At 63.8% G+C, this 56560-nt stretch carries 59 protein-coding genes (2 of these 59 cut by a window edge); 35 read left to right on the forward strand and 24 right to left on the reverse strand.

All coding sequences use genetic code 11. From position 1 onward, the window contains the following. The 8 genes from XH80_RS42405 to XH80_RS42440 form a co-directional block, all read right to left on the reverse strand. Positions 1–739: the 5' portion of a type II secretion system F family protein gene (locus XH80_RS42405; RefSeq protein WP_271603759.1), read on the reverse strand. It extends 239 nt beyond the left edge of the window; the window shows 739 of its 978 coding nt (coding positions 1–739); it begins with the start codon at positions 737–739; the stop codon falls past the left edge of the window. 16 nt (positions 740–755) lie between these two features. Next, on the reverse strand, positions 756–2219 hold the full coding sequence (locus tag XH80_RS42410) for a CpaF family protein (RefSeq protein WP_083514873.1): 1464 nt from the start codon (positions 2217–2219) through the stop codon (positions 756–758). Between the two features lie 21 nt (positions 2220–2240). Next, complete coding sequence (locus tag XH80_RS42415) at positions 2241–3506, reverse strand: AAA family ATPase (RefSeq protein ID WP_271603760.1); 1266 nt, start codon at positions 3504–3506, stop codon at positions 2241–2243. Continuing rightward, positions 3503–4237: a CpaD family pilus assembly protein gene (locus XH80_RS42420; RefSeq protein WP_271603761.1), complete on the reverse strand. Its 735-nt coding sequence runs from the start codon at positions 4235–4237 to the stop codon at positions 3503–3505. Before XH80_RS42420 ends, XH80_RS42415 begins: the two co-directional genes overlap by 4 nt. Positions 4238–4258: 21 nt before the next feature. Then, complete coding sequence (locus XH80_RS42425) at positions 4259–5734, reverse strand: type II and III secretion system protein family protein (protein ID WP_271603762.1); 1476 nt, start codon at positions 5732–5734, stop codon at positions 4259–4261. An 11-nt stretch (positions 5735–5745) separates the two neighbouring features. Further along, on the reverse strand, positions 5746–6537 hold the full coding sequence (gene cpaB, locus XH80_RS42430; protein ID WP_271603763.1) for a Flp pilus assembly protein CpaB: 792 nt from the start codon (positions 6535–6537) through the stop codon (positions 5746–5748). 125 nt (positions 6538–6662) lie between these two features. Then, positions 6663–7187 carry an A24 family peptidase gene (locus tag XH80_RS42435; RefSeq protein WP_057759450.1) on the reverse strand — a complete coding sequence of 175 codons (525 nt, stop codon included), beginning with the start codon at positions 7185–7187 and terminating at the stop codon, positions 6663–6665. A gap of 334 nt (positions 7188–7521) precedes the next feature. Next, positions 7522–7686: a Flp family type IVb pilin gene (locus XH80_RS42440; protein WP_057759447.1), complete on the reverse strand. Its 165-nt coding sequence runs from the start codon at positions 7684–7686 to the stop codon at positions 7522–7524. A 256-nt stretch (positions 7687–7942) separates the two neighbouring features. Between XH80_RS42440 and XH80_RS42445 the strand changes: the two genes are divergently transcribed. From XH80_RS42445 to XH80_RS42460, 4 genes are all read left to right on the forward strand, one after another. Then, entirely contained in the window at positions 7943–8782 is an 840-nt protein-coding gene (locus XH80_RS42445; RefSeq protein ID WP_271603764.1) for a sterol desaturase family protein, read from the forward strand. Between the two features lie 131 nt (positions 8783–8913). Beyond that, complete coding sequence (locus XH80_RS42450; protein WP_057759446.1) at positions 8914–9417, forward strand: pilus assembly protein N-terminal domain-containing protein; 504 nt, start codon at positions 8914–8916, stop codon at positions 9415–9417. A gap of 251 nt (positions 9418–9668) precedes the next feature. After that, a complete protein-coding gene (locus tag XH80_RS42455) occupies positions 9669–10247 on the forward strand; it encodes a TadE/TadG family type IV pilus assembly protein (protein ID WP_220002264.1) in 579 nt (192 codons plus the stop codon). A 149-nt stretch (positions 10248–10396) separates the two neighbouring features. After that, on the forward strand, positions 10397–10972 hold the full coding sequence (locus XH80_RS42460; RefSeq protein WP_271603765.1) for a TadE/TadG family type IV pilus assembly protein: 576 nt from the start codon (positions 10397–10399) through the stop codon (positions 10970–10972). 116 nt (positions 10973–11088) lie between these two features. Here XH80_RS42460 and XH80_RS42465 read toward each other — a convergent pair whose 3' ends face one another. From XH80_RS42465 to XH80_RS42475, 3 genes are all read right to left on the reverse strand, one after another. Then, positions 11089–11301 carry a cold-shock protein gene (locus XH80_RS42465; protein ID WP_057759442.1) on the reverse strand — a complete coding sequence of 71 codons (213 nt, stop codon included), beginning with the start codon at positions 11299–11301 and terminating at the stop codon, positions 11089–11091. A 270-nt stretch (positions 11302–11571) separates the two neighbouring features. Continuing rightward, on the reverse strand, positions 11572–11862 hold the full coding sequence (gene infA / locus XH80_RS42470; protein WP_008546913.1) for a translation initiation factor IF-1: 291 nt from the start codon (positions 11860–11862) through the stop codon (positions 11572–11574). A gap of 23 nt (positions 11863–11885) precedes the next feature. Further along, the gene (locus tag XH80_RS42475; RefSeq protein ID WP_271603766.1) at positions 11886–13436 is read right to left on the reverse strand and encodes a DEAD/DEAH box helicase; all 1551 of its coding nucleotides are present in this window, start codon (positions 13434–13436) and stop codon (positions 11886–11888) included. Between the two features lie 498 nt (positions 13437–13934). Here XH80_RS42475 and urtA point away from each other — a divergent pair, with 498 nt between their 5' ends. The 16 genes from urtA (at position 13935) to XH80_RS42555 (ending at position 29036) form a co-directional block, all read left to right on the forward strand. Continuing rightward, positions 13935–15257, forward strand: a complete 1323-nt coding sequence (gene urtA / locus XH80_RS42480) for an urea ABC transporter substrate-binding protein (RefSeq protein ID WP_057759438.1) — start codon at positions 13935–13937, stop codon at positions 15255–15257. Between the two features lie 82 nt (positions 15258–15339). After that, on the forward strand, positions 15340–16950 hold the full coding sequence (gene urtB / locus XH80_RS42485) for an urea ABC transporter permease subunit UrtB (RefSeq protein ID WP_271603767.1): 1611 nt from the start codon (positions 15340–15342) through the stop codon (positions 16948–16950). Then, positions 16947–18116, forward strand: a complete 1170-nt coding sequence (gene urtC / locus XH80_RS42490) for an urea ABC transporter permease subunit UrtC (RefSeq protein WP_271603768.1) — start codon at positions 16947–16949, stop codon at positions 18114–18116. The genes urtB and urtC overlap by 4 nt, the downstream gene beginning before the upstream one ends. Before the next feature lie 5 nt (positions 18117–18121). Next, positions 18122–18883 carry an urea ABC transporter ATP-binding protein UrtD gene (gene urtD, locus XH80_RS42495; RefSeq protein ID WP_057759432.1) on the forward strand — a complete coding sequence of 254 codons (762 nt, stop codon included), beginning with the start codon at positions 18122–18124 and terminating at the stop codon, positions 18881–18883. A 3-nt stretch (positions 18884–18886) separates the two neighbouring features. After that, a complete protein-coding gene (gene urtE, locus XH80_RS42500) occupies positions 18887–19582 on the forward strand; it encodes an urea ABC transporter ATP-binding subunit UrtE (RefSeq protein WP_057759430.1) in 696 nt (231 codons plus the stop codon). A gap of 53 nt (positions 19583–19635) precedes the next feature. Further along, positions 19636–20478 carry an urease accessory protein UreD gene (locus XH80_RS42505; RefSeq protein WP_271603769.1) on the forward strand — a complete coding sequence of 281 codons (843 nt, stop codon included), beginning with the start codon at positions 19636–19638 and terminating at the stop codon, positions 20476–20478. 40 nt (positions 20479–20518) lie between these two features. Beyond that, on the forward strand, positions 20519–20821 hold the full coding sequence (locus tag XH80_RS42510; protein WP_007605424.1) for an urease subunit gamma: 303 nt from the start codon (positions 20519–20521) through the stop codon (positions 20819–20821). A gap of 9 nt (positions 20822–20830) precedes the next feature. After that, entirely contained in the window at positions 20831–21136 is a 306-nt protein-coding gene (locus tag XH80_RS42515; RefSeq protein WP_220002126.1) for an urease subunit beta, read from the forward strand. Positions 21137–21177: 41 nt separating this feature from the next. Further along, on the forward strand, positions 21178–22290 hold the full coding sequence (locus XH80_RS42520) for a patatin-like phospholipase family protein (RefSeq protein ID WP_271603770.1): 1113 nt from the start codon (positions 21178–21180) through the stop codon (positions 22288–22290). Between the two features lie 14 nt (positions 22291–22304). Beyond that, on the forward strand, positions 22305–22844 hold the full coding sequence (locus XH80_RS42525) for an HD domain-containing protein (protein WP_271603771.1): 540 nt from the start codon (positions 22305–22307) through the stop codon (positions 22842–22844). Positions 22845–22881: 37 nt separating this feature from the next. Continuing rightward, positions 22882–24597, forward strand: a complete 1716-nt coding sequence (gene ureC / locus XH80_RS42530) for an urease subunit alpha (protein WP_271603772.1) — start codon at positions 22882–22884, stop codon at positions 24595–24597. Between the two features lie 126 nt (positions 24598–24723). Continuing rightward, positions 24724–25023, forward strand: coding sequence for a putative quinol monooxygenase (locus tag XH80_RS42535; RefSeq protein ID WP_057759418.1), 300 nt, complete (start codon positions 24724–24726; stop codon positions 25021–25023). Between the two features lie 6 nt (positions 25024–25029). After that, a complete protein-coding gene (gene ureE, locus XH80_RS42540) occupies positions 25030–25665 on the forward strand; it encodes an urease accessory protein UreE (RefSeq protein WP_271603773.1) in 636 nt (211 codons plus the stop codon). Further along, positions 25646–26374 (forward strand): urease accessory protein UreF, encoded by a 729-nt coding sequence (locus XH80_RS42545; RefSeq protein WP_333931555.1) that lies wholly within the window; start codon positions 25646–25648, stop codon positions 26372–26374. The genes ureE and XH80_RS42545 overlap by 20 nt, the downstream gene beginning before the upstream one ends. A gap of 65 nt (positions 26375–26439) precedes the next feature. Then, positions 26440–27063 (forward strand): urease accessory protein UreG, encoded by a 624-nt coding sequence (ureG, locus tag XH80_RS42550; RefSeq protein WP_271603774.1) that lies wholly within the window; start codon positions 26440–26442, stop codon positions 27061–27063. 314 nt (positions 27064–27377) lie between these two features. Next, the gene (locus XH80_RS42555; protein ID WP_271603775.1) at positions 27378–29036 is read left to right on the forward strand and encodes a CHASE domain-containing protein; all 1659 of its coding nucleotides are present in this window, start codon (positions 27378–27380) and stop codon (positions 29034–29036) included. Positions 29037–29063: 27 nt separating this feature from the next. On the opposite strand, the gene XH80_RS42560 is transcribed toward XH80_RS42555, so the two are convergent. The 6 genes from XH80_RS42560 to XH80_RS42585 all read right to left on the reverse strand — a co-directional run bounded on the left by XH80_RS42560 (position 29064) and on the right by XH80_RS42585 (position 33626). Then, complete coding sequence (locus XH80_RS42560) at positions 29064–29423, reverse strand: RidA family protein (RefSeq protein ID WP_271603776.1); 360 nt, start codon at positions 29421–29423, stop codon at positions 29064–29066. A 59-nt stretch (positions 29424–29482) separates the two neighbouring features. Further along, on the reverse strand, positions 29483–30091 hold the full coding sequence (locus tag XH80_RS42565) for a TetR/AcrR family transcriptional regulator (protein WP_220002120.1): 609 nt from the start codon (positions 30089–30091) through the stop codon (positions 29483–29485). A gap of 103 nt (positions 30092–30194) precedes the next feature. Next, positions 30195–31337: an OpgC domain-containing protein gene (locus tag XH80_RS42570; RefSeq protein ID WP_271603777.1), complete on the reverse strand. Its 1143-nt coding sequence runs from the start codon at positions 31335–31337 to the stop codon at positions 30195–30197. Between the two features lie 187 nt (positions 31338–31524). Next, a complete protein-coding gene (locus tag XH80_RS42575; protein ID WP_271603778.1) occupies positions 31525–31977 on the reverse strand; it encodes a hypothetical protein in 453 nt (150 codons plus the stop codon). Positions 31978–32065: 88 nt separating this feature from the next. Then, positions 32066–32437, reverse strand: a complete 372-nt coding sequence (locus XH80_RS42580; protein ID WP_057759400.1) for a DUF883 family protein — start codon at positions 32435–32437, stop codon at positions 32066–32068. 76 nt (positions 32438–32513) lie between these two features. Further along, positions 32514–33626, reverse strand: coding sequence for an AI-2E family transporter (locus XH80_RS42585; protein WP_271603779.1), 1113 nt, complete (start codon positions 33624–33626; stop codon positions 32514–32516). Positions 33627–33833: 207 nt separating this feature from the next. Between XH80_RS42585 and XH80_RS42590 the strand changes: the two genes are divergently transcribed. Then, positions 33834–34604, forward strand: a complete 771-nt coding sequence (locus XH80_RS42590; protein WP_271603780.1) for a L,D-transpeptidase — start codon at positions 33834–33836, stop codon at positions 34602–34604. An 18-nt stretch (positions 34605–34622) separates the two neighbouring features. Continuing rightward, positions 34623–35276, forward strand: coding sequence for a DUF2865 domain-containing protein (locus XH80_RS42595; protein WP_271603781.1), 654 nt, complete (start codon positions 34623–34625; stop codon positions 35274–35276). A gap of 6 nt (positions 35277–35282) precedes the next feature. Here the strand turns inward: XH80_RS42595 and XH80_RS42600 are convergent, their stop codons facing one another. Next, complete coding sequence (locus tag XH80_RS42600; RefSeq protein ID WP_271603782.1) at positions 35283–37376, reverse strand: methyl-accepting chemotaxis protein; 2094 nt, start codon at positions 37374–37376, stop codon at positions 35283–35285. Between the two features lie 289 nt (positions 37377–37665). Between XH80_RS42600 and XH80_RS42605 the strand changes: the two genes are divergently transcribed. After that, positions 37666–37821, forward strand: a complete 156-nt coding sequence (locus tag XH80_RS42605; protein ID WP_008546817.1) for a Thivi_2564 family membrane protein — start codon at positions 37666–37668, stop codon at positions 37819–37821. A gap of 68 nt (positions 37822–37889) precedes the next feature. On the opposite strand, the gene XH80_RS42610 is transcribed toward XH80_RS42605, so the two are convergent. The 4 genes from XH80_RS42610 to cysD all read right to left on the reverse strand — a co-directional run bounded on the left by XH80_RS42610 (position 37890) and on the right by cysD (position 43441). Further along, positions 37890–38090, reverse strand: a complete 201-nt coding sequence (locus tag XH80_RS42610) for a CsbD family protein (RefSeq protein ID WP_220002113.1) — start codon at positions 38088–38090, stop codon at positions 37890–37892. A 74-nt stretch (positions 38091–38164) separates the two neighbouring features. Then, positions 38165–40330: a malate synthase G gene (locus tag XH80_RS42615; RefSeq protein ID WP_271603783.1), complete on the reverse strand. Its 2166-nt coding sequence runs from the start codon at positions 40328–40330 to the stop codon at positions 38165–38167. A gap of 378 nt (positions 40331–40708) precedes the next feature. After that, positions 40709–42625, reverse strand: a complete 1917-nt coding sequence (gene cysC, locus XH80_RS42620; RefSeq protein ID WP_271603784.1) for an adenylyl-sulfate kinase — start codon at positions 42623–42625, stop codon at positions 40709–40711. A gap of 21 nt (positions 42626–42646) precedes the next feature. Beyond that, the gene (gene cysD, locus XH80_RS42625) at positions 42647–43441 is read right to left on the reverse strand and encodes a sulfate adenylyltransferase subunit CysD (RefSeq protein ID WP_057759901.1); all 795 of its coding nucleotides are present in this window, start codon (positions 43439–43441) and stop codon (positions 42647–42649) included. A 236-nt stretch (positions 43442–43677) separates the two neighbouring features. Here cysD and cysG point away from each other — a divergent pair, with 236 nt between their 5' ends. The 12 genes from cysG (at position 43678) to XH80_RS42685 (ending at position 54890) form a co-directional block, all read left to right on the forward strand. Then, on the forward strand, positions 43678–45102 hold the full coding sequence (gene cysG / locus XH80_RS42630; protein WP_271603785.1) for a siroheme synthase CysG: 1425 nt from the start codon (positions 43678–43680) through the stop codon (positions 45100–45102). After that, positions 45099–45416 (forward strand): DUF2849 domain-containing protein, encoded by a 318-nt coding sequence (locus tag XH80_RS42635; protein WP_057759385.1) that lies wholly within the window; start codon positions 45099–45101, stop codon positions 45414–45416. Before cysG ends, XH80_RS42635 begins: the two co-directional genes overlap by 4 nt. Positions 45417–45427: 11 nt before the next feature. Further along, a complete protein-coding gene (locus XH80_RS42640; protein WP_271603786.1) occupies positions 45428–47083 on the forward strand; it encodes a nitrite/sulfite reductase in 1656 nt (551 codons plus the stop codon). Further along, entirely contained in the window at positions 47070–47585 is a 516-nt protein-coding gene (locus XH80_RS42645; RefSeq protein ID WP_271603787.1) for a DUF934 domain-containing protein, read from the forward strand. Before XH80_RS42640 ends, XH80_RS42645 begins: the two co-directional genes overlap by 14 nt. After that, positions 47582–48307 carry a phosphoadenylyl-sulfate reductase gene (locus XH80_RS42650; RefSeq protein ID WP_271603788.1) on the forward strand — a complete coding sequence of 242 codons (726 nt, stop codon included), beginning with the start codon at positions 47582–47584 and terminating at the stop codon, positions 48305–48307. Before XH80_RS42645 ends, XH80_RS42650 begins: the two co-directional genes overlap by 4 nt. A gap of 120 nt (positions 48308–48427) precedes the next feature. Continuing rightward, the gene (locus tag XH80_RS42655; RefSeq protein WP_271603789.1) at positions 48428–49429 is read left to right on the forward strand and encodes a sulfate ABC transporter substrate-binding protein; all 1002 of its coding nucleotides are present in this window, start codon (positions 48428–48430) and stop codon (positions 49427–49429) included. A gap of 36 nt (positions 49430–49465) precedes the next feature. Continuing rightward, the gene (gene cysT / locus XH80_RS42660) at positions 49466–50302 is read left to right on the forward strand and encodes a sulfate ABC transporter permease subunit CysT (RefSeq protein WP_271603790.1); all 837 of its coding nucleotides are present in this window, start codon (positions 49466–49468) and stop codon (positions 50300–50302) included. Between the two features lie 11 nt (positions 50303–50313). Continuing rightward, on the forward strand, positions 50314–51225 hold the full coding sequence (cysW, locus tag XH80_RS42665) for a sulfate ABC transporter permease subunit CysW (protein ID WP_271603791.1): 912 nt from the start codon (positions 50314–50316) through the stop codon (positions 51223–51225). After that, the gene (locus tag XH80_RS42670; protein WP_271603792.1) at positions 51215–52255 is read left to right on the forward strand and encodes a sulfate/molybdate ABC transporter ATP-binding protein; all 1041 of its coding nucleotides are present in this window, start codon (positions 51215–51217) and stop codon (positions 52253–52255) included. Before cysW ends, XH80_RS42670 begins: the two co-directional genes overlap by 11 nt. Positions 52256–52333: 78 nt before the next feature. After that, the gene (locus XH80_RS42675; RefSeq protein WP_271603793.1) at positions 52334–52837 is read left to right on the forward strand and encodes a CAP domain-containing protein; all 504 of its coding nucleotides are present in this window, start codon (positions 52334–52336) and stop codon (positions 52835–52837) included. Positions 52838–52924: 87 nt separating this feature from the next. After that, positions 52925–54100: a patatin-like phospholipase family protein gene (locus XH80_RS42680; RefSeq protein ID WP_271603794.1), complete on the forward strand. Its 1176-nt coding sequence runs from the start codon at positions 52925–52927 to the stop codon at positions 54098–54100. 1 nt (position 54101) lies between these two features. Next, positions 54102–54890 (forward strand): 3-hydroxybutyrate dehydrogenase, encoded by a 789-nt coding sequence (locus XH80_RS42685; protein WP_057759367.1) that lies wholly within the window; start codon positions 54102–54104, stop codon positions 54888–54890. A 168-nt stretch (positions 54891–55058) separates the two neighbouring features. Here XH80_RS42685 and XH80_RS42690 read toward each other — a convergent pair whose 3' ends face one another. Beyond that, a complete protein-coding gene (locus XH80_RS42690; RefSeq protein ID WP_271603795.1) occupies positions 55059–55967 on the reverse strand; it encodes a sulfite exporter TauE/SafE family protein in 909 nt (302 codons plus the stop codon). A 300-nt stretch (positions 55968–56267) separates the two neighbouring features. Then, a protein-coding gene (locus XH80_RS42695) for an oligosaccharide flippase family protein (RefSeq protein WP_271603796.1) crosses the window boundary here: on the reverse strand, positions 56268–56560 show its end. The gene runs 1075 nt beyond the window's last position; only the last 293 of its 1368 coding nucleotides appear in the window; its start codon lies beyond the right edge, outside the window — the gene reads right to left on this strand; the stop codon is at positions 56268–56270.

The raw sequence follows: 56560 nt of genomic DNA on the forward strand, positions 1-56560 counted from the left end.
GCACCTTGGAGAGGTTGCCCAGCGCCTCGGAGAGGTTGCCGCCCGATTTCTGCTGGATCGACACCACGATGCCGAAGAAGTTGGCCTCGGGCAGCGGCATGCGCTCATAGAGGCGCGAGCAGGCCTCGCCGAGCGGCATGCCGATCGCCTGCGTCTCGATGATGGCCAGGAATTCGCTGCGCAGCGGCTCCGGCGCGTCGGCCGCGACGACCTTGATCGATTCGAACAGCGGCAGGCCGGCCTTGATGCCGCGGACGATGACGTCGACGGCGTCGGGCAGCGCTGCAAGGAACTTGTTCTCGCGACGCTTCTTCAGGAAGCCCAGGGCCCAGCGCGGCAGGCCGAAGCCGCCGGCAAAGGCAAGACCTGCCGCGCCGAGCAGGCCGCCGCCACCAAACAATGTGCCGAGGAAAAACACGCCCGCCACGACCGCGGACACGATCCAGAATTTCTGCGTGGTCCAGTCGAGCCCCGCCTGCGACAGGCGGATGTTGAGCGGGACGCTCTTCTCCTGCGTGCGCCTGGCCTCGAGATCCTTGAGCGAGCTCTCGACCTGCTCGCGGCGCGAGCGCTGGGTCTTCTCGGCCTGGCGGGCGGTCGGCGCCTCGGCGCGTGCGATCGAGGCACGGCGGCTCTCGGCCTTCCGCTCGCCCGACAGCATCGGATAGACGAAGACCCAGGCGATGCCGCCGACAGCGGCGGTGGCGAGGAAGGCGAGGGCGAGGACCTGAGTGTTCATGGCTGCGCCGGCCTGCTCACGTGTTCGGTTTCTTTTCCGCGGCGTCGAGCGCGGCGGCAAGGCGTTTCTCTTCGCCGTAATAGCGGGCGCGTTCCCAGAATTTCGGGCGGCCAATGCCGGTCGAGCGATGCTGGCCGATGATCTTGCCGTTGGCATCCTCGCCGATCAGGTCGTAGAGGAAGATGTCCTGGGTGATGATGGTGTCGCCTTCCATGCCCATCACCTCGGTGATATGGGTGATGCGGCGCGAGCCGTCGCGCAGACGCGCAGCCTGGACGATGACGTCGATCGAGGCGCAGATCATCTCGCGGATCGTTCGCGAGGGCAGCGAAAAGCCGCCCATCGTGATCATGGATTCGCAGCGTGACAGCGCTTCACGGGGATTGTTGGCGTGCAGCGTCCCCATCGAGCCGTCGTGGCCGGTGTTCATGGCCTGGAGGAGGTCGAAGGCCTCCGGGCCGCGGACTTCGCCGACGATGATGCGTTCGGGGCGCATACGCAGGCAGTTTCGCACCAGCTCGCGCATGGTGACCTGGCCTTCGCCCTCGATGTTGGGCGGGCGGGTTTCGAGCCGCACCACGTGGGGCTGCTGGAGCTGAAGCTCGGCGGCGTCCTCGCAGGTGATGACGCGCTCGTCGTGCTCGATGTAGTTGGTGAGACAGTTGAGCAGGGTGGTCTTGCCCGAGCCGGTACCGCCCGAGATCAGCACGTTGCAGCGGACGCGTCCGATGATCTGGAGAATCTCGGCGCCCTCAGGCGAGATCGCGCCGAATCTGACCAGCTGATCCAGCGTCAGCTTGTCCTTCTTGAACTTACGAATGGTGAGCGCGGGGCCGTCGATCGCGAGCGGCGGGACGATGGCGTTGACGCGCGAGCCGTCGGCGAGACGCGCGTCGCAGATCGGCGAGGATTCGTCGACGCGCCGGCCGACCTGGCTGACGATGCGCTGGCAGATGTTGAGGAGCTGCTGGTTGTCGCGGAAGCGGATACCGGTCCGCTGGATCTTGCCGCTGACTTCGATGAAGACCGTGCCGGCGCCGTTCACCATGATATCGGCGATGTCATCGCGGGCGAGCAGCGGCTCGAGCGGGCCGTAGCCGAGCACGTCGTTGCAGATGTCGTCGAGCAGCTCTTCCTGCTCGGCGATCGACATCACGATGTTCTTGATCGCGATGATCTCGTTGACGATGTCGCGGATTTCCTCGCGCGCCGATTCGGAATCGAGCTTGGCGAGCTGGGCGAGGTCGATGGCCTCGATCAGCGCGCCGAAGATGGTCGCCTTGACCTCGTAATAATTGTCCGAGCGGCGGGTTTCCATGACCGGCGGGGGCCGGGACGGCGCGAGCGGCGGGGACGCGACCACCGGCGGGGGCGGCGCGCGCGACACCGTCGGCGCCGGAGCCGAGGCAGGCTCTGGCGACACGGCGCCGGGCTTTGGAGCCCGAAAGTCGGTGTCTGTTCCGCTACGCTTACCGAACACTTAACAACTCCATGCGGCGGCTTATTTTCCCCGCAACTTGTCAATCAGCGGTGAAAGCAAGGACGACTTTTGTTTCTTCGTCTCGCTCCGGCCGGTCAGGCGCTGGGCGATCTGGAGGAACATCTCGATAGACTTATGGTTCGCGGAGATCTCCGCGATCATCTGGCCGTTGTTGGCCGCCGCGCCGAAGATCTGCGGCTCGAACGGAATCGAGACCACCGGCTGGCTCTCGATCGCCTTGGCGAATTCGGTCGCGGCGATCTCCGGCCGCTTGGGAACGCCGACCTGGTTGAGGCAGTACAGCGGCGGGCGGTCGTTGGGACGGGCGGCCTTCAGGAGATCGAACAGGTTCTTGGTATTGCGCAGATTGGCGAGATCCGGCGCCGCCACGATCAGGATGTCATCGGCGCCGATGAGGGCGCGCTTGGTCCAGCCCGACCATTGATGCGGGATGTCCAGCACGATGCAGGGCATGGTCGAGCGCAGCGTGTCGAATACGGCGTCGAAAGCGTCGGTGCCGAAATCATAGACCCGGTCGAGCGTCGCCGGCGCCGCCAGCAGGCTGAGATGGTCCGTGCATTTCGACAGCAGGCGATCGATGAAGGCGGTATCGACGCGATCGGGCGAGAACACGGCGTCCGCGATGCCCTGGGGCGGATCCTGGTTATAGTCGAGCCCGGCCGTGCCGAAAGCGAGGTCGAGATCGGCGACCACGGCGTCCATCGCAAGGTCCCGTGCAATGGCCCAGGCGACGTTGTGGGAAATGGTGGAGGCACCGACGCCGCCTTTGGCGCCGACCACGGCGATGATGCGGCCGACCGCCTTGGCTTCCGGTGCCGAGAACAGATTGCAGATCGAGCGCACGACGTCGATCGCACCGACCGGCGCGAGCACGTAGTCACTGACGCCGCGGCGCACCAGCTCGCGATAGAGCATGACGTCGTTGATACGGCCGATCACGACGACGCGGGTACCCGCGTCGCAGACGGCGGCGAGTTGGTCCAGCCCGGCCAACAGATCGTTGCGGGCGTCGCTCTCGAGCACGATCACGTTCGGCGTCGGCGCCGAGCGGTAAGCTTCGATTGCAGCCATCATGCCGCCCATCTGGATCTTCAGATGGGCCTTGCCGAGGCGGCGATCCTCGCCGGCCGATTGCACGGCTGCAGCGGTCTCCACGGTGTCGCAGAAGGCCTGGACGGAGACGCGCGGCGCGGGCGCAATATGCTCTTCGACCGGCGGCGGGATCTCCGGCTGCTCTTCCTGAGTCTGGCGCGCGTAGTTGATCATTTGCCGGTGTCGCTGAGTTTGGCCTTTTCGGCCTCGGGATAGGTGGTCGCTGTCGGCAACCCCTTGCGGTATTTCTCGAAGGCGGCGGTGCGTCGTATGGTGTAAACAGGAGTTTCAGGCCGCGGCTGCTCGAGGTCCGACGGATTGTCGACCATGGCCGCCATGTTGCGCTGATAGGCGCAGCCGAAATTGTAATAGTCCTTGTTCTCGAACCAGCCCTTGTTCTTCATCGAGGGGCCGATGTCCTCCGGCCACAGGCCGCATGGGCCCGCGACCGCTGCGATCTTCGAATAGGTCAGTCGGATCGGCGGCAGGAAGCGCTTGTCTTCCGGCCGGTAGGGGCGGGCGACGATGCCGCGCGGGGGGACGCCCCCGGCCGCCAGCATCGCCTGAATCTCTCGCATGGATTCCGCAACCGGACGTGCATTGGGCGTTCCCGTGGGCACGTCGATGTGAATCGCGCCGGTACCCTCATGCGTCCAGGTCGACGCCAGTCCCATCACGTCGGCGCGCTGGGCTGCGGTCAAGCCGCCGCGGGCGTGACCGACGAACACCACGATCGAGCGGTTCTGCTCCTCGATCGCGATCGGGTGACGTTGCTTGTAGTCGTCGGGAATGGAAGCCGTCGCCACCTCGTCGTGCTGGCAGCCGCCGAGTGCGAGCGCGATACCGACGAGCACGCCGCCGAGGCCGGCGGCGCGGTGGCGGATCTGGGGTCGTGCTTTAATCATGACTTAAGTCCCCGTTCCGCCTCAGTCGGTGATGAAGCCGTAAGTGCCGCGGTAGTTCTTGGCCGGTTCGGTCCGCCCCGGAACGCCATAAAGGCGGTTGATGTTGCCGATCAGTTCGGCCTGCGGATCGGCCGGCGCCGAGAAGCCGTCGTCCGGACGCGAGAGGTCCTTTGGCGACGTTGCGCGCACGATGTAGGGCGTCACGATCACGACCAGTTCGGTCGCGCTGTTGACGAAGTCGCGGCTGCGGAACAGCGTGCCGAGAATAGGCAGCTGCATCAGGCCCGGCAATCCGCTGACCGCCTGCTTGGTCTGCTGCTGAATCAGACCGGCCATTGCCATTGCGCCGCCGGAGGGAATCTCGAGCGAGGTCTCGGCGCGGCGGGTCCTGATCGAGGGGACGGTCACCGAGTTCACCGAGCTCGTGGTGACGGCCTGCGACAGCGTGATCGCGTTGTCGTTGGAGAGTTCAGACACCTCGGTCATCACCCGCAGGCTGATCTTGCCCTCGGTCAGCACCACGGGGGTGAAATTGAGCGAGATGCCGAACTTCTTGAAGCTGATCTGGGTGGTACAGACATGCGTGGTAGGATCGCAAGCATAGCCCGCGGGCACCGGGAATTCGCCGCCGGCGATAAACGTCGCCGATTCACCGGAGATCGCGGTCAGATTCGGCTCGGCCAGCGTGCGGATCACGCCTGCGGTTTCCATGGCGCGCAGGGTGGCCTGCACAGAGGGGCCTCCGCCGAACTTCGCGCTCAGGCTGTTGCCGTCCACGAGATTGTGGCCAAGCGCGGTGAACGGGTTCGAGTTGGTGAAGCTCACCACCGAGGTGCCGTAGTTGAGGTTCGCGGTGAGATCGATGCCGAGCTGCTTGACGATGTTTCGCGCGACTTCCGCGACGGTCACCTTCAGCATGACCTGGTCGCGGCCGCGGACCACGATCGAGTTCAGCACCTTCTCGGTGCCGCCAGCGAGACGTGCGGCGAGATCGTTGGCCTGCTGCGCTTCGACCGGGTTGGCCGCGGTGCCGCTCAGGACGACGCCCTCCCCGAGGCCGTCGATCTGGATGTCGGAATTGGGCAAGATCTGCTTCAGCGCCGCGCGCACGCCATTGAGGTCGCGCTTGACTGCGATGTCATAGGCGGCGATCTGCTGGCCGGCGGAATCGAAGAACACGATGTTGGTCTGGCCGACCGAGGCGCCGATGATGTAGGCGCGCTGGGACGAGCGGACCACCGCATTGGCAATCTTGGGATCGGCGACGAGCACGTCCTTGATGTCGCGTGGCAGGTCGATCACGATCGACTTGCCGACGCCGAGCGAAAGGAAGCGCGCGTTCATCTGACCATCGGCCGCGACCGGCGCCGCCGGACGATAGTCGGCCGCAATCACCGGCGTCAGCGCGGGGTTAAGCGTCAGCGCGAGGGCGGCCGAGAACGACAGGGCGCGGACCACGGAGGTCCGCATCGTCGCCAGATCTGCCCTGCATCTCATATCGACTGTCCTCATCGTGCTCTCGCACCCTGACTTTGAATGCCGTAGCGAATGATCGAAACGCCGTCGCGCTGCTGCGCGGATTCATCGAGCGTGATCTCGGTCGTCTTGACGTCGGCAATGCTGCGCAGCGCCAACGACAGCGTTCCGGCCTGGCGGGCTGAAGACAGCACTTTGGTCTGCGCGGAATCGAGCTCCAGGGTGACGGTCTTGCCGACCACAGCGTTCTGGCCCTCTTTCTCCTTCGGCGCCTGGTCGATGGCCAGCACGCGGACATTGGTCAGGAGGATCTCGGATGTGACGATATCCTGTCCGCTCGGGTCCGGATTCTTGAGGCGGCGCGTGAGCAGAACGTCAACGCGATCGTTGGGCAGGATAAAGCCGCCGGCACCCGTCTCCGGCGTGATTTCGGTCGAGATGGCCCGCTTGCCGCTCGGCAGGATCGCGGCCATGAAGCCGGAACCATCGGCCTTGACCAGCTTCTGGTCGCGGATCGGTTCACCCTGGATGAAAGGGGCACGGGCGATCGAGCCCGTAACCTGGGTCGCGCCGTCCGGGCGCTCGTTGCGGCGAATGAAAGTGGCGCTGGCGGTCGCCGTCGGCCAGGTCTGCCACTGCACGTCGTCCGGCTTCAGGGTCTGTCCGAGGCCGATGTCGTTCTTGGCGACCAGGACGTCGGTGGTGGGAAGCTGCGCGACCGGAGCCGCTGGAGGCGGCGCAGAGTCCGAGCCGCTCGCCAGGTACGCAGCGATGCCGCCGGCGCAGATGGCGACCGTCAGGACGACTATGCGTGCCCTATTCATACGCTTCACTTTCCACAAAACGCCGCGACGCTGCCGCCGCCGTAATCGGCAGTTGACCAGCTATTCGTCAAAGCATGGTTAATGAGGCGTATCTAAATCGCCTTAACGCCGGGTTATCGCGGCGTTCAGCGCAGTGCGAGGTGAGCGAGGTCGATCGCCTTCACCCATTCGGTTTCGGGGTAGACCAACAGTGCGCCAAGCGCGAGTGCGATGCCGTAGGGAATGCCGGTCTGCTTGTCGTGAAGCCGTGCGAGCCAGGCCTGGCCGGCAAGTCCGTAAGGGAGTGGCCATTGTCGGAACTGCAGCAGCAGCAGCGTCAGCGCTCCGCCGAACAGCGAGGCGTAGAGCAGGAAGTCCATCAATTGGGCGAAGCCGAACCAGAGCGCCACGGACGCGGCAACCTTGGCATCGCCCCCGCCCATCCAGCCCATCGCAAAGCAGGTGAAGGCCACGACGAGCAGTAGCGCGCCGGCACCGACATGGCTCAGCATCTCGTAAGGTGCCATACCACCGGCCAAGGCGAGCACGAAGAAACCCGCGACCAGCGTCAGCGACACGCGGTTGGAGATCGTCATCGTGAAAAGATCGCTGGCGGCCGCGAACGCCATCAGGGCCGGGAACAGCAGAAGGCGCGCGAGGTCGAGTGTCATGGGCTGCGTCTGGAGGCCTGGGTCTGTCGCGGAAACGGGGCGCCGGCGCATGCTAGAAGGCAGTGTTAAACAAACCGACAACGGCCGCCGCAGCTTAGGAACGACGTCGCCGGCGGTCTCACCACATGCTGGCGATGCGCATCGCCAGCGTGATCATTGCGAGCAGCAGCGCAAGGCAAACCCAATAGGCCGATGCGTCGCCGCGCGCCGTGTCCGCCTCGGTCGCCGCCATTGCGACATCGGTTCTGTGCTTACGCAACGCCACTGGAACTCGCCGTGTCATGAAAACAAAGGCCCCGGAGGTCCGGGGCTTTTGCCGTTTTCGTCGCTCGGCTTACTTCAGCGAGGTGCTGATCGAGCCGAACTTGGTGTTCAGCGTGCTGCCGAGGTTGTTAACGACAGTGATGATGGCCAGCGCGATGCCGGCGGCGATCAGACCGTATTCGATGGCGGTGGCGCCGGATTCATCCTTCACGAAACGCGCAATCAGGTTCTTCATGAACTAAACTCCGTCTGGGTGAGGTCGCCTCGTTCGGCGCTGTCTTGACGCGCCGACCATGTGAGCCGAGCTCTTTCGGCGGGGTTAATTCAATCGCTCAAACCCGCCGCGTGCGCGGTGCTTTTGGCCAGAGTGAATTTCGCCTTAAGGCGCCCGTCGTGATTCGTTCCGGTTCTGAACTCTGCGTCAACTTCACCCAACCTTAAATTTCGCGGCGTAGGCGTGTGTGGATCAGCAGCCTGGAAGAGACGCGATGATGTCGAGCCTGCCCATGCAAGTCGCCCTGATGCTCGGCGAGACCATCGCGAAGGTGATCCCCGTTACCTTCATGCTCGCGGTGGTCTTCACGGTGCTCGAGCATTTCTGGGCTTGCAATCCAGGTCCGGCGTGGTGGCGCAAGCGCGAGATCGTGACCGACATCTGCTACTGGTTCTTCGTTCCGGTGTTTGCCCGCACCATGCGGATCGGACTGCTGATCGTCACCGCCGGCATCGTCTTCAACATCCACGACGCGGACGAGCTGATCGCCTTCTACGACAATGGCCACGGCCCGCTGTCGCAATTGCCGCTCTGGCTGCAGGGCGTGCTGTTCCTGGTAGCGTCCGACTTCATGCTGTACTGGCTGCACCGGCTGTTTCACGGCGGCGGGTTCTGGAAATACCATGCGATCCATCACTCCTCAGAGGAGATCAGCTGGATTTCAGCGGCGCGCTTTCATCCGGTGAATCTGGTGCTCGGAACGATCGGCGTCGACGTCGTGCTGCTGATGGCCGGCATATCGCCGAACGTGATGATCTGGGTTGGCCCGTTCACGACCTTCCATTCGGCGTTCGTGCACGCCAATCTGAACTGGACCTTCGGGCCGTTCCGGTATGTGCTGGCGACGCCGGTGTTCCACCGCTGGCACCACACGGCGCTCGAAGAGGGCGGTGACACCAATTTTGCCGGCACTTTCCCGATCTGGGATGTGCTGTTCGGCACCTTCCGCATGCCGAAGGGCGAGCTGCCGCAGGACTATGGCAAGGACGAAGCGACCATGCCGAAGGAGATTGCCGGCCAGCTCGCCTATCCGTTCCGCCACCAGGCCGGGCGATAAAACGCAAGTCCGTTAGAACAATAGTCGGCGAATTTGCGGAACGTTCACGAATTACAGGCAGGTTAACCGGGTCGGGCGCCGGCTCCGCTTCCGATCGATTCTGCCGGTCTGTGACGTCCCGGGGTAAGAGTATGCGTAAAGAGTTTCTGCGCCGCCATGCGCGCGTCTGTCTCCTGGCTGCGGCTGCGATGCTGGCATCGCCGGCGATCGGCCTTGCCGAGCCTACCGTTGATACCATTGCCGTCAATGTCGACCAGGCCAAGCTGGTGCGCTTGCCCGGCAAGGTCGCCACCATCGTGGTCGGCAATCCCCTGATCGCCGACGTGACGCTCCAGCCCGGCGGCATGATCGTCGTGACCGGCAAGGGTTACGGCGCCACCAACTTCATCGCGCTCGATCGCGGCGGTGAGATCCTGGTCGATCGGCAGATCCAGGTCGAAGGCCCAAGCGACCGGCTCGTCACCGTCTATCGCGGGATCGAGCGGGAATCCTACAGCTGCATGCCGCTCTGCCAGCGCCGCGTCACGCTCGGCGACAGCGACCAATACTTCAACACCACGATGAGCCAGGCCGGCTCGCTGAGCAGCAATGCCAGCGGCAACGCCTCTGCGGCCGCGGCTGCCAAGACCAACTGATAAAGACGAACTGACAAAGACCGACTGACAAGACGGACCGGCACGATCGGCCGGCAGGCCAGGCGGGACCATCCGGTCCCGCACGCGGTCGCGGGCGACGTAGTTTCTGTTCTCCGGCCTTCGCACTGCCGGCGTGGTTAACCCATTGCTAACAACCCCGCCCGGCCCGAATCGAGTGTCGGAAACATTTGGACAATCAGTTTCCGATATTGATCGAGCACATGATCGCTGCCGCCGGGGAACTCAACGCGATGCCATCGCCTGTAGCTTCGAGATTGACGTTCCGGTCCGCGCTGCGACGGTTTCGCGGGAATCGCGGTGGATCGGCGGCGGTCGAGTTCGCGCTGGTTGCGCCGATCTTCTTCGCGCTGCTGTTTGCCATCATCGAGACGGCGCTGGTGTTCTTCTCAGGCCAGGTGCTCGAGACCATCACGCAGAATTCCGCCCGCGTGGTGCTGACAGGTCAGGCGCAGTCGGGGTCGGTGGCGGCCTGCGCGGTGAGCGGCGTCGCTTCGCCTTGCACGCAGGCGACGTTCAAGACTTACGTCTGTAGCCAGATTCCGGCGCTGTTCAACTGCAACAGCCTGTATGTCGACGTCACGAGCTACTCGTCCTTCTCGGCGGTAACGCTGCCGACGCATCTCGATGGGGCGTGCAATTTCGACACCAACATGAACTACAACGCCGGCAATGCCGGCGACATCGTGGTGGTCCGGCTGTTCTATCAGTGGCCGCTGTTCGTGACCGGGCTCGGCTACAACATCGGCTGCGGCAGCACGAACAAGCGGCTGCTGGTGGCAACTGCCGCGTTCAAGAACGAGCCCTACTAAAGCATGATCCGGAGAAGTGTGAAGCGGTTTTCCCTCGCGACATCAGCGGAACGCGTTTGCGCGGAGATCATGCTCAAACCAAGAGCTAAAGCGCGATGACGATTCAACCCAATCTCATCGCGCTTTAGGACAACGGATCGGGTACGGCGATGCAGGCGATTGCAAGATTATGGCGGGCGGCCGGTTTTTCGGCGTCCGAATTCCTTGCCGACGGCAGAGGTCTTGCCGCGACCGAATTCGCGGTGATCGTTCCGCTGATGCTGGTGATGATGTTCGGCACCGTCGAATTCTCGTCAGCCATCGCGATCGATCGCAAAGTGACGCTGATGGCGCGGACGCTGGCGGACCTCACTTCGCAGTCGACCACTGTCGCCGATACCGACATGACCAATTTCTTCGCGGCCTCGACCGCAATCATGACGCCTTATGACGCGACGCCCGTGTCGGCGACGATCACCGAACTTTACGTGGATTCGACGCAGACGGCGCATGTGCAGTGGAGCAAGGGGACGGCCCCGCGGGCGCAGAGATCCACTGTCTCGATTCCCACGACGCTCGCTGTCGCCAACACCTACCTGATCTTCAGCGAGGTCAGCTACATCTACACGCCGTCAGTCGGCTACGTGCTCAAGAATTTGATCACGCTGAGCGACGTCGCCTACACCCGCCCGCGTCTGTCGACCTGCGTCTATTACAGCCCGGGGACCAGTTGCACGACATATTGAGCCCATCTGCTCTTCGGACATGAAAAAAGGCCGTGCATTCCGCACGGCCTTTTCTGTCGTTGGGTGCGTTCAGGCCGATCCAGGTGCGCGCCCCACAAAGGCGTGCGCTTTCGATCTCAGCCTGCGTCGCGGAGATTGTCGGCAGCCGACTTGCCGGACCGGCGATCGGCGACGATCTCGTAGGAGACCTTCTGGCCTTCGCGCAGCGAGCCGAGGCCGGCGCGCTCGACGGCGCTGATGTGAACGAACACGTCCTTGCCGCCGTCGTCGGGCTGGATGAAGCCATAGCCCTTGGTCGCGTTAAACCACTTCACGGTTCCCATGCTCACGGGGGTAGTCCCTTCTCAGATACACAATGGTAGAGCCCGCTCGCGCAGGCAGGTTAGATCGAATTTTTGGAAGGGTCGTCAGCGTGTCTGAACCGGCTGTACCGGTGGATGCTAATGTCGTCCGGCCGAAAATCGATTAATTCATTTTATTGGAATTAAGGCCTCAAAACAATCCTGACGCGCACGATTTTTTGATCCGCCGTGATGCCCGCGGCGGATCAGCATACAGGTCAGCATTTTAATTCCGCGCCCAGGCGGGGCGAGGGCCGATCAGCGGCGGCGGAACTGGCCGCCGCGTTGGGGGCCACCGCGCGGCGGTCCACCGGCGGTCGCGGGCCGTTCGTCCTTGTGACGGAAAATCAGCCGACCCTTTTCGAGGTCGTAGGGCGACATTTCCACCGTCACGCGGTCTCCCGCCAGCGTCTTGATGCGGTTCTTCTTCATCTTGCCGGCGGTGTAGGCGACGATCTCGTGCCCGGCGTCGAGCTGGACGCGGTACCGCGCGTCGGGGAGGATTTCGGTGACCAGTCCTTCGAACTGGATCAGCTCTTCCTTAGCCATGAATTTCTCCAGGTCGTGGACGGCTAGTGCGAATGGGGTTTGCGGTTCGGGTGGCCGTTCGGCCGACTCTCACGGCGCAAAAAGGCCACGCCTTGTATCCCATCAGGCGCTCCTGCGCTATGCGCGGAACGCTGTTCCGGGCGTTCGTTTGGTGAATGCATCTTACCACCGGAGCGGCGGCGGCGAGAGCCCTTCGAGCCGTTTCCGGACCTTCCGTCCACATGCCGCGCCTCGCCATGACGGCCCTCACCGGGCCGCCCGTCGCTCGGCTTGCCGGAGCTGTGATGGCGTCCGTCGGCATGCCTGTCGTCGCTACGCCGTCCGTCGCCATGCCGTGCGCTTTGCGGGCGCTGGCCCGGGCGGCCGCCCGGCCGGCCCTGCCGTTGTTGCTGGGGCGGGGGAGCGCCGGCATCGCGGCGGCCGGCATCCGTGCGGAGGTCCTCGCGCGGCAGCGCCACCTTGATCAGCCGCTCGATGTCGCGGAGATAGCTGAGTTCCTCGCCGCCGGCGACCAGCGAGATCGCGGTGCCGTCGGCGCCGGCGCGCGCGGTCCGGCCGATCCGGTGCACATAGGTCTCCGGCACGTTCGGCAGGTCGTAGTTGATGACGTGGCTGATGCCGTCGACGTCGATGCCACGGGCGGCGATATCGGTGGCGACCAGGGTGCGGATTTCGCCGGAGCGGAACTGCGCGAGCGTGCGCTCGCGATGGTTCTGCGATTTGTTACCGTGGATCGCGCTGGCGGGGATGCCGGCCCGCTCCAGCGTCTTCACCACCTTGTCGGCGCCGTGCTTGGTGCGGGTGAAAACCAGCGCTCGGTTGATCGGCTCGTCCTTCAGCAGCTTGGTCAGGAAGGTGGCCTTGGCCGAGAAATCCACCTGGATGATGCGCTGGTTGATGCGCTCGGCGGTCGAGGAGACCGGGGTCACCGCGACGCGCGCCGGATCACGCAGCATGGAATCGGCGAGCTCGGCAATGTCCTTCGGCATGGTGGCGGAGAAGAACAGCGTCTGTCGCTTGATCGGGAGTTTCGCGACGATTTTGCGGATGTCGTTGATGAAGCCCATGTCGAGCATGCGATCAGCCTCGTCGAGCACGAGGAACTCGACGCTGCCAAGCTTCAGCCCGTTGCTCTGCACGAGGTCGAGCAGGCGGCCGGGGGTGGCAACCAGCACGTCGACGCCCTGCATCAGGGCGCGGACCTGGCGACCCATCGGCACGCCGCCGATGGCGAGCGTCGAGGACAGGCGAATGTGGCGGCCATAAGCGTTAAAGCTGTCGAGGATCTGGCCGGACAGTTCGCGGGTGGGCGAGAGCACCAGCACGCGGGCCGTCTTGGGCTGTGGCTTGATCCGGTTCTCGAGCAGGCGATGCAGGATCGGCAGCGCGAAGGACGCGGTCTTGCCGGTGCCGGTTTGGGCGATGCCGACGACGTCGCGGCCGGTCAGCGCCAGCGGAATGGTTTGAGCCTGGATGGGGGTCGGGGTGACGTAATTCTCTTCGGCGAGAGCACGTGCGATGGGTTCGGCGAGGCCGAAGTCCTGAAACGAAGTCAAAAGATGGGTTCTTTCCATGTCAAATGCCGGCGCCCGACGCAATCAGCGGGGCGCGTGCATAAGGGTGTCGAGAAGACACCTGCGTGTTTGGGGTGTCGGATGGCTTGGGAGATATGGGGCAAGCCAGAGGCCCGTGGGGGCTTAAGAACACGCGGCTCGCAACGATCGCTCGATTCGCGATCTCCATCCTCATATGGAACATTGACGGGGCGCTTTCAAGGCGGGACGTCGACCGGTATCGATTGCAGTGCAAAAATAGTTATGCCGGAATTTTAGCCAGCGGGCCTATTTTGCTCAAAAAATGACCTGGCTGCCGCATGCGCATACAATTTATCTGCCTAAATTTTGAGCCGCCAGACTGCGGCTAAAGTTTGATTGCGGCGGAATTGTCTAGATTGACCAATCACTTGGTGGGTGCCAAGCCCATGGCATGGTTCTTGCGATTCCGTTAATCGCAAGCGGCCGTGGGGCCGTTTCGCAGCGTTTTCACGTCTGCGTCAGGGAGATGATACATCCATGCCTACCAAATCCATTCACGATATAGCGGCGTCATTTAGCCGCCGCGGCGTGCTCGCCGCGACCACCGGACTGTTGCTCGGTTTGGCGTCCATTTCCGGCGCGAAGGCCGCGGACGACACCATCAAGGTCGGCGTCCTGCACTCCCTCTCCGGCACCATGGCCATCAGCGAAACCACGCTGAAGGACACCATTCTCTTCCTGATCGACGAGCAGAACAAAAAGGGCGGCGTGCTCGGCAAGAAGCTCGAGGCCGTCGTCGTCGACCCCGCCTCGAACTGGCCGCTGTTCGCCGAAAAGGCGCGCGAGCTGATCACCAAGGACAAGGTCTCGGTCGTATTCGGCTGCTGGACCTCGGTGTCGCGCAAGTCGGTGCTGCCGGTGTTCAAGGAGCTCAACAACATCCTGTTCTACCCCGTGCAGTACGAGGGTGAGGAGTCCGAGCGCAACGTGTTCTACACCGGTGCTGCGCCGAACCAGCAGGCGATCCCTGCCGTCGACTACCTGATGAAGGACGAGAAGGTGAAGCGCTGGGTGCTCGCGGGCACCGACTACGTCTATCCGCGCACCACCAACAAGATCCTGGAAGCCTATCTGAAGTCGAAGGGTGTCGCCCAGGAAGACATCATGATCAACTACACGCCGTTCGGTCACTCCGACTGGCAGACGATCGTGGCCGACATCAAGAAGTTCGGCTCGGCCGGCAAGAAGACGGCGGTGGTCTCCACCATCAACGGCGACGCCAACGTCCCCTTCTACAAGGAACTCGGCAACCAGGGCATCAAGGCGAAGGACATCCCGGTGGTCGCGTTCTCGGTGGGTGAGGAAGAGCTCGCCGGCATCGACACCAAGCCGCTGGTCGGCCATCTCGCCGCCTGGAACTATTTCCAGTCGATCAAGACCCCGGCGAACGAGAAGTTCATCAAGGACTGGCAGGCTTACACCAAGAACCCGAAGCGCACGACCAACGATCCGATGGAAGCCCACGTGATCGGCTTCAACATGTGGATCAAGGCCGTCGAGAAGGTGAAGTCGACCGATCCGGACAAGGTGATCGATGCGCTTCCCGGCATCGAGGCGCCGAACCTGACCGGTGGCACCTCGAAGATGCTGCCGAACCACCACATCACCAAGCCGGTGTTCATCGGCGAGATCAAGGGCAACGGCCAGTTCGACGTGGTCTGGAAGACCCCGGGTCTGGTGGCGGGCGACGCCTGGTCGAAGGAGCTCGAGGGCTCCAAGGACCTGATCGGCGACTGGGTCGGCAAGAAGTGCGGCAACTTCAACACCAAGACCAACAAGTGCCTCGGCTCCGGCTCCTGATCCGGACCTGACGTTCGACTGCACGACGGGAGAAGACGGCTATTCCGCCGTCTTCTCCCCACTTCTGCCGGGGTGATCCACAGTGCCAACCAAATTGTCCGCTCGTTTTTGCAGCTTTGTCCTGTCGCTGTTCCTGATCGCGTTCGCACTGCCGGCCTTTGCCGGTCCGTTCGAGGATGCGGTCGCCAAATTCGCCAACGACGATTATTCGGATACGGACGAAGCAATCGGCGCGGTCGCAAGCAGCGGCAACAAGCTCGCCTTTCCGATCATCAGCGCACTGCAGGACGGCCGCCTCATGGCCGATCCTGACACCAAGAAAGTTTACGTCACCGGCACCGACGGCAAGTCGATCGACGCCGCGACCGGTGAGCCCGTCGCCAGTGTGCCTGACAGCGCCAGCGCCGTCCGTCTCAACAACCGCCTGCGTCGCAGCGTCGATGCTGCGCTCGGCAGCCTGACGCTGCAGTCGCCCGATCTCGGCGCGCGGCTCCAGGCCGCTCAATCCGTCTTCAAGTCGCATGAAGAGACCGCGCTCGAGGCGGTCGAAAGCGCGCTCGCCAAGGAGAGCAATAAATCGGCCAAGACCGCGCTCGGCGAGGCACGTGCGGCGATCCTGCTGTTCAAGTCCGACGCCACCGAAGTCCAGAAGCTCGAGGCCGTCGCCACCATCAAGGCGCGCGGCGATCAGGACGCGCTGGCGCTGCTCTCCGACATCGGCACCGACCAGCCGGCCTCCGTCGCGAAGGCCGCGACGAGCGCGATCGGCTCGATCCAGAATACGCTGGCGGTCTGGTCCACGGTGCAGAATGCCTGGTACGGCCTTTCGCTCGGCTCGGTGTTGCTGCTCGCCGCGATCGGGCTTGCCATCACCTTCGGCGTGATGGGCGTCATCAACATGGCCCATGGCGAGATGGTGATGTTAGGGGCCTACACCACCTTCGTGGTGCAGGAGGTGATCCGCACCCGTTATCCCACTCTGTTCGACTATTCGCTGCTGATTGCGGTGCCGCTCGCCTTCCTCGTTGCCGGCGCCATCGGCGTGCTGATCGAGCGCAGCATCATCCGCTTTCTCTATGGCCGGCCGCTGGAGACGCTGCTCGCGACCTGGGGCCTGTCGCTGGTGTTGCAGCAGGCGGTGCGCACCATGTTCGGCCCGACCAACCGCGAGGTCGGCAACCCCTCCTGGATGAGCGGTGCGTTCGAGCTCGGCCAGATCACCATCACCTATAACCGGCTCTGGATCCTCTGCTTCACGCTGGCGGTCTTCGTGATCCTGCTCGCCATGCTGCGCTACACGGCGCTGGGCCTCGAGATGCGCGCCGTGACGCAAAACCGGCGCATGGCGGCCTCGATGGGCATTGCCACCTCGCGCGTCGACGCGCTGACCTTCGGGCTCGGGTCGGGCATTGCCGGCATCGCCGGCGTGGCGCTGTCGCAGATCGACAATGTCAGCCCCAATCTCGGCCAGAGCTACATCATCGACAGTTTCATGGTCGTGGTGTTCGGCGGCGTCGGCAATCTCTGGGGCACGCTGGTCGGCGCCTTCACGCTCGGCATCGCCAACAAGTTCCTGGAGCCGGTCGCCGGCGCTGTGCTCGGCAAGATCGCGATCCTGGTCCTGATCATCCTGTTCATTCAAAAGCGGCCGCGCGGCCTGTTCGCGCTCAAGGGCCGTGCGGTGGAAGCATGACCCCTCACATGCTGACGCGATCGCTGGACCGCGGCGCGGCGATCTTCCTGATGGTCGTCGCCGCCTGCGGCATCCTCATCCCGCTCTCCAACCTGCTGCTGCCGGCAGGCTCGTTCCTGCAGGTGCCGACCTATCTGGTCGCGCTCTGGGGCAAATATGTCTGCTACGCCATCCTGGCGCTCTCCATCGACCTGATCTGGGGCTATTGCGGCATCCTCTCGCTCGGCCACGGCGCCTTCTTCGCGCTCGGCGGCTACGCGATGGGCATGTACCTGATGCGGCAGATCGGCACCCGCGGCGTCTACGGCAATCCCATCCTGCCCGACTTCATGGTGTTCCTGAACTGGCAGAAGCTGCCCTGGTACTGGTACGGCTTCGACATGTTCTGGTTCGCGGCGTTGATGGTGCTGGTCGTGCCCGGCCTGCTCGCCTTTTGCTTCGGCTGGCTCGCCTTCCGCTCCCGCGTCACCGGCGTCTATCTGTCGATCATCACGCAGGCGATGACCTATGCGCTGCTGCTCGCCTTCTTCCGCAATGATTTCGGCTTCGGCGGCAATAACGGCCTGACCGACTTCAAGGACATCCTGGGCTTCAACGTCCAGGCCGAGGGCACCCGTGCCGCGCTGTTCGCGCTGAGCTGTCTGGCGCTGATCTTCAGCTTCCTGATCTGCCGCTCGGTCGTGTCCTCCAAGCTCGGCAAGGTGCTGATCGCGATCCGCGACGCCGAATCGCGCAGCCGCTTCCTCGGCTACCGCGTCGAATCCTACAAGCTGTTCGTGTTCACGCTGTCGGCCTGCATGGCCGGCGTTGCCGGCGCGCTCTATGTGCCGCAGGTCGGCATCATCAACCCCAGTGAGTTCGCGCCGGGCAATTCGATCGAGGCGGTGATCTGGGTCGCGGTCGGCGGCCGCGGCACGCTGGTCGGCGCCGCGCTCGGCGCCATCGTCGTCAACTACGCCAAGACCTTCTTCACCTCGGGTGTGCTGGCCCCGTACTGGCTGTTCATGCTGGGTGCGTTGTTCATCCTGGTGACGTTGCTGCTGCCCAAGGGCATCGTCGGCACCTTCAGCGCCTGGCGCGAGTCGACGAGAGAGAGGCGTCCGGCCGCGATGACCGCGAGCGCCGCGGCCGAAGACGGCATCACCGAACCGAACATGGCGGAGTAGCGGTCATGAACGTCATGGATACCCGCGCGACCTCCGCGATGCTCTATCTCGACGGCGTGCACGTCTCGTTCGATGGTTTCCACGCCATCAACAATCTGTCGCTGACGCTTGCGCCCGGCGAGATGCGCGCCATCATCGGCCCGAACGGCGCCGGCAAGACCACGATGATGGACATCATCACCGGCAAGACCAAGCCGGACGAGGGCACCGTGCTGTTCGACGGCGTCACCGATTTGACGCGGCTCGACGAGACCCGCATCGCCGAGCTCGGCATCGGCCGCAAATTCCAGAAGCCGACGGTGTTCGAGAGCCAGACCGTGCAGGACAATCTGCTGCTGGCGCTCAACGTCGATCACAGCGTCAAGGGCACGCTGTTCTGGCGCGGCAGCAGGGCCGAGTCGGAGCGCATCGACAAGGTGCTGGAGACGATCCGCCTCACCGACGCCCGCAACCGCCTCGCCGGCAGCCTCAGCCACGGACAGAAGCAGTGGCTCGAGATCGGCATGCTGCTCGCGCAGGATCCGAAACTGCTCCTCGTCGACGAGCCCGTCGCCGGCATGACCGACGTCGAGACCCACCTCACTGCCGAGCTGCTGAAGGAGATCAACAAGACCCACACCGTCATGGTGGTCGAGCACGACATGACATTCGTGCGCGAGCTCGGGGTCAAGGTCACCTGTCTGCACGAAGGCACCGTGCTCGCCGAAGGAACCATCGACCAGGTCTCGTCCAACGACCGGGTCATCGAAGTCTATCTGGGACGCTGAGCGATGCTTGAGGTCAAGGACATCAACCTGTTCTACGGCGCGGCGCAAGCGCTGCGCGGCGTCTCGATCGCCGCCGAGCCTGGCAAGGTGACCTGCGTGCTCGGACGCAACGGCGTCGGCAAGACCTCGCTGCTGCGCGCCATGGTCGGGCAATATCCGATCTCCTCGGGCTCGATCCTGTTCGACGGCGGCGACATTAGCGGCCTCAAGCCCTATGAGCGGGCGCGCAAGGGCATCGGCTTCGTGCCCCAGGGCCGCGAGATCTTTCCGCTGCTGACGGTCGAGGAGAACCTCAAGACCGGCTTCGGCCCGCTCAAGCGCCAGGACAAGAACATTCCCGACGATGTGTTCTCGCTGTTTCCGGTGCTGCAATCCATGCTCGGCCGGCGCGGCGGCGACCTCTCCGGCGGCCAGCAGCAGCAGCTCGCGATCGGCCGCGCGCTGGTGATGCGGCCAAAATTGCTGCTGCTCGACGAGCCGACCGAGGGCATCCAGCCCTCGATCATCAAGGACATCGGCAGGGCGATCTCTTACTTGCGCAACCTCGGCAACATCGCCATCGTGCTGGTCGAACAATATCTCGACTTTGCCTGCGAACTCGGCGACAGCTTTGCGGTGATGGATCGTGGTGCGGTGAAATTCACCTGCGACCGCTCCAATCTCGACCCAAGCGAGATCAGCCGCCAGATGGCGCTGTAGGCCGGGGCATTGTAGGCTAGAGAAATCCTGCCGCGGCCGGCTGGGGGAGACGGATGCGCAGCGACGCCTTGGTCACATCTTTGGCGACATCTTCGGTGTTCGAAGCCAATCGCGCCCGCGGTGCCGTGCGCTTCGACGTGCACGCCCGTGACGGCGTGACGCGGCGGGGCGCCTTGCATGAATCCGGCTCGCTCCGGGTGCGCTTTCCCTCGCCGGAGGATGATGGCCTGTCCGGTGTGTTCGTCAATACGGCCGGCGGCGTCGCCGGCGGTGACCAGTTCGACATCGAGATCTCGGCCGCAGATAGCTCGCGTTTGACGCTGACGACGGCGGCCGCGGAAAAGGTCTACCGCGCGCCGGGGGCGGCAGCGCAGCTCAACATTTCGCTGAAGGTTGGCGCCGGTGCGCATCTCGGCTGGTTGCCTCAGGAGACGATCCTGTTCGACCGCGCGCGGGTCCACCGCCGTTTCGACATCGAGCTCGACGAGGCCGCCTCGCTGCTGCTTTGTGAAATTGTCGTATTCGGCCGCACCGCCATGGGCGAGCGCATGGAGCAGGGCGAATTTGTCGACCGCTGGCGGCTCTCCCGTGGCGCCAGGCTGGTCTTCGCCGAGACCGTCAGGCTCGACGGTGATATCGGTGCGAAGCTCGCGCGACCGGCGGTCGCGAAGGGCGCTGCCGCGATCGGCACGGCGCTGATCGTGCCGGGCGACGAGGCATTGGTCGAACGCCTCCGCGAAGTGTCGGACTCTTTCGCCGGCGAGGTCGGGATTTCAGCCTGGAATGGCTTTGCAATGGCGCGGTTCTGTGCCCAAGATGCGGCGCGTTTGCGTGCCGACATGATGGCCGTGCTGGCGCGCACCGGTGCGGCCCTGCCGCGACTCTGGCTGAATTGACGGCCGGCTGAATTGAAGTGTTGAACCGAAGAGATTTCGCATGAACCTGTCTCCCCGCGAAAAGGACAAGCTTCTGATCTCGATGGCCGCCATCGTGGCGCGCCGCAGGCTGGATCGCGGCGTCAAGCTCAACCATCCCGAGGCGATCGCGATCATCTCCGATTTCATCCTCGAGGGCGCGCGCGACGGCCGCACCGTCGCCGAGCTGATGCAGTCGGGCGCGCAGGTGCTCACCCGCGACCAGGTGATGCCTGGTATCCCCGAGATGATCCACGACATTCAGGTCGAGGCGACGTTCCCCGACGGCACCAAGCTCGTCACCGTGCACGAACCGATCCGATAGGAGAGCGACATGATCCCCGGCGAACTCTTCATCCAGGACGGCGAGATTGAGCTCAATGCCGGCCGCAAGACCGTGACACTGACGGTCGCCAATACCGGCGACCGCCCGATCCAGGTCGGCTCGCACTATCATTTCTTCGAGACCAACCCGGCGCTGAAATTCGACCGCAAGAAGTCCCGCGGCATGCGCCTCGACATCGCCGCCGGCACCGCCGTCCGCTTCGAGCCCGGCCAGACCCGCGAGGTCCAGCTCGTGGCGCTGGCGGGCAAGAAGACGATCTACGGTTTTCGCGGCGACGTGATGGGAAAACTATAGCCAGGGAAACTACAGGCAGGGAAACGACAGGAAGGTCCGCCATGGATACGCTCGCCAAGGACAAGGTCGAGATCGGACTCGTGCTCCAGGGCGGCGGCGCGCTCGGCGCCTATGAGTTCGGTGCGATCGAGGCGCTGCTGGAATTGATGGACGACATCGATCGTGCGGGCCGGACGATCACGCTGGCAGCCGTCACCGGTGTGTCCATCGGCGCGATCAACGCCGCCTGTGTCGTAGGCGCCGCCGACCGGGCTGACGCCAGGCGGCGTTTGCAGGACCTTTGGTCCGGGCTTGCACTGGAGCCGCGCAACTATTGGTGGGGCATCGCGGAGCACGATTTCGCCCTGTTCGGCGTGCACGGCTTCTACAAGACGCGCTACGATTACTGGGATGTCCTCAGCTGGACGAATTTCTACGATACCTCGCCCATGCTCGAGACGCTGAGGAAGCACGTGGATTTTGCGGCGCTGAATGCCAGCCCGACCGCCTTCGTCGTCACCGCGGTCGATATGGTCTCCGGCGAGCTGATGCGCTTCCGCAATGATCCACAGAAGCAGATCGGCCCGCGACACATCCTGGCCAGTGGCAGCCTTCCACCTGGATTTCCGGCGACCCCGATCGCCGGCAAGACGTTCTGGGATGGCGGTATCGTCGACAATACGCCGCTCGGCGATGCGATCGAGGCGTTTTCGGGGTCGGCAGATGTCGATCGCATTCTCGTGGTGATGAACCTCTTCCGAGGCAAGCGGGCTGCGCCGAAGAACATGATCGAGGTGAACGATCGTCTAAGCGAGCTGCGCTATGGCAATCGGCTTCGCCAGGACGGCGCAAATGCCGCTGTCATCAACGAGCTCCTTCAGACCATCGAGGCCCTTTCCGCAGCCGTTCCTGAAGCGGCGCGAACGCCGGACCTCGACAGGCGGGTGACGCAGGCGCAGCGCTTCAAGACGCTGGGTGCGATCACCAACATCGATCTGGCCGATTCCGATCTGGTCAAGGCGGCCGGCCTGTCGGAGCAGGTCGAGGACTCCAGCGCCTTTCGCGATTTTTCCGCAGGCGGTATCGAGCGACGCCGCAAGGCCGGCTATCGGCTCGCACGGGTGAAGCTCGACGAGGTTTTCAAGACCCGCGGCTTGCTGCCGGCGCTGCACTGACCGGGAGTGTTGTCGTGATTCCCCCGGTCCGCCTCGTCTCCGAAGCTGCTGAACTGGCCGCGCGCCGGCACAACGGCATGTCGCGCAAGGGGCGGGGGAACGAGCCCTACATCAATCATCTCGCGGAGGTCGCGAACCTGCTGGCAACGGCGACTGATGGCGCCGATGCCGAACTGGTTGCGGCCGGTTGGCTGCACGATACGATCGAGGACACCGAGACCACGCGCGAGGAGCTGGCGCAAAAATTCTCCGAGCGTGTCGCCGGGCTCGTCGCCGAGTGCACCGACGACATGAACCTGTCGAAGGCCGAGCGGCGGCGGAAGCAGATCGAGGACGCTCCGCACAAATCTCCCGGCGCAAAGCTGATCAAGATCGCCGACAAGATCAGCAATATCGGGGCGCGTATTCATTCCGATCCCAGCTCCGACGAACGCGATGCCCTCGCCGATTACACCGGCTGGGCCGAGCAGGTCGTCGCCGGTTGCCGTTGCGGTAGCGTCTGGCTCGACACGACATTCGACGACATGGTGCGAAAGGCGAGGGCTTCGCTGTGAGCACAGACCAAGAATTCAAACGCAAACGGGGCTTGTGATGTCCGTCAAGATGAAGCGTTCCGTCTACGCCGACATGTTCGGCCCGACCACCGGTGACAAGGTGCGGCTGGCCGACACCGATCTCATCATCGAGGTCGAGAAGGATTTCACGACCTATGGCGAGGAGGTGAAGTTCGGCGGCGGCAAGGTGATCCGTGACGGCATGGGCCAATCGCAGGTGACGAACAAGCAGGGCGCGGCCGATACTGTCATCACCAATGCGCTGATCGTCGATCACTGGGGCATCGTGAAGGCCGACGTCGCCATCAAGGACGGCATGATCTCCGCGATCGGCAAGGCCGGCAATCCCGATATCCAGCCGGGCGTCACGATCATCATCGGCCCGGGCACGGACGTGATTGCGGGCGAAGGAAAGATCCTCACCGCAGGCGGCTTCGACAGCCACATCCATTTCATCTGCCCGCAGCAGATCGAGCACGCGCTGATGAGTGGCGTCACCTCGATGCTGGGCGGTGGTACCGGCCCGTCGCACGGCACCTTCGCCACGACCTGCACACCCGGCCCCTGGCATATCGCGCGGATGATCCAGTCGTTCGACGCCTTTCCGGTCAATCTCGGCATATCAGGCAAGGGCAACGCCTCGCGGCCCGCTGCTCTGGTCGAGATGGTCAAGGCCGGCGCCTGCGCACTGAAACTGCACGAGGATTGGGGCACGACGCCGGCCGCGATCGACAACTGCTTGTCGGTCGCCGACGATTACGACATCCAGGTCATGCTGCATTCCGACACGCTGAACGAGTCAGGCTTCGTCGAGGATACCATCAAGGCTTTCAAGGGCCGCACCATTCACGCCTTCCACACCGAAGGTGCCGGCGGCGGCCACGCGCCTGACATCATCAAGGTCGCAGGGCTCAAGAACGTGCTGCCGTCCTCGACCAACCCGACGCGGCCCTTCACCCGCAACACCATCGACGAGCATCTGGACATGCTGATGGTGTGTCACCACCTCGATCCCTCGATTGCGGAGGATCTCGCGTTCGCCGAAAGCCGCATCCGCAAGGAGACCATCGCCGCCGAAGACATTCTGCACGACCTCGGCGCGCTCTCCATGATGTCCTCGGACTCCCAGGCGATGGGTCGTCTCGGTGAGGTCATCATCCGCACCTGGCAGACCGCCGACAAGATGAAGAAGCAGCGCGGGTCGCTGCCGCAGGACAAGGGCAAGGACAACGACAATTTCCGGGTCAAGCGCTACATCGCCAAATACACCATCAACCCCGCGATCGCGCATGGCGTCTCGAAGCTGATCGGCTCGGTGGAGAAGGGCAAGCTCGCCGACCTCGTGCTGTGGTCGCCGGCCTTCTTCGGCGTCAAGCCTGATTGCATCGTCAAGGGCGGCACCATCGTTGCAGCTCCGATGGGTGATCCCAACGCCTCGATCCCGACGCCGCAGCCTGTGCACTATCAGCCGATGTTCGGCGCGTTCGGCAAGGCCCGTACGGCGTCCTCGGTGGTCTTCACTTCCAAGGCCGCCGTCACCGGCGGGCTCGCCCGCAAGCTCGGCATCGAGAAGAAGCTCTATGCGGTCCAGAACACCCGCAGCAAGATCTCCAAAAAGAGCATGATCCACAACGACGCCACGCCCGCTATCGAGGTCGACCCGGAGACCTACGAGGTGCGCGCCGACGGCGAGTTGCTGACCTGTCCGCCCGCCGAGGTGCTGCCGATGGCACAACGATATTTCATGTACTGAAATAGCGCCTCAACGCATGTCCCCGGCACATCCGGGGACGGCTTTTTGCGGTTTTGCGTTCGATCCCGGCTGGTCTAATGTCTCGCCCGGTATCTAACCAGAGAAGAAAAGCCGGGAGGATTTCTCGTGATCTACGTCGTCGCCACCTTGACCATCAAGCCCGAAACCCGCGCCGAGTTCATCGCAGCCGCCACCGCCTGCATCAAGGAGACGCGGAAGGAGCCCGGCAATATCGCCTACGATCTGCACGAGAGCGTGACCGATCCCACCAAGATGGTGTTCGTCGAGCAGTGGGAGAACATGGAGGCGCTGGGGCCACATCGTGCCGCCGAGCACATGAAGACGTTCGGCCGGGTCGCGGTAAAGTGCTTCACGGCGCCGCCGAAGATCGAATATATCACGCCCGAGAAGGTCGAGACGAGGTAACAGCGAATGATCCGGGCGACGCAGGTTAAGGGACAGCACCGCTTCGCGGAAGCGCCGGCGGATACGGTCGTGCTCGATTTCGACGATCGGCACCGCCGCCGCATGGCGATGACGGGGACGCGGGGCCTCGAATTCCTGCTCGACCTGGAGAACGCCGTTGCGTTGCGCGGCGGCGATGCGCTGGTGCTGGAGGACGGAAGGCTCGTCGAAGTGGTGGCAGCGCCCGAGCTGCTGCTCGAGATCCGCGGCCGCGATCCGCACCACCTCATCCGCGTCGCCTGGCATCTCGGCAACCGCCATCTGCCGACGCAGCTCATGACCAAAGCCTTGCGCATTCGCCGCGATCACGTCATCGAAGCCATGGTGAAGGGGCTTGGCGCGAGGGTGGTCGAGATCGAGGCGCCGTTCGATCCTGAGGGCGGGGCCTACGCCGATGCCGGCCATGCGCATGGCCACGATGATCACGGCCATCACGATCATGCACATCATGATCACGGTCACCATGATCATCATCACGGCCATGATCATCATCATGGTCATGCCGCGCATGACCATGGGCATGATCACGACCATCATCATGACGAACATTGCGACCATCCCGACCATCATCACGGCCACAAGCATGCTCATGACCACAAATGAGCCTGACGGTCCCGGCGACCTCGCCGAACGCGAGGCGGCGGCGCTGTACCGGCTGATGACGTGGCTGTCGCCGGCGTTTCCCGTCGGCGGCTTCTCCTATTCCAGCGGCATCGAATGGGCAGTTGAGGCCGGCGATATCACAGACGTCTCGTCGCTCGCCAATTGGCTCGATGCCATGCTTAGTGACGGCTCCGGCGCTTGTGACGCGACGTTTCTCGTTCATGCTTACCGTGCCGCCGAGGCGGGCGAAGATGCTGCTCTGAGCGACGTCGCCGAGCTCGCCGCCGCCTTCGTGCCGTCGCGCGAGCGGCAGCTCGAAACCACCTCGCAAGGCCGCGCCTTCATCGACATCTCGCGCACGGCGTGGGATGCGGACGGCCTGGATGCCATGGTCGCGGCATGCCGCACACCACTGGTCTATCCCGTTGCGGTCGGCGTTGTCGCCGCGCTGCACGGCGTGCCCCTGGCAGCGACGCTGCACGCCTTCCTGCATGCGCTGGTCTCGAACTGGATTTCCGCGGCGAGCCGGCTGATTCCGCTCGGCCAGACCGACAGCCAGCGCGTGCTGGTGAGGCTGGAAACTGCCGTCGCTGCGACCGCGAGCCGGGCGCTGAGCGCGACACTGGACGATCTCGGCAGTGCAACCTTTCGCGCCGATCTCGCCAGCCTGCGCCACGAGACGCAATATACGCGGCTGTTTCGGTCATGAGGCACGATCTTGCCACAGCGTCGTCCCGGCCTCCGCCGGGACGACATTTAATAGAGAGCAACTAAATGGCAACTTCTCACGGCCCTTTGCGCGTCGGCGTCGGCGGCCCGGTCGGATCGGGCAAGACCGCGCTGATGGACCTGCTCTGCAAGACCATGCGCGAGCGTTACGACATCGCAGCGATCACAAATGACATCTACACCAAATGGGATGCGGAATTCCTTGTGCGCTCGGGTTCGCTGACGCCGGATCGTATCGCCGGCGTCGAGACCGGCGGCTGTCCGCACACTGCGATCCGTGAGGACGCCTCGATGAACCTTGCGGCGGTCGCCGACATGCGCGCGAAATTTCCCGGGCTCGATCTCGTGCTGATCGAATCCGGTGGCGACAATCTCGCTGCCACCTTTTCCCCGGAGCTTGCCGACCTCACCATCTACGTGATCGACGTTGCAGCCGGCGACAAGATCCCCTCCAAGGGTGGCCCGGGCATCACCCGTTCCGACCTCCTGGTCATCAACAAGATCGACCTCGCGCCTCATGTCGGTGCGTCCCTGGAGAAGATGAACACGGATGCCAAACGCATGCGCGGCGAGCGCCCCTTTGTCATGACCAATCTCAAAAAGAGCGACGGGCTCGATCGCATCGTCAGCTTCATCGAGACCAAAGGTGGTCTGAAACGAGCGGATTGAAGCGGACGGGCTAACGGGCCGCGGCGACGCGGCGCAGGCCTTTCCCGCCGTTAACGCCTAAGGCAAAACGCAGCCAACGGAACAAATTTCGGACACGGCGATTATCTACCTCCGGTGCCCGGGGCAAAGCCGCAGATGGTCGGACGATCGGCCGGGCGTATTAAGCTTTTTGGGCGACCCAAGTTGCGTACAGATGCCTCCTCCGTCATTATCCTTGCCACTGGGGTCCACCCTGTTTCGGCACAGGGCCGTTCGAGCGGCGTTCATATGCTCCGTGTTTGTTGCCGACCTTCTTCCTTCGCCTGAGTAGTCGCGTGGTCCGGCTGGGTTTCATCATCGGCTTCATCGCTCTGCTCGGAGCCTTGCTCTCGGGGCTTGCGGCTTATCGTGTCCACGATCAGGAGCTGGCGCTGGACCGGATCGCGCTGGCGCGCGCGATCGACGTTCATGCGAGCTTGGTCCAGGACCGCTCAACCGAGCGTGAGCTGCTGGCGCGTGTCGCCTCAGGCCTGTTCCGGGCGCCATCGGTGCTGAAGCCCAACATGCTGGAGCCGCTGCGCTCGGCGATCTACGCCTTCAAGACCGACTTCGTGGTGGCCGGCTGGGTTGCCCGGCTTCGCCCGAGCGAGCTCGCCGCGGCGCAGGCCGCCCTTGCCGCCGCCGGCTTCCCGAAGCCGCAGATCCGTGATTTCAACGACAAGCCAATCGATCCGGCAAGCGTAACGCAGCCGATAGATGTGCTGATGGACCTCGAGCCGCGCAGCGACGAGACCAAGACGCTGCCAGGCCGCAGCTATGATGACGACCCGGTTCGCAGTGCGATGCTGACCCGGGCCAGGGTCGAGAAACGATCGGTTGCCTCCGATCCGATACCGTTATTGCGTGAGAACGGACCGATCGGCGTCATCGTGGCGGCCCCCGTCATTCCCGAAGGCGCGACCGAGCCGGCCGGCTTCATCACGTTTTCCTACGAGCTGGCCTCGCTGATGCTGACCAATGACGACCTGTCGTTGTTCTCGGTCGCGCTGAAGGATCCGCGCAAGGAGGGCAGCGAGCTCGTTGCCAGCGACCAGGGCGTCGTCTCGACCCGCATGACGTCACCGGACGGGCCGGCACCGTCGGCGACGCGCACCATCAGTTTCGGCGGCCGCGACTGGCAGCTCGGCTATTACGCCAAGACCAATTCGGCGCGGCGCGCCGAGCAGACCGCGATCATCGTGGCGGCGATCGGCTTTGCCATCACCGCGATGGTGTGCGGCCTGTTCGGTTACGTCGCCTATAACAACTTAAGGCTTAGCCGCGAGATCCAGGTGCGGATCGGTTTCGAGCGGCGGCTGACGGCCGTTATCGACGAGCTGAATCATCGCGTGAAGAACATCCTCGCGGTGATCCAGTCGATCGTGACGCGCACGCTGCGCCATGGCTCCGACATCGACGTTGCGCGCGAGCTCTTGATCGGCCGCATCCACGCCATGTCCAACGTGGTCTCGCTGCTCAGCGAGAGCCAATGGCAGGGCGTCAAGCTGAAGGGCCTGTTCGAGGCGCGCGCGATTCCGCACGCTGACCGCATCGCCGTCAGCGGCCCTGATATCGCCGTCAGCGCGCGCGCCGCGCAAAGCCTGTCGCTGCTGTTCTTCGAGCTCGCCTCGCATTCGGATGAAGGCCTGTCGCTGGTCGGCAAGCATCCACACATCACCGCGAACTGGACGGTGACGGGTGAGGAGCCCGAGACTGTGTTTCATTTCCGCTGGGAGGAGTTCAACACCAGCGAGGCGACGCGTCGCCCGGATTCGGATTTCGGCCTGATCCTGCTCGACCGCGTCGCGCCCGAAGCGCTCGGCGGCAACGCCAAGCGCTACTTCACCGACGTCTCTTATGTCTACGAGCTGACGGCGCCGATGGAGACGGTCGTCGACATGAGCGAGCGCGACCGCACGGACAAGATTTCCGCACCGGTGCGCCCGGCGAAGTAGGCGCGAGGCAGGCTTGTCGCCCGCGCTTCAGGCCGCGCTCACGCGAGCCGCGATGGCGGTCATCTCGAGCTTGACGTCGGGGCCGAGATCGGCCACGCCGACGGCGGCACGCGCCGGCAAATGAGCTCCCGCAAAATGCGCTTTCCAGGCCGCGTTGAATGCAGCCTTCTCGCTGAGATCAGTCATGAAGATCGTCACCTGCAGGACGTTGGCCATGTCGGATCCGAGAGTCTCGAGCAGACGCGACAACTGGCCGAGCACATCATTGGCCTGACCCGACATGTCCTGGCTCGTGTCCTCGGGGACGATTCCGCCGATGTAGAGAACGCCTGCATGCTCGACCACTTCGTGGAGCAGTCCTTCGTAGGGCAGGATGCGCTTGACCATGATGGGAACGATGCTCCTCTGGGAAGTTGTGAGATTGGGCCGTATCTTGTGCGCCGGCTTTAGCCCTTCGGCCGCAAGACCAGGTCGACCAGGGACCGCGCATAGGCCGGCGTGATCGGCGCGATGCCGAAGACGTAGCGGTAGAACAGGCTGCCATAGATGGCGTCGTAGAGATCTTCCGCCGGCGCTTGCGCCAGAATGCTGCCGTCGCGCTGGCCGGCCGCGATCATCTCCACCAGCGCGTCGCGGCGGAATTGCAGATAGCGGGCATAGAACAGCTCGGCCGAGCCGGTCTTGGAGATGCATTCGGAGATCACGGCAAGCTGCACCTTGCCGAATTCGCCCTGCAGGGCTTCGGCATAGGCCACGGCATGGCGGCGGGCGCGCACGGCGGGCGTGCCCGCGCTCGCCGGCGGCAGCGGCAGCATTTGGGCGGCGTGATGGAGAAAGGCGTCGATCAGCAGCGCCTCCCGCGACGGCCACCATTTGTAGATGGTCATCTTTGAGACGTTGGAGTGGCGTGCCACTGCGTCGATCGTGGTCGCGGCAAGGCCGGTCGCAGCCATCAGCGCATAGGCGCTTTCGAGGATGGCGTTGGTGGTCTCGATGGATCGCGGCCGGCCGCGCCGGGGTGCACCCTCGGCCGCATCGCTCGTGTGTTTCGCCATGACCAAGCCGGTCTCTCCTTGCGCAGAGGCCGCCATTGCCACAGGGCCACCTCATTCCGCATAGCGCAGCGGAGGTTCCTGGCCTAGCAAAATCGCACGATAATCAGGCCCGTTGCCGCAAGGCCGCCGGCTCGTCCTGGCGCTTCGACCAGGAAATATAATAGGCCACCACCGTCATCACGGCGAAACCGGCCAGGCTCACCCCGATCTGCATCACGACCAGATTGGCGCCGGTGATCAGGATGAGATGGCCGGCGAAAGACAGGAAGACGCCGATGCAGAATATGGCAAGCCATTCCTCGCCGCATTTGATTACCATCTGGAGCGACTTCCATTGCAGCCCCGGATGGTCAGACGGGATGAGATAGGTCGCAAGGAAGGCGAGCGCGAGGAAATGGAGCACGCGATAGGGCGCCAGATTTTCCTTGTCGGTCGGCGAGATGGCGTTGAGCACGATGTCAGGCAAATAAGTAGAGAGCGTCGGCGAATGGCGCATCAAGGTGATGGCCATCGCGAGCACGAGATAGGCGCCGGCGAGCACGCGAAGCCACGAGAGCCTGTGAAGCTTGTGTCCTGACGCGCCGGTGACGGCGAACCAGCCGCCCAGCACCATCAGCATCTGCCAGCACAGCGGGTTGAATGTCCATTCCAGGTCAGGATAGGCGTGAAACGCCCAGCCAAACCGGCGTGCAGCCAGATAGAGCGCGACAGAAGCCGCCAGCGTCACGTTCGGACGTCGCAGCAGGCCCCACAAGGCAAGCGGAAAGAATGCCATCAGCGGAATCATCAGCTGCAGAAGGTCGAGATTGAGCGGCTCTTCCTGGAGCACCAATCCCTGGACCAGGATGCGCAAGGGGTGCTCGAGAATCCCCGAGATGTTGTACTCGCTGATGATCTCCGGCGCCATCGATTGCGAGGCGACGTAAGCGATGGCGTCGATGTAGATCACGAACAGCACCACATAGGCGGCATAGAGCCGCCAGACGCGACGAAAGATGCGTGTTGCGGCGACGACATAGCCGCGCTCCAGCGCCATCCTGCCGTGGATGATGGCAACGCCATAGCCGACCACGAACACGAACAGGTCGGCGGCGCCGCTGAAGCCGAAGTTGCGCAGCGTCAGCAGATTGACGACATTGTTCGGAATGTGGTCGACGAACACCGACCAGTTGGCAATGCCGAGCGTCAAATAGAGCCTGGCGTCGTGTTGGAATGCGGCGAGGTTCGCCTTGACGGACGGCTTCATTGCTAATTATTTCAATTGGAATCAGGGCGATGCTTTTAACGGCAACCGTCTGCCTATCCGAGTAGCGATTACGTGAGGCCACAAGGATTTTCCGCGACTGGCGAAATATTGCGCAGAGGCGGCGCGTCGAGTCGCCGCGACCCTTCCTGCTCGGTTGGCGGCGCAACTTTCTTAGCGTGACTCGGTCCTATTCGGCGGGCTCGGCCGGTGCCTCGTCGGGGACGCCAATGCGGCTTGCCATGATGCCAAGCGCAACGCCCCCGATCGCCAGGATCGGTAGCAGCCGCTTGACCCCGATGGCGCGGACGATCTGCAGGCCTGTGGCGATCAGCATGGGATCGGCGAGCATGCTCGGAGCGGCCTTCGCGGCGCGCTCGGCCGCGATACGGGCGCGTGTCTGGATTTCCCGTTTGTAGCCCCAATAGCTTCCGGCGGCAGCGAGCGTCAGCAGGAAGAAGATGCCGGCGCCGGCAAGGCAGGCCTGAACCGGGCCGTATTTGTCGAGGACCGAGATGAAGGCCGCGGCGCAGAGGAAGCATGTGGTGATGAACAGCGCGAGCGCCGCACCTGCCGCAAGCGAGGTCAATCGTACGGTCGTGCCCGTCGATGCGCTGATGCCGTCGATGATACGCTGAAACACAGCCTTGCTCCTCGGATCCTCACCAGCCAATTCACGACCTGCTGGTCACGGCAGCGACGGCCGTCGTGACCTCGTTATTCATCGCGCCTCAGCGGCGCCAGGCAAAGCCGATCAGGAAGCCGATGCCGAGCGCGACACCGACGGTCGCGAGCGGCCGCTGCGTAATCGCCTCTTCCAGCGTCTCCTCGATCGAGCCATAGGCATCCTGCGCCGCGTCCATCATCGCGCTGCCGCGCTCCGAGACATCGTCGAGCGTCGAATCCATGTTGTCGCGCGCCTGCTTGTAGCCGCGCCGGGCCTGCTTGCCCGTGGCGTTGGCGAAGGTGTTGAGGGCGTCGGTGATCTGATCGGTGAGGGCGGCGATATCGCTTTTCACGGCTGCTACATCCTTCTCGAGGCGTTCTGCGGTGGCTTTGTCGATCCAGTCTCTCGTCCCGGCTTCGCCATTGGTCATTGACATCAAAGGGCTCCAAAGCTGTCGGCGGAGATAGCCGGAAAACGCGTCGTCTTCGGGGAAGTTCCGTTTGCGGCGGCCGTCACTCCGGCGGGAGCTGGGGGGCATCCTCCGGCAACAGATGCTCCTTCAGGATCAACCCGACGATCAGCAGCGGAGATGACAGGAAGGCGCCCATCGGTCCCCACAGCCAGGTCCAGAAGGCGAGGGCGACGAAGACCGCCAGCGCATTCAGTGCCAGCCTGCGGCCGATGATGGTCGGCGTGACGAAGTGCCCTTCCAGGAAGGTGATACCGCCGAAGGCGATCGCCGCAGCCAGGCCGCCGCCGATGGTCGGGAACGCCAGGACACCGACGATGGCCAATATGGCGAACATTGCAACCGGACCAATGATGGGAATGAAGTTGAGCGCAGCCGCAAGCGCACCAAGCCCGGCCGGATTTGGCATTCTGGTGACCGCGCACACGATGCCTGTGGCGATCCCGACGCCGATATTGATGACGGTCACGGTCAGCAGGTAGTTGCCGAGATGGACTTCGATCTCGTTGAGGATGCGCAAGGTGCGCAGCCGCGCGTCGCGCTCACCGAATGTCATGATCAAGGCGCGCCGCAAATCTCCCCAGCTCGCGATGAACAGGATCAGGGTGGCGAAGAACAGCAGGAATTCGGCGAAAGTCGGCGACAGGAATTCCAGCGTCGGCTGCACCCATTCGAATTTGGGAATCTGGAAGCTTGGCAGTCCCTCCGAGCCGCCGACCATGGCCTGCAGCTCACTCCAGAGCGCCAGCGGCCGGTCGAAGACATGCAGCTTGTCTTTCAGCTGCGCTCCCAGCTCCGGCAAGCGCGAGCTCCATTCCATGGCGGGTGCGGCGATCAGTGCGACCACGAACGCGACCATCGCGGTGACCGCAATGACGATGAGGACGGCGCCGATGGCGCGCGGCACGCGCCGCCTTTCCAGGAAGGTGGCGGCCGGCGACAGCATCGTGCCGGCGACCATGGCCATCACGACAGGCAGGAAGAACGCCTTGGCGATATAGAGCACGGCGACGACGGCGATCAAAAGCAAGCCGGCGAGCGCAAAGGCGACGAACTCGGTACGGCGGATCACCGGCGGCAGCTCGATATGGCTGTCAGGAAGCGGAGAACCCTCGTCGTTGCCGGAGATCAGACGTTCACTGGGAAGGACGCGCACAATATCTCTCCCCGCACGGAAGCCTCCGCGCGCCCATTGCTCACAGGAGAACGCGCGCCATGTGCCGAGGTTCCGTCGCGGCTTCGTGAAGTTGAGCTCGCTTGACTGTGACGCATCTGCCGCAAAGGGCGGCGGAACTTGAGTCGGCGCTCCCGCGTTTATCGGCCAGCAGCATCACCCAGATGCACACATCCAACGGGGCAGCACATGACAAAGTTCTCCGTCGTCCGCCGCAGCTTCGCGCCGCGCGTCGTTACCGCTTGTGCCTTCGCGACAGCCTTGCTGACCGTGCCGTTCGCGGCTCAGGCGCAGACCTCAGGCTATGCGCCAATGCAGCCGCAGGCCTATCCCCAGGGCCAGACGCATTCGCAGGGCTATGCCAGCGAGGCGCCCGAGGCCACCGACGAAGAAGCAGTGCTGCCCGACCGGCTGCGCCGGCAAATCGTGAGCTTCGACCGCAATGAGCCCGTCGGCACCATCGTCATCGATACCGCCGACACTTATCTCTATTACGTGCTCGGCAACGGGCGCGCCATCCGCTACGGCGTCGGCGTCGGCCGCGAGGGATTCACCTGGTCGGGCGTGCAGAGCATCAGCCGCAAGGCCGAATGGCCGGATTGGCATCCGCCGGCGGAGATGATCGCGCGCCAGCCCTATCTGCCGCGCTTCGTCGCCGGCGGTCCGGGCAATCCGCTCGGTGCGCGCGCGATGTATCTCGGCTCCAGCGAATATCGCATCCACGGAACCAACGATCCAACCACGATCGGCAAGTTCGTCTCGTCCGGCTGCATCCGCCTCACCAACGCGGATGTCACCGACCTGTTCAACCGCGTCAACGTCGGCACCAAGGTCGTGGTGCTGCCGAAGAATGCGCCGTTGATGGCGCGCGGGGGTGATCCCGTCCGCAAGCGGCCGGCGGTGACGGCACTACCCTCCGGGCGCCAGGCGCTGAACGTCTTGGCGCCGTCGGTGGATTGACGAGTTGAGTGAGGTTACATGATGAGACGTTCGATCAGCAAGCTCGCTGGGGGCGCCGCGGCGTTCGTCATGGTCGCTTCGCTTGGCCTTGCGCTCGCGCCCGCGGCGCATGCGGAGGACTTCTTCTCGGCGCTGTTCGGGGGCTTCCGCATGCGGCCGCCGCCGGAGATTCGCGTGCCGTTCCCGAATGCCGACATGCCGCGCTATGACGCGCCGCGCCAGCGCGCGTCCTATGGCGGCGGCACGGCCTATTGCGTGCGTGGCTGCGATGGCCGCTATTTCCCGGCGCAAGGCAATGATGCGGAGAGCAAGACGCAATCATGCAAGAGCTTTTGCCCGGCTTCAGAGACGTCCTTGGTCTATGGTAGCAGCATCGACGAGGCCACCACGGACAGGGGCAAATCCTATTCCGATCTGCCCAATGCTTTCCGCTACCGCAACGAGGTCGTCGCGGGCTGTACCTGCAACGGTAAGGACCCTGTCGGGCTTGCCCAGGTCAAGATCGAGGACGACCCAACCCTGCGCAAGGGCGACATCGTCGCGGGCAACGACGGCCTCGTCATCGCCAACCGCAACGCCGACGACCGCCGCGGCGTCGCGATGAATTTCTCGCCCCTGCCGGAGTCCGTACGGGCAAAATTCCGCCAGCTGCCGGTGGTGGCGAAGGAGTAGAACAGCCTACGCCGCCCGGATCTTGCCCAGGAAATCGCTGACCTGATCGCCGAGCTGGCGGCTCTGGGTCTCCAGCAATTCGGAGGCCTGCTTGACGTTGTCAGCTGCACCGGCCGCGCTGTCGGCGTCGGCCTTCACGCCGGAGATGTTGTCGGAGACGTTCTTGGTGCCCTGCGCGGCATATTGGGTGCTGCGCGTGATCTCCTGCGTCGCCGCGCCCTGCTCCTGCACGGCGGCCGCGATCGCGGTGGCGACCTCGTTGACCTCGCCGATGATGCCGCCGATCGCCTGGATCGCGTTGACGGCATCCCCCGCAACCTTCTGGATGTCGGCGATCTGCTCGGAGATCTCGTCCGTCGCCTTCGCGGTCTGGCTCGCCAGCGATTTCACCTCGGAGGCGACGACCGCAAAGCCGCGGCCGGCTTCGCCGGCGCGCGCGGCCTCGATGGTGGCGTTGAGCGCCAGCAGGTTGGTCTGCGCCGCGATGGTGTTGATCAGGCCGACGACCTCGCCGATGCGGCTCGCTGATCGGGCAAGTCCCTGCACTGTGCCGTCGGTCTGCTGCGCCTGAGACACGGCCCGGCTGGCGATGCCTGCGGCATGCGCTGCCTGTTGGCTGATGTCGTTGATGGAGCAGCTCAGCTCCTCCGACGCGGCGGCGACACTGTCGACGCTCAGCGAGGCATCTCCAGAAGCCTTCTCGGCGAAACGAACGCGATCATTGGTCTGCCGCGACACTGCGGAGAGATCGGATGAGGTTTTTCGCATCTGGCCGGAGGCTTCACTGAGCTCATCGAGTGCCTTGCGTACGAGCCCTTCGAATTCGCCGATGTGGCTCTCCATGGCACGCTGACGGGTCGCTGCCGCAGCGTTGCGCTCGCGTTCCTTGGCTTCGATCTCCAGCTTGTCGGTGGCCTGCTGCTTGAATGTCTCCAGTGCACCGGCCAGCGCGCCGATCTCATCCATCCTGTCTTCGTATCCCGTCTCAACCGAAAGATCGCCGCCCGCGACCTTCAACATGGCGTCGCGCATGTCATGCAGCGGCTTGATGACACGGCGGCTCACAGCCAGCATCGGACCGACGGCGAGGCAGATCGCAAGGAGCACCAGCACCAGCTGCAGGGCCAGTGCCTGCAGCGCGGAGGCGCGCTGAGCGGAAATGTGCTCGCTGGCCCCGTCCAGCGCAGCCTCGGCCACGCCGACTGCGGCACCCAGCCGCGCGACGCTGAGCGGGCTCCATTCATTGGCCACCATCTCGGGCTTTTCGCCCGCTGCCAGCGCATTCATCAGGCGATCGCGCAGCTCCACATATTGCGGATCGAAATAAGCGCTCTTGTTCTTGGCGATCGCGTCCGAGAGCGCCGCCGGCAATTGCATGCCGCCGATTGAGACCTCGAGCCCCTTCCAGGCGGCCTCGACACCCCCGACCAGCTTGACGTAGGACAGTCGTGCCTCCGGAGTGACCTTTCCGGCGCCGAGACCGTTGGAAACGAGAATCGAAGCGTCGCCCGCCGTGTTTCGCAGCAGCCAGGCCGCCTGCTTGATGATCAGAAACTGATCGACGGCCGCGTCCTGGTGGTTGATGGAGGCGGCGAGAATTCCGGACACCTTGTCGAGCAATACGACCAGTGCGGTTTCCGTATCCATGTATTCCCTGCCGAGAGCGACGCGGCGCGACGCCTTGGGCTTCGCGATCTCCTGCCAAAATTCCTTTTGCATAGCTCCGAGCGCGCCGAACAGCCGGTCGAACTCGGAGAGCAGCGCCGGCTTCTCGGTAAAGTCGATGCTGCCGAGCAGACCGCGTGCACGGGCCATTGCCGGCATCTCCACGTCGTGCAGGTCACGCAGATATTTTTCGATCGCCGGATCCAGCGATTGATCGTTGTGGAGCACCCGGTTCGACGTGGAGCGATCGGCCCGCATCCGGTCCATCGCCTTGAACATGTCGGCGGATGCGTCAGCGATGACGGCGATGCGGTTGGCAATCTGGAGGCGCTGCCAGGAATCCCAGGCGATCAGCGAGGCCCCGACGACCACGCAACATGACGTGGTCAGGATCACGCTTCTCAGCAGTGCAGATACCGTCAAGCGGTTCAGCATGGCGCCCGTCCCCCCGGCAGTGAAGAACTCCACCGCGCCCCTGGCTTCAATCGGGGGCGCAGAGCGGGCATTTGCGCCTCGCTCGGCGGCAGTCTCCGGGCATTTGGCCATAAAAGCGTAAAGACTTGGTCGCGACCGCAGGATTACGGCCGCTCGCAGGTCATTTTTGCTGTATGGCGCGCCCCTTTCAGCCGAAAAGCACTGTCGAATGCATGGGTTTCCGGCATGGAACCCGATGCGAAGCCTCGACGTTAGATCTCGTTAACAACTGGCCTGAAGGGGGCTTGCAATGCTGGTCGGCGTCCTCGTTACATTCCTCGTCGTCATCCTCGTGCTTTATCTCATCAACATGCTGCCGATGGACGGGCGCGCCAAACAGATCGCGCGTGTCATCGTCATCATCATCGGCATCGTGTCGCTGCTGAAATATCTCGCGGTGTTCTAGCCGGCTGCGACCCCTTAAAAAGAAAAGCCCCGGCAGCAGCCGGGGCTTCCTTCGCGTGTGACCGCCGCTTAGTGCAATGACTTGAGCCAGTCGTCGACATCTTGCCGGACCTGGTCCTTGGCGATGCCATAGCGCTGCTGGAGTCGGCCCTCGAGCTGTTCGCGACGTCCCTCTATCACGTTGAGGTCGTCGTCAGTGAGCTTGCCCCATTTCTCCTTGGCGGAACCCTTGAACTGCTTCCAGTTTCCTTCGATGCGATTCCAGTCCATGACCATCTCCCATGGGTTGATGGCCGTACAACTCGATCGGCGCGCGGCCGTTCCCGGCCGCGCGGTGCGGCGATTTAACCGGCCGCCTTGGCCTCGCGGCGGCGGGCAGTGAGGATGTACTCCGTATAGCCGTTCGGCTGCTCGCGCCCCTTGAAGATGAGGTCGCAGGCGGCCTTGAAGGCGACGCCGTCGAAGGCGGGCGCCATCGGCTTGTAGATCGGATCGCCCGCGTTCTGCTTGTCGACGACGACGGCCATGCGCTTCAGCGATTCCATCACCTGCGCCTCGGTGATGACGCCCTGGTGCAACCAGTTGGCGAGATGCTGGCTGGAGATGCGCAAGGTGGCGCGGTCTTCCATCAGGCCGACATCGTGAATGTCGGGCACCTTGGAGCAGCCGACGCCCTGGTCGATCCAGCGTACGACGTAGCCCAGAATGCCCTGGCAGTTGTTGTCGATCTCCTGCTTGACGTCATCGGGCGCCCAGTTCGACTTCGAGACCGGAATGGTGAGAATGTCCGAGAGCTTTGCGCGCGGGCCGCCTTTGGTCAGCTCCTGCTGGCGCGCGATGACATTGACCTGGTGGTAGTGCAGCGCGTGCAGGGTCGCGGCGGTCGGCGAGGGCACCCACGCCGTGGTGGCGCCGGCCTGCGGATGGCCAAGCTTCTGCGCCAGCATGTCTGCCATCTTGTCGGGCGCGGCCCACATGCCCTTGCCGATCTGGGCATGGCCGGGTAGGCCACAGGTCAGGCCCATGTCGACGTTCCAATCCTCATAGGCCTTGATCCAGGCCTGCGCCTTCATCTCGTTCTTGCGGATCATCGGACCCGCTTCCATCGAGGTGTGGATCTCGTCGCCGGTGCGGTCGAGGAAGCCGGTGTTGATGAACATGATGCGCTTGGAGGCGCGCTGGATGCAGGCCTTGAGGTTGACGGTGGTGCGCCGCTCCTCGTCCATGATGCCGACCTTGAGCGTGTTCTCGGGCAGCGACAACATCTTCTCGACGCGGTCGAATATCTCGCAAGTGAACGCGACCTCGTCCGGGCCGTGCATCTTCGGCTTGACGATATAGGCCGAGCCCGTGCGGCTGTTCTTGACCTTGGAGTTGCCTTTCAAGTCATGAATGGCAAGAAGCCCGGAGACGGCGGCATCGAGCAGGCCTTCCGGCACTTCTTCGCCGTTCTCGTCCAGCACCGCGTCGGTGAACATGTGGTGACCGCAATTGCGCATCAGGAGCAGGCTGCGGCCATGCAGCTTCACCTCGCCCTTGCCATCAGGTGTCTTGTAGCTGCGATCGGCGTTGAGCGAACGCGTCAGCGTCTTGCCGCCCTTCTCGAAATCGGCGGACAGTGTGCCATTCATCAGGCCGAGCGTGTTGCGGTAGACCAGCACCTTGTCTTCGGCATCGACCGCGGCGACGGAGTCTTCCATGTCGAGAATGGTGGAGACTGCGGCCTCCATGATCATGTCGGCAACACCGGCCGGATCGTCCTTGCCGATCGCGCTGCCACGGTCGATCGTCACCTCGACATGCAGGCCGTTGTTGACGAGCAGGACGGCGGAAGGCGCCGCTGCATCGCCCTGGAAGCCGGCGAATTGCGCGGCGTTCTTCAACGCGGTGGCGTTGCCGCTCTTGAGCTTCACCGCGAGCTGGCCGGCGACGACGCTATAGGCGGTGACGTCGGTGTGGCTGCCGGTTGCGAGCGGTACGGCGGTATCGAGGAACGCCTTGGCCTTGGCGATCACCTTGTCGCCGCGCGCCTTGTTGTAACCCTTGCCGGTTTCGGACGGATCGTGCGGGATCGCGTCGGTGCCGTAGAAGGCGTCATAGAGCGAGCCCCAGCGCGCATTCGCCGCGTTCAGCGCGTAGCGCGCATTGGTGAGCGGCACCACCAGCTGCGGGCCGCAGATCTTGCCGATCTCCTCGTCGACATTGGCGGTCTCGACCTTCTGCGTCGCCGGCTCGGGGACGAGATAGCCGATCTCCTTGAGGAAAGCGGTGTAGGCGTCGAGGTCGAACGCCCTGCCTTTGTGGGCGCGGTGCCAGTCGTCGATCTTGGCCTGGAGCTGATCACGAAAGGCCAGCAGCGAGCGGTTCTTCGGCCCCAATTCCTTGATGAGCGCGGCCACCCCGGCCCAGAACGCATCCGGCGCGATCCCCGTTTTCGGGGCGGCTTCCTTGGCGATGAAATCGAAAAGGACGGGGGCGATCTTCAATCCGTGGGCGTCGACGCGTTTCATGATGGGCTTTCTTGTTGGAAATGGCTGTTTTTGGCTGCTTTTGACCCGGCAGCAGCAAAATGCGCCCACAGGGGGCAGCTTTCGAGACCTATTAGCCTCAAAATCGGGGCGGTGAGAAGACCCCTGAGCGTCTGTCAAAATGTCAAGACGGAGTGTGGGCGCGTGAGGACGGCACCTAGGGGGGCAAATGCCAAAGTGATGGGCGCGATCTCTCCCCGGTGTCGTCCCGGCGAAGGCCGGGACCCATAACCACAGGGAGAAATTGGGCGAAGATTAGGAGTCCGGGACTCGCACCTCATCCCCACCGAAAGGTCACGCGGTATGGGTCCCGGCTTTCGCCGGGACGACACCGATGATGTGGCGCGACAATCGGCCGCCTCAAATATTCGCAGCGAGGTCCACGACTTCGTCGAACAGCACGCCTGACGATTTCAGCATCTGCTCGATCTCATCCGTGGCATCCGCAACCGTCCGCTTCGACGTGTCGATCACGAGTTCAGCGGCTTGCGGCGTCTCATAGTCGTTGCCGATGCCTGTAAAGGAGGCCAGCGCACCTGCGCGGGCCTTCTTGTAGTGGCCCTTGGGGTCACGCTCTTCGCACACTTGCGCCGGTGTCGCGACGTGGATTTCGCGGAACGCGATGTCGGCGATGCGGCGGGCGGTGGCACGGTCCTCGCGCGACGGGGAGACGGCGGCGACGATCGCGATATGGCCATTGCGCGCCAGATGCGTCGCGACCTCGGCAAGCCGGCGGATGTTCTCACTGCGATCAGCGGCGGAGAAGCCGAGATCGCCGTTGAGCCCGGCGCGCAGCGTGTCGCCGTCGAGCAGGATGGGCGAGCCGCCATTGGTGAACAAACGCCGCTCCAGTGCTTTTGCCAGCGTCGACTTGCCGGAGGCCGGCAGACCCGTAAGCCAGACCACGGCGCCGTTGTGGCGATAGCGCGCGGAGCGCTCGTCGGGACGCAGCGCCGATTCCACCGGCACGATATCGACGGGCACGGCCCGCTGGCCGGCATCGACCGACAGCACCAGGCCACCGCCGGCGATGCGCCCCGCGACTTCGATCACGAGACGGCCGGTGCGCGGATTCTCGGTGTAGGGATCGGTTGCAATCGGATTCGAAAGAGAAATGTCGATCTCGCCGACATGGTTGCGGCCGATCGCCTTGTTCTCGCTGCTCGAGAGCTCGCCCGGATCGACCGCCTTCTCGATGGCGACGACCGTGGCGCGGCTTTCCTTCGGCCCGCAGCGCACCAAGAGCTGATCGCCCTTGGCGAGCGGCTTGTCGTGCAGCCAGAAGATGCGCGCGCGAAGCCGCCGCGTCTCGCGCGGGGCGGCGCTCGCATGCGCGATGATATCGCCGCGCTCGACGAACAATTCGCGGTCGAGCGTGATGCCGACCGAGCGGCCCGCCCCCTGGCGGCTGCCGACCGGCGTCACCGGCCAGCTCTCGACCGACTTGATCCTGGCGATCTTGCCGGCCGGCATGATCACGATTTCGTCGCCTGCGATGAGGCTGCCGGATTCGATGCGGCCTGCCACGATGCGGCGATCGTCGAACTTGTAGATCGCCTGCACCGGCAGCCGCAGCGCCAACGCTTCCAGCGGCCGCGCCGGCTCCAGCCGATCCAGCGCCTCGACCACGGTCGGACCCTTGTACCAGCCGATGCGGCCGGTGCGCTCCGCAACGCCGTCGCCGTCGCGCGCGGAGATCGGGATCACCGCCGTCGGCGTCACGCCGAGGCCGTTGAGATGCGCGGAAATCTCGTCGCTGATCTCCTTGAAGCGATCAGCGGAGAAGTCGACGCGGTCCATCTTGTTGACGACTACTGCGACCTGCTTCACGCCGAGCAGGTGCAGGAGATAGCCGTGACGGCGGGTCTGGTCGCGCACGCCTTCGAGCGCATCGATGATCAGCACCGCGCCGTCGGCCTGCGAGGCGCCGGTGATCATGTTGCGCAGGAATTCGGCATGGCCGGGCGCGTCGATCAGCACGATGTCGCGCGAATTGGTGCGGAAGCGGATCTGCGTGGTGTCGATGGTGATGCCCTGGTCGCGCTCGGTCTGGAGCGCGTCGAGCAGGAACGACCATTCGAACGGCATGCCGCGCCGCGCGCTGACGGCTTTGAGCATTTCAAGCTTGCCGTCAGGCAGGCTGCCCGTCTCATGCAGGAGGCGGCCGACCAGCGTCGACTTGCCATGGTCGACATGGCCGACGATGACGATGCGCACTTGCGGACGCGTGGTCCCGTTCGGCGTGGCGGGCGAGGTGGGGGTGACGAGCATGTTCATGACCGCGATGCGTCCTTGAAGTCAGAGATAGCCGGCGACGCGCAGGCGCTCGAAAGCGTCCTCGGTCTCGTGGTCGAGCGCGCGGCCGGCACGCTCCGGCACCTTGGTCTGTTCGAGCTCGGCCAGGATCTCGTCGATGTTCGACGCTGACGATGCGACCGGATTGGTGATGTCCTGATCGCCCAGCGAGCGATAGCGCTTGCCGTCCTTGGCCAGATAGAGCGGGATGATCGGGATGTTCTCGCGCTTGGTGTAGGCCCAGATGTCGGCCTCGGTCCAATGCAGGATCGGATGGATGCGCAAATGCGCGCCCTGCGGCGGCGAGGCGTTGAAATGGTCCCAGAACTCCGGCGGCTGGTCGCGGACGTCCCAATTGCCTTCGAGGCCGCGCGGCGAGAACACGCGCTCCTTGGCGCGGGTGGCTTCCTCGTCGCGGCGAATGCCGGCGATCAGGCCGTCAAAGCCGTATTTGGCCAGCGCCATCTTGAGACCTTCGGTCTTGCGCGCGGCGGAACGGGCGGCGGGCGGCAGCGTTGGGTCGACGGCATCGATGGGCGGGCAAGGCTCGACGCGCAGATCGAGTTCCCATTCCTTTCCGTAGTGATCGCGGAAGCGATACATCTCCGGAAACTTCTTGCCGGTGTCGACGTGGAGCGCCGGGAACGGCACGCGGCCGAAGAACGCCTTCCGCGCCAGCCAGATCATCACGTTGGAATCCTTGCCGAGCGACCACAGCAGGGCGATCTTTTTCAGACGCGCAAACGCCTCGCGGAAAATGTAGATGCTCTGGGCTTCGAGCTGGTCGAGATGGTCCATGCTCGGGGCGGTCTGCTCGACCGGAATTTGCTCGGAAACGGAAGCTGCGAAGCTCAGCCCATCTGTGCCGGAATCGGTCTTGAGAAGATGCATCTCTGCCACTTTGCGTTTGGAGGCGAATTTTCTATAGTTGCGGTGCGGAAGAGAAGAAAAAAATTTCTCTTTGCACGCTCGAAATGACACATATATAGAAAATAATTCCAGTCAACCCCGGATGTGGGGGAAGCGAGTATCGCATGCGGTTCTTGCCGGTGTTCCTCGATCTCAAGGCCGGCCCGGTGGTCCTCATCGGCGCGGGTGAGCTTTTGCGCGCAAAACTGCGCGTGCTCGCCGCTGCCGGCGCGCGCATCCGTGTGTACGCGATCGACGGCAATCACGATCTGGGTCTGCACTCCGACGACACCGCGCGTATCGAGATCGCGACCGGCGATCCGCTCGCATCTGATCTTGCCGGTGTCATTGCGATCGTCGCCGCCGGCGCAGGCGATATTGGCGTGGCGATGTCGGCGCGGGCAAAATCGCTTGGTCTGCCCGTCAACGTCATGGACGACCTCGAACATTCCAGCTTCATCTTCCCGGCCATCGTCGATCGCGGCGATGTCGTGGTCGCAATCGGCACCGGCGGCACCTCGCCGGTGGTGGCGCGGCGCGTGCGCGAGAAGATCGAGGCGCTGCTGCCGGCGCGGATCGGCGAGCTCGCCGAGTTCATCGGCGGCTTCCGCAAATCCATCAACGAGCGCATCGCCGAGTTTCCGCTGCGCCGCCGCTTCTGGGAGCGCGTGATCGATGGTCCGATCGGCGCAGCCGTGCTGGCTGGCCGCAAGAGCGAGGCCGGCGCGGCGGTGAAGGCTATTTCTGATCCGTCCGATTTTGCGCGTGACGACAAGCCGGAAGGCTCGGTTGCGCTGGTCGGCGCCGGCCCCGGCGATCCCGACCTTCTCACCATCAAGGCGCTGCGCGCATTGCAGGATGCCGACATCGTCTTCCACGACGAGCTGGTCTCGGGGGAGATTCTCGATCGCATTCGTCGTGATACCACGCGCGTTGCGGTCGGCCGTCGCGTCGGCAAGCCCGGCATCGGCCAGGACGCCATCAACAAGCGCATGATCGAGGCCGCGCAAGCCGGCCAGCGCGTGGTGCGACTGAAGGGCGGTGATCCCTTCGTATTCGGCCGCGGCGGCGAAGAGGTGGAGGCGCTGCGCGCGGCGGGTGTTGCCTATTCGATCATCCCCGGCATCACCGCCGGCCTCGGCGGCGCTGCCGATTTCGAGGTGCCGCTCACTTACCGTCATGAAGCCACTCGCATCACCTTCCTCACGGCGCACAAGGCGCGCGATGCAGAGACCGTCGACTGGTCGACGCTGACCGACGCCAAAATGACCGTCGTTGTTTACATGGGCATGACCGCGGCACCTGCCGTGCGCGCCGGCCTGTTCGCCGCCGGCCGCTCGCCGGAGACGCCGGTTGGCGTGTTCGCCCGTGTCACGCGCCCGGACGCGCAAGGCGCGATCGGCATGCTGCGCGACCTGCCTGAGCTGGTGCGGCAGACCCATGGCGGTCCCGCCATCCTCATCATCGGCGACGTGGTCCGGCATGCCGGGTCGCTTCGTCGTCAAACCCCAAAGCAAATCATCTCTGACCTATTGGATGCAGCCGAATGACCTCCCCGCTTGAACAGAAGAAGATCAAAATCGCCGGCCCCTCGGTTGTGACCGCCAACCGGACCTGGGACGGCATCGTGGTCTACCGCACTGCCGCCAAGAGCTGGTCCGCAGACCTCTCGGAAGCCGCGATCGTGCGCAACTCCGACGAGGCGAAAACGTTGCTTGCTGAATCCGTGGCTGATGACGTCGGGGCCGTGGGAGCCTATATCGCCCCGGTGCAGGTCGGCGCAGACGGCAAGATCGAACCCGGCAATCTGCGCGAACAGATCCGCCGCACCGGCGTGACCATCGGTCAGTCGGCCCAGGCTTAAGGCATTAGTTGATGTACGCTTACGACGAAATCGACCGCACGCTCGTCAACGAGCGCGTCTCGGAGTTCCGCGACCAGGTGAAGCGCCGCCTCTCGGGCGAACTCACCGAGGACGAGTTCAAGATCCTGCGCCTCCAGAACGGCGTCTATCTGCAACTGCACGCCTACATGTTCCGCGTGGCGATTCCCTACGGGACGCTGGCGACGAACCAGCTGCGCGCGCTCGCCCATGTTGCGCGCAAATATGACCGCGGCTACGGCCATTTCACCACGCGGCAGAACATCCAGTTCAACTGGATCAAGCTCGCCGAGCTGCCGGACGCGCTGGAAGATCTCGCCAAGGTCGGCATCCATGCGATGCAGACCTCCGGCAACAACATGCGCAACGTCACCTCGGACCAGTGGGCCGGTGTCGCACCCGGCGAGATCGAGGATCCCCGCATCTGGTCGGAGCTGATCCGCCAGCACACCACGCTGCATCCGGAATTCTCGTTCCTGCCGCGCAAGTTCAAGATCGCGATCACCGCGTCGGATCATGACCGCGCCGCGATCAAGATCCACGACATCGGTCTGAAGCTGATCAAGAACGAGAAGGGCGAGACCGGCTTCGAGGTTCTGGTCGGCGGCGGTCTCGGCCGCACGCCGTTCATCGGCAAGACCATCAAGCATTTCGTGCATGGCCGCGATATCCTCAGCTATATCGAGGCTATCCTGCGCGTCTACAATCAGTACGGCCGCCGCGACAACATCTACAAGGCGCGCATCAAGATCCTGGTGCACGAGCTCGGCATCGAGAAATTCTCGCGCGAGGTCGATGAGGAGTGGCAGCACATCCGCAATTCCTCGCTCCAGATCGACGACGAGGTGATCGAGGACATCCGCTCCCGCTTCTCCTACCCGAATTACGAGAAGCTGCCGCACATGCCGGACGAACTGCGTCAGGCCGCGGCCGACGCCGACTTCGAGGCATGGCGCAAGAATTCGGTGGCCCCGCACAAGGTGCAGGGCTATTCCATCGTGACCATCTCGCTGAAGCCGATCGGCAAGCCCCCGGGCGATGCTACCGCGGAGCAGATGGAGGCGCTGGCCGATCTCGCCGACAAATATTCGTTCGGCGAGATCCGCGTCGGCCACGAACAGAATTTGGCGCTGCCGCACGTCGCCAAGCGCGATCTGCCGGCGCTGTGGAAGGCACTCGACAAGCTTGGCCTCGCCACGCCCAACGTCAATCTGATCACCGACATCATCGCCTGTCCGGGCCTGGACTATTGCTCGCTGGCCAATGCGCGCTCGATCCCGATCGCGCAGGAGCTGACGCGGCGGTTCGCCAACCACGAGCTCGCCAACCTGATCGGCCGTCTGCACATCAACATCTCCGGCTGCATCAATGCCTGCGGCCACCATCATGTCGGCCATATCGGCATTCTCGGCGTCGAGAAGAACGGCGAGGAGGTCTACCAGATCACCATCGGAGGCCGCGCCGACGAGAACGCTGCGCTCGGCACCTTGATCGGTCCGGGCGTCAAGTTCGACGAAGTCGCCGATGTCATCGAGGACGTCGTGGAGGCCTATCTCGCGCTGCGCGAGCGGCCCGAAGAACTGTTCATGGACACCGTGAAGCGCCTCGGCGTCGAACCCTTCAAGGAGCGCGTCTATGCCACTCGTTAATGGCGGAAAAATCGTCGACGACAGTTTCGTCAAGCTGGCCGTCGACACGCCGCTGCCCGAGGGCGGCGACATCCTGGTGCCGGCCGAGCGCTTCATTGCGGAGGCGGATGCGTTGGTCAAGCGCGCCGGCAAGGTCGGTGTGATCTGGCCGAACAACCGCGATATTGACGAGCTCGTGCCGTATCTCGGCAAGGTCGCCGCCGTTGCGCTGGTGTTCCCGACCTTCCGTGACGGCCGCGCCTACAGCCAGGCCCGGCTGCTGCGCGAGCGCTACAATTATCGCGGCGAGCTGCGCGCGACCGGCCAGATACTGCGCGACCAGTTCGTGTTCATGCTGCGCGCCGGCTTCGATTCCTTCGAGGTCAAGAAGCAGGCGGACGCCGAAGCCTTCATGCAGACCGCAAAGCGCTACTCGGTGTTCTACCAGCCGACCGGCGACGGCCGTATCACGGCCTTGCACCGGCGCATGCAGCTGCGTCACTCCGAGGGTGTCGGCACGTGAACGCCATCGCGCCTCAGGTCTCGTCCGTGTCCACGCTGCCTTCGGCGGAGGAGCTCGATCGTGCGTTGCGCGATGCCTCGCCCGCGGAGGTCATCGCGGCTGCGCTGAAGGCGGTCGGGCGCGACAAGCTCGCGCTGGTGTCGTCCTTCGGCACGGAATCGGCGACGCTGCTGAAGGTGATGGCGGACGTCGATCCGGCGATCCCCGTGATCTTTCTCGACACCGGCTGGCTGTTCGAGGAGACGCTGGCCTATCGCGACACGCTGATCGAAACGCTTGGCCTGAAAGACGTCCGCTCGATCAGGCCTGCCGAGGAGACGCTGACGCGCGAAGATCCGGACCGCGACCTCTGGTTCTCCGATCCCGATGCCTGCTGTCGTATCCGCAAAGTCGAGCCGCTCGCGCGGGCGCTCAAGCCGTTCTCGGCCTGGCTCAACGGCCGCAAGCGATTTCAGGGCAATGCGCGCGCCGATATTCCTGTCGTCGAGGACGATGGTGCGCGGTTGAAGTTCAACCCGTTCGCCAATGTCTCGCGCGAGGAACTGGAAGCGATCTTCGTCCGCGCCAAATTGCCGCGTCACCCGCTTGCGGCGTCGGGTTTTCGCTCGGTTGGGTGTATGCCTTGCACGAGCAGAACGGCCGAAGGCGAGGACGAGCGCGCCGGTCGCTGGCGTGGCCGCGCCAAGACAGAATGCGGCATCCATACGATGAAGACTTCGTAGCACAGGCACGCTGCCTTTCTACAAACAAGAAAATCCGGTTCCGTTGACTTAAGCGCGTTTCGCCCCGAGTTATGCCTGCCATCGACGCCGCCGCTGTCGTCGATGTGAATGGAGATGGACATGATGCGCCGTATCGTTCCGCTCGCAGCAGGACTGCTCGTTACGGGATTCTTGGCAAGCTCGGCTCTCGCCGCCGACATTAATCTGCTGAACGTGTCGTACGATCCGACGCGCGAGCTTTATGTCGACTTCAACAGGGCGTTCGCGACCGCCTATCAGAAGGAGACCGGCAAGAGCGTCGAGATCAAGCAGTCGCATAATGGCTCGGGCGCGTCCTCGCGGAGCGTCATCGATGGCCTGCCGGCAGACGTGGTGACGCTCGCGCTCGCCTACGACATCGACGCGATCGCGGCCAGGGGATTGACTGCCGCCGACTGGCAGAAGCGCCTGCCGCAGAATTCATCACCCTACACCTCGACCATCGTGTTCCTGGTGCGCAAGGGCAATCCGAAAGCCATCAAGGACTGGGACGACCTGATCAAGCCGGGCGTCGCCGTGATCACGCCGAACCCGAAGACGTCGGGCGGCGCGCGATGGAATTATCTCGCGGCGTGGGGCTATGCCGAGAAGAAGTTCGGCTCGGCCGACAAGGCCAAGGATTTCATCGCCAAGCTCTACCAGCAGGTGCCGGTGCTCGACACCGGCGCACGTGGTTCGACCGTGACTTTCGTCGAGCGTGGTGTCGGCGACGTGCTGCTCGCATGGGAGAACGAAGCCTACCTCGCCTTGAAGGAATTTGGCCCGGAGAAGTTCGAGATCGTCGCGCCGCGCCAATCCATCCTGGCGGAGCCGCCGGTCGCGGTGGTCGACAAGGTCGTCGACAAGAAGGGCACCCGCAGCGTTGCCGAGGCCTACCTCCAGTTCTGGTATACAAAGGAAGGTCAGGAGATCGCCGCGCGCAATTTCTACCGGCCGCGCGATACCGAAATTGCCAAGAAATACGAAAATTCCTTCGCCAAGGTCGAACTATTCACCATCGACGACGTTTTTGGTGGTTGGACCAAGGCGCAGAAAGACCATTTTGCCGATGGCGGCGTCTTCGATCAGATCTACAAGAACTGATCGGGCGCCGTCGGAGGGGGTTTGACAGGGGGCCTTGTGAGCGCAATCGCTTTACGACGCCGGACTTTGCCGGGTTTCGGTCTCACGATGGGACTGACGCTTTCCTGGCTGTCCGTCATCATCCTGATTCCGCTCGCCGGGCTGTTTCTGAGGTCCACCGAGCTCAGTTTCGATCAGTTCTGGGCCATCCTCTCCAGCCGCCGCACGTTGAACGCACTGCGCGTCTCCTTCGGGCTTGCGTTTGCGGCGGCCTGCGTCAATCTCGTCATGGGCAGCATCATCGTCTGGGCGCTGGTGCGTTATCGGTTTCCCGGCCGGCGACTCTTCGATGCCATCGTTGACGTGCCGTTTGCGCTGCCGACGGCCGTTGCCGGCGTTGCGCTGACCTCGCTGTTTGCCGAGAAGGGCTGGCTCGGCGCCCCGCTTGCTGCGCTCGGCATCAAGGTGGCATTCACGCCGCTCGGCATCTTCGTCGCCATGATCTTCATCGGCATTCCCTTCGTGGTGCGCACGGTCCAGCCGGTGCTGCAGGATCTCGATCCCGAGATCGAGGAAGCCGCGGGCAGCCTTGGCGCCAGCCGCTGGCAGACCATCATCCGCGTGATCCTGCCCTCGCTCGCGCCGGCGCTGCTCACAGGCCTCGCGCTCGCCTTTGCCCGCGCGGTCGGCGAATACGGCTCGGTGATCTTCATCGCCGGCAATCTGCCCAATGTCTCCGAGATCGCACCGCTCTTGATCGTGATCCGTCTCTCCGAATTCCGCTACGCCGATGCGACCGCCATCGCGGTGGTCATGCTCGTCGTTTCCTTCGTCATCATCTTCGCGGTGAACCGGTTGCAGCGCTGGGCGCAGGACCGGATTCCGGTGCACTAGGGCGAAATGCGATGACGATGCAGATCGCCGATAACGTTTCGCTGTCCTCGCCCGACGCGAAGTCGCGCGCCCATGCGGCCGCCGCGCGCAACAATCTCCGCACCGAGCCCAAGGCGGTGCGCCTCGTCATCATTACGCTGGCGATCGCGTTCCTGTCCGTCTTCGTCGTGCTGCCGCTGGTCGTGGTGTTCGCGCAGGCCTTCGCGAAAGGAATTCTCGCCTATCTCGCGGCGCTTGCCGAGCCGGAGGCGCTGGCGGCGATCAAGCTGACGCTGGTGGTCGCCGCAATCTCGGTCAGCCTCAATCTCGTCTTCGGCCTGGTCGCCGCCTGGGCGGTGGCAAAGTTCGAATTTCCCGGCAAGACGTTCCTGATCACGTTGATCGACCTGCCGTTCTCGGTGAGCCCCGTCATTTCCGGCCTCGTCTTCGTGCTGCTGTTCGGCGCGCAGGGCTATTTCGGCGGCTGGCTCAGGGATCACGACATCCAGATCCTGTTCGCGGTGCCCGGCATCGCGCTCGCCACCACCTTCGTGACCTTTCCCTTCGTGGCGCGCGCGCTGATCCCCTTGATGCAGGAGCAGGGCACGCAGGAAGAGGAAGCCGCGATCTCGCTGGGTGCCTCGGGCCTGCAGACCTTCTTCCGCGTCACGCTGCCCAACATCAAATGGGGCGTGCTCTACGGCGTTCTGCTCTGCAATGCCCGCGCGATGGGCGAGTTCGGCGCCGTCTCGGTCGTCTCCGGCCATATTCGCGGCGAGACCAACACCATGCCGCTGCTGGTCGAGATCCTCTACAACGAGTACCAGTTCGTCGCTGCGTTTGCGATCGCCTCGCTGCTGGCGATGCTGGCGCTGGTCACGCTGGTCGCAAAGACCATCCTCGAACGTCACCTCGACGAAGGACACGACGTCCATGACCATTGAAGTCAAAAATCTCGTCAAGAAGTTCGGCAGCTTTGCTGCGCTCGACGGCGTCGACCTCAAGGTCAATGACGGCGAGCTGCTCGCACTGCTCGGCCCATCCGGCTCCGGCAAGACCACATTGCTGCGGATCATCGCCGGCCTGGACTGGCCTGATGCCGGCGAGGTCTCCTTCAACGGCGAGGACGCGCTGGCACAGGGCGCGCGCGAGCGCCATGTCGGCTTCGTGTTCCAGCACTACGCGCTGTTCCGCCACATGAGCGTATTCGAGAACGTCGCCTTTGGCCTGCGCGTCCAGCCGCGGGCGGTCCGGAAAGACGAGGCGACCATCCGCAGGCGCGTGAAAGAGTTGCTCGATCTCGTGCAGCTCGACTGGCTCGCCGACCGCTATCCGAGCCAGCTCTCCGGCGGCCAGCGCCAGCGCATCGCGCTCGCCCGCGCGCTCGCGATCGAGCCGCGCATTCTCTTGCTCGACGAGCCCTTTGGTGCGCTCGATGCGAAGGTGCGCAAAGAGCTGCGCAAATGGCTGCGCTCGCTCCACAATGAGATCCATGTGACCTCGATCTTCGTCACCCACGACCAGGAGGAGGCACTCGAAGTCGCCAACCGTGTCGTCGTCATGGACAAGGGCAGGATCGAGCAGGTCGGCTCGCCCGACGATGTCTACGAGACGCCGGCGACCGCCTTCGTGCACAGCTTCATCGGCGAGTCCATCGAGTTGCCGGTTCAAGTCGATGGGGGCGTGGTCAGGCTGGGCGACAGCCCGCTGCAGCTCGCCGCGGAGGGGCTGGCGCCTGGCGCGTCAAGGCTGTTCGTGCGGCGACATGACATGGTGGTCGGCCCGGCCGGCTCGGGCGCCTTCGAAGGCGCGGTCCAGCACGTCCGCAATTTCGGCCCGGTGCAGCGGGCCGAGGTCACGCTCTCAGGCGGTGAGACCATCGAGATCGACGCCCCCCGCGACCGGGGACTGCGCGCCGGCGACACCGTTGGCCTCGAGCCCCGCCGCTACCGCATCTTTGCGGATGCCCGATAGGGTCGAATTTTCCTCAAAATTCACCTTTCAGCCATTGTTGGTATGCAACAACGCCCCCTCATTTGGGGGCCCCTGAACATGCGCGCTGCGGCCGCGATCCTTCTCATTTTGCTTCTCGCCGGCTGCGCCGGCAATGAAGCGCCGATCCAGCAGCCGTCGATGTATACCGACATGTCGGTCCCGGGCGCCAAGCTCGACGCGCCGGCCGCGGCGATCATGATCTCGCAATATCGCCAGAACAACGGCCTCGGCAGCGTCGAGATCGACCCCGAACTGATGCGGCTCGCCGAATCCCAGTCGGCCTCCATGGCCGCCGCCAACAAGATGGACCATGACGTCCGCGCGCCCCTGGGTAAGCGGCTCAACGCCGGCGGCTATCCGGCCACCGTTGCGGTCGAGAACATCTCGGCCGGCTATCATACGTTGGCGGAAGCGTTTTCCGGCTGGCGCGACTCGCCTCCGCATCGCGCCAACATGCTCAAGAGCGGTGTCACAAAATTAGGCATCGCGGCGAGCTATGCTCCGGGCACCAAGTACAAGGTGTTCTGGACCATGATCCTGGCGTCGACCGATCCCCGATAAGCCAGACTTGATCCCGGGTGCATTGACGTCGCGCTAGACTGTCGCCACGGTGGCTCGCGTTTTGCGATTATTTGCTAATATCCCCCTATGACCGATCATAGCCCGGAAGTCGCAACAGTCCCCGCGAAGGCGCAGCGCGTCCTGGTCCTCCAGGGCGGCGGCGCGCTCGGCTCCTATCAAGCCGGCGCCTATCAGGCGCTGTGCCATTTCGACTTCGAGCCCGAATGGGTCGCCGGCATCTCGATTGGCGCGGTCAATGCCGCCATCATCGCCGGCAATGAGGGCCACACCCGCGTCAAGCGGCTCAAGGAATTCTGGGAGATGGTCTCCGCGCCGGTGCCGTGGAAGCCGATCGGCAAGAGCGACCACAGCCGCGAGCTGTTCAATTCCACCAGTGCCGCGCTGATCGCGACCTTCGGCGTGCCCGGCTTCTTCACGCCGCGCCTCCCGCCCGCGCCGCTCTGGCCGCCGGGCAGTCCCCAGGCCGAGAGCTATTACGACACCGCGCCGCTGAAGAAGACGCTGGAGCGTCTCGTCGACTTCGATCGCATCAACGATCTGAAGACGCGGCTGTCGGTCGGCGCCGTCGGCGTCACCTCCGGCAACTTCAAATATTTCGACAATTACGAGTTCAAGAAGCTCGGCAAGCTCATCGGTCCCGAGCACATCATGGCCTCGGGCGCGCTGCCGCCGGGATTTCCGTCGGTCGTTATCGACGGCGAGCATTATTGGGACGGCGGCATCGCCTCCAACACGCCGCTCGACTTCGTGCTCGATGCCGAGGTTGATCGCGACCTGCTCATCTTCCAGGTCGATTTGTTCAGCGCCCGCGGCGATCTGCCGAATTCGCTGCTCGAGGCGACCGAGCGCGAGAAGGACATCCGCTTCTCCAGCCGCACGCGGATGAACACCGACAAGAACAAGCAGTTGCACAACGCCCGCAGGGCGGCGCGCGAGCTGATTGCCAAATTGCCCGATTATCTCAAGAACGATCCGTCCGTCGAGTTCCTCGCGAAGGTCTCTCGTGAGAGCACTGTCACGGTGGTGCACCTGATCTATCGCAGCAAGAACTACGAATCCTCGTCCAAGGACTACGACTTCTCGCATGTCGCCATGGTCGAGCACTGGGAAAGCGGCGTGCGCGACGTGCATCTGTCGATGCGCCACAAGGACTGGCTGGAGAAGCCGCAGTCCGGCGAGACCATGGTGACTTACGATCTCACGGGGGACGTCACCGCGCCCCCGGCAAAAAGGAGCGAATAATATGGGTACTCTCTCAGGCAAGAACGCCGTCGTAACAGGTTCGACCAGCGGCATTGGCCTTGCTTATGCGCGCGCATTCGCGGCTGCCGGCGCCAATGTCGTCATCAACGGTTTCGGTTCGCCCGAGGACATCGAGAAGGAACGCGCCAAGATCGAATCCGATTTCGGCGTGAAGGCGGTCTATTCGCCGGCCGACATGAGCAAGCCGGCCGAGATCGCCGGGATGATCGCGCTCGGCGAAAAGTCGTTCGGCTCGGTCGACATTCTCGTCAACAATGCCGGCATCCAGTTCGTCTCGCCGATCGAGGAATTCCCGCCGGAGAAATGGGACCAGATCATCGCGATCAACCTGTCCTCGGCCTTCCATGCCATCCGCGCCGCCGTTCCCGGCATGAAGAAGAAGGGCTGGGGCCGCATCATCAATACCGCCTCGGCGCACTCGCTGGTCGCCTCGCCCTTCAAGTCGGCTTACGTCTCGGCCAAGCACGGCATCGCCGGCCTGACCAAGACCGTGGCGCTGGAGGTCGCAACCCACAAGATCACCTGCAACTGCATCAGCCCCGGTTATGTCTGGACGCCGCTGGTGGAAAAGCAGATCCCGGATACGATGAAGGCGCGCAACCTCACGCGCGAGCAGGTCATCAACGACGTGCTGCTCGACGCGCAGCCGACCAAGGAGTTCGTGACGTCGGAGCAGGTCGCAGCGCTCGCGCTGTTCCTGTGCAGCGACGACGCCGCGCAGATTACCGGCACGAATCTGTCGATCGACGGCGGCTGGACGGCGGAATAACGGCCGAGATGCCGTAGGGTGGGCAGAGGCGCCCTTGCGCCGTGCCCACCATCTGTCTCCGATTGAAAAAGGTCGTGGGCACGCTTTCGCTTTGCCCACCCTAGAGACTGAAATTGGACATCGATGCAAACTGGTCCGCGCGGGCCAGTCGTATCCAGCGACAGCGCTTCAGTGCCTCAGCGCGGTTGAAGAACGGGCTGCCAAACCCGCAGGAATTCTTGAGCCGCGCGAGGCCGCTTTGGGGGAGCTGAAAAAGACGTACAACAAATAGACGTCTATCAGGATCGTACCCGCCAACACGCTGTATGCCCATGGGCTTGCCGCCAGGTTGAGCTCGATCAACACGCGCGAGAGACCGAATCCCACAACCCAGGCATCAAAGCTCATGCATATCCGGCGAAATGTCTCGGGATCCATCCGGTGGATGAAAAAGGCGCCAAGCGGAATACCAACGGTGGCACAGACGGCTAGCACCGGCAAAATGGCGGTGCTTTCTGCGATGAAGAGGCCGAGATAGTAGTAAGCGAGCGCAGTCAGGCAGGACTCGGTTACCCGAACCAGCGCCAGGCCGGCTCGAAACTCGTCTTTGACCAGACCCTGATTGTTGAACAACATCGCCAAAGGGGGGCCTGAAATGGTCGTTAACGAGTACAGGATTCCCAGGGTCGCTCCAAAGGGCAGGCCAACCAGCCAGCGTAATTGAATGGGCCTCCGCCAGCCGGCTGCCTGCAGTAGAATAAGAGGCAGGATAAGCGAGTAGGTGGCGAGTTTGATCCAGACGGGCTGAACCATGGACAGAGCATAGGCTCCGACCGCGATGCCAGGCAGCATGCCGATGAGGATGGGAAACACGCGCTTCCAGACAGCTGGAACGCCGGCTCGATTGATAAAGAGAACGTACACGTTCACGAAGACTTCGATCAGGACCAAAGCCGGATTGAGCACGCGGTTGGCATAGAAAACGAGCGCGACCGGCACGGTTAGGGACGAAAATCCATAACCAAGCGCACCGTTCACGAAGGCCGCAAACAGGGCGATCCCTGCAAGAACGATCAAAGCGGTGTCAATCGGAGGCATCTTTGGCTTTCATCCCAGCGGGCCGCGTGTCGTCCTCAGCGAGCCGCTGCCGACGCAGCTCATGCCGAGACTAAATCCCGGGGCGAGGTAGGGCGGATCAATCATGGCTGGCGGAATCTAGGTCTATCTCGTCAGTCGGGCAATATGACGTAGAATAAACTTTCCCAGAGACGCAACTATCTCAGACGAATAAGAAAAATTGTGCTCCGTGCTGGGGGTAGGCAGAAGTTTCTCTCTGTTCCCGGACGTATTGCGAGGTCGTCGTTCCCCACGAGTGCGCCGGGGCTGGTTCCGTCGGACCTATTTACCAAATGCCAACACGTGCAGCCCCAGCCGCTGCCGCACCATCCAGAACAGCAGCACGGTCTCGAAGGTGAGCGAGATCGAGGTCGCGGCGGCGGCGCCATGGCCGCCGAAGCGCGGCACCAACGCGATGCAGAGCACGAGGTTCATGACGAACGCCAGCGCATAGGCCAGCGCGCAGATCTTCTGCTGGCCCAGCATGTTGAGCAGCCGCTCCACCGGGCCGATCGCGGCGCGCACCACGAGGCCAACAGCGGCGACGAACATGATGTCGTAGCCGACAACGAATT

This window comes from Bradyrhizobium sp. CCBAU 45384 (genome assembly GCF_028128665.1).
Classification (GTDB): Bacteria; Pseudomonadota; Alphaproteobacteria; order Rhizobiales; family Xanthobacteraceae; genus Bradyrhizobium; species Bradyrhizobium manausense.

Bases quoted from the DNA above. Each gene is read 5' to 3' on its own strand.
- XH80_RS42415 (WP_271603760.1), bottom strand. From the start codon at position 3,506: ATGATCAACTACGCGCGCCAGACTCAGGAAGAGCAGCCGGAGATCCCG.
- XH80_RS42420 (WP_271603761.1), bottom strand. From the start codon at position 4,237: ATGATTAAAGCACGACCCCAGATCCGCCACCGCGCCGCCGGCCTCGGC.
- XH80_RS42425 (WP_271603762.1), bottom strand. From the start codon at position 5,734: ATGAGATGCAGGGCAGATCTGGCGACGATGCGGACCTCCGTGGTCCGC.
- cpaB (WP_271603763.1), bottom strand. From the start codon at position 6,537: ATGAATAGGGCACGCATAGTCGTCCTGACGGTCGCCATCTGCGCCGGC.
- XH80_RS42435 (WP_057759450.1), bottom strand. From the start codon at position 7,187: ATGACACTCGACCTCGCGCGCCTTCTGCTGTTCCCGGCCCTGATGGCG.
- XH80_RS42440 (WP_057759447.1), bottom strand. From the start codon at position 7,686: ATGAAGAACCTGATTGCGCGTTTCGTGAAGGATGAATCCGGCGCCACC.
- XH80_RS42445 (WP_271603764.1), top strand. From the start codon at position 7,943: ATGTCGAGCCTGCCCATGCAAGTCGCCCTGATGCTCGGCGAGACCATC.
- XH80_RS42450 (WP_057759446.1), top strand. From the start codon at position 8,914: ATGCGTAAAGAGTTTCTGCGCCGCCATGCGCGCGTCTGTCTCCTGGCT.
- XH80_RS42455 (WP_220002264.1), top strand. From the start codon at position 9,669: ATGCCATCGCCTGTAGCTTCGAGATTGACGTTCCGGTCCGCGCTGCGA.
- XH80_RS42460 (WP_271603765.1), top strand. From the start codon at position 10,397: ATGCAGGCGATTGCAAGATTATGGCGGGCGGCCGGTTTTTCGGCGTCC.
- infA (WP_008546913.1), bottom strand. From the start codon at position 11,862: ATGGCTAAGGAAGAGCTGATCCAGTTCGAAGGACTGGTCACCGAAATC.
- XH80_RS42475 (WP_271603766.1), bottom strand. From the start codon at position 13,436: ATGGAAAGAACCCATCTTTTGACTTCGTTTCAGGACTTCGGCCTCGCC.
- urtA (WP_057759438.1), top strand. From the start codon at position 13,935: ATGCCTACCAAATCCATTCACGATATAGCGGCGTCATTTAGCCGCCGC.
- urtC (WP_271603768.1), top strand. From the start codon at position 16,947: ATGACCCCTCACATGCTGACGCGATCGCTGGACCGCGGCGCGGCGATC.
- urtD (WP_057759432.1), top strand. From the start codon at position 18,122: ATGAACGTCATGGATACCCGCGCGACCTCCGCGATGCTCTATCTCGAC.
- urtE (WP_057759430.1), top strand. From the start codon at position 18,887: ATGCTTGAGGTCAAGGACATCAACCTGTTCTACGGCGCGGCGCAAGCG.
- XH80_RS42505 (WP_271603769.1), top strand. From the start codon at position 19,636: ATGCGCAGCGACGCCTTGGTCACATCTTTGGCGACATCTTCGGTGTTC.
- XH80_RS42510 (WP_007605424.1), top strand. From the start codon at position 20,519: ATGAACCTGTCTCCCCGCGAAAAGGACAAGCTTCTGATCTCGATGGCC.
- XH80_RS42515 (WP_220002126.1), top strand. From the start codon at position 20,831: ATGATCCCCGGCGAACTCTTCATCCAGGACGGCGAGATTGAGCTCAAT.
- XH80_RS42520 (WP_271603770.1), top strand. From the start codon at position 21,178: ATGGATACGCTCGCCAAGGACAAGGTCGAGATCGGACTCGTGCTCCAG.
- ureC (WP_271603772.1), top strand. From the start codon at position 22,882: ATGTCCGTCAAGATGAAGCGTTCCGTCTACGCCGACATGTTCGGCCCG.
- ureE (WP_271603773.1), top strand. From the start codon at position 25,030: ATGATCCGGGCGACGCAGGTTAAGGGACAGCACCGCTTCGCGGAAGCG.
- XH80_RS42545 (WP_333931555.1), top strand. From the start codon at position 25,646: ATGCTCATGACCACAAATGAGCCTGACGGTCCCGGCGACCTCGCCGAA.
- ureG (WP_271603774.1), top strand. From the start codon at position 26,440: ATGGCAACTTCTCACGGCCCTTTGCGCGTCGGCGTCGGCGGCCCGGTC.
- XH80_RS42560 (WP_271603776.1), bottom strand. From the start codon at position 29,423: ATGGTCAAGCGCATCCTGCCCTACGAAGGACTGCTCCACGAAGTGGTC.
- XH80_RS42565 (WP_220002120.1), bottom strand. From the start codon at position 30,091: ATGGCGAAACACACGAGCGATGCGGCCGAGGGTGCACCCCGGCGCGGC.
- XH80_RS42570 (WP_271603777.1), bottom strand. From the start codon at position 31,337: ATGAAGCCGTCCGTCAAGGCGAACCTCGCCGCATTCCAACACGACGCC.
- XH80_RS42580 (WP_057759400.1), bottom strand. From the start codon at position 32,437: ATGTCAATGACCAATGGCGAAGCCGGGACGAGAGACTGGATCGACAAA.
- XH80_RS42590 (WP_271603780.1), top strand. From the start codon at position 33,834: ATGACAAAGTTCTCCGTCGTCCGCCGCAGCTTCGCGCCGCGCGTCGTT.
- XH80_RS42595 (WP_271603781.1), top strand. From the start codon at position 34,623: ATGATGAGACGTTCGATCAGCAAGCTCGCTGGGGGCGCCGCGGCGTTC.
- XH80_RS42600 (WP_271603782.1), bottom strand. From the start codon at position 37,376: ATGCTGAACCGCTTGACGGTATCTGCACTGCTGAGAAGCGTGATCCTG.
- XH80_RS42605 (WP_008546817.1), top strand. From the start codon at position 37,666: ATGCTGGTCGGCGTCCTCGTTACATTCCTCGTCGTCATCCTCGTGCTT.
- XH80_RS42610 (WP_220002113.1), bottom strand. From the start codon at position 38,090: ATGGACTGGAATCGCATCGAAGGAAACTGGAAGCAGTTCAAGGGTTCC.
- XH80_RS42615 (WP_271603783.1), bottom strand. From the start codon at position 40,330: ATGAAACGCGTCGACGCCCACGGATTGAAGATCGCCCCCGTCCTTTTC.
- cysC (WP_271603784.1), bottom strand. From the start codon at position 42,625: ATGAACATGCTCGTCACCCCCACCTCGCCCGCCACGCCGAACGGGACC.
- cysD (WP_057759901.1), bottom strand. From the start codon at position 43,441: ATGGACCATCTCGACCAGCTCGAAGCCCAGAGCATCTACATTTTCCGC.
- cysG (WP_271603785.1), top strand. From the start codon at position 43,678: ATGCGGTTCTTGCCGGTGTTCCTCGATCTCAAGGCCGGCCCGGTGGTC.
- XH80_RS42635 (WP_057759385.1), top strand. From the start codon at position 45,099: ATGACCTCCCCGCTTGAACAGAAGAAGATCAAAATCGCCGGCCCCTCG.
- XH80_RS42640 (WP_271603786.1), top strand. From the start codon at position 45,428: ATGTACGCTTACGACGAAATCGACCGCACGCTCGTCAACGAGCGCGTC.
- XH80_RS42645 (WP_271603787.1), top strand. From the start codon at position 47,070: ATGCCACTCGTTAATGGCGGAAAAATCGTCGACGACAGTTTCGTCAAG.
- XH80_RS42655 (WP_271603789.1), top strand. From the start codon at position 48,428: ATGATGCGCCGTATCGTTCCGCTCGCAGCAGGACTGCTCGTTACGGGA.
- cysW (WP_271603791.1), top strand. From the start codon at position 50,314: ATGACGATGCAGATCGCCGATAACGTTTCGCTGTCCTCGCCCGACGCG.
- XH80_RS42670 (WP_271603792.1), top strand. From the start codon at position 51,215: ATGACCATTGAAGTCAAAAATCTCGTCAAGAAGTTCGGCAGCTTTGCT.
- XH80_RS42675 (WP_271603793.1), top strand. From the start codon at position 52,334: ATGCGCGCTGCGGCCGCGATCCTTCTCATTTTGCTTCTCGCCGGCTGC.
- XH80_RS42680 (WP_271603794.1), top strand. From the start codon at position 52,925: ATGACCGATCATAGCCCGGAAGTCGCAACAGTCCCCGCGAAGGCGCAG.
- XH80_RS42685 (WP_057759367.1), top strand. From the start codon at position 54,102: ATGGGTACTCTCTCAGGCAAGAACGCCGTCGTAACAGGTTCGACCAGC.
- XH80_RS42690 (WP_271603795.1), bottom strand. From the start codon at position 55,967: ATGCCTCCGATTGACACCGCTTTGATCGTTCTTGCAGGGATCGCCCTG.